The 57,671-nt window shown below is 32.0% G+C and carries 55 protein-coding genes, 2 pseudogenes, 1 riboswitch and 1 other annotated feature (1 of these 59 cut by a window edge); of the genes and pseudogenes, 13 read left to right on the top strand and 44 right to left on the bottom strand.

Going from position 1 to position 57,671, the window contains the following annotated elements:
- Nucleotides 1–254 precede the first annotated feature (254 nt).
- From ACHZK0_RS12445 to ACHZK0_RS12420, 6 genes are all read right to left on the bottom strand, one after another.
- Nucleotides 255–734 carry a homoserine dehydrogenase gene (locus ACHZK0_RS12445; protein ID WP_262743355.1) on the bottom strand — a complete coding sequence of 160 codons (480 nt, stop codon included), beginning with the start codon at nt 732–734 and terminating at the stop codon, nt 255–257.
- 369 nt (nt 735–1,103) lie between these two features.
- On the bottom strand, nt 1,104–1,439 hold the full coding sequence (locus tag ACHZK0_RS12440; protein WP_270344049.1) for a heterocycloanthracin/sonorensin family bacteriocin: 336 nt from the start codon (nt 1,437–1,439) through the stop codon (nt 1,104–1,106).
- 294 nt (nt 1,440–1,733) lie between these two features.
- Complete coding sequence (gene tenA / locus ACHZK0_RS12435) at nt 1,734–2,423, bottom strand: thiaminase II (protein WP_262743353.1); 690 nt, start codon at nt 2,421–2,423, stop codon at nt 1,734–1,736.
- Between the two features lie 122 nt (nt 2,424–2,545).
- A riboswitch (TPP riboswitch) is annotated at nt 2,546–2,651 on the bottom strand.
- 72 nt (nt 2,652–2,723) lie between these two features.
- A complete protein-coding gene (gene ddlB, locus ACHZK0_RS12430) occupies nt 2,724–3,638 on the bottom strand; it encodes a D-alanine--D-alanine ligase (protein WP_395761623.1) in 915 nt (304 codons plus the stop codon).
- A gap of 4 nt (nt 3,639–3,642) precedes the next feature.
- On the bottom strand, nt 3,643–5,091 hold the full coding sequence (locus tag ACHZK0_RS12425) for a PLP-dependent aminotransferase family protein (protein ID WP_262743351.1): 1,449 nt from the start codon (nt 5,089–5,091) through the stop codon (nt 3,643–3,645).
- A gap of 161 nt (nt 5,092–5,252) precedes the next feature.
- Nucleotides 5,253–6,296, bottom strand: coding sequence for a homoserine dehydrogenase (locus tag ACHZK0_RS12420; protein WP_262743350.1), 1,044 nt, complete (start codon nt 6,294–6,296; stop codon nt 5,253–5,255).
- A 239-nt stretch (nt 6,297–6,535) separates the two neighbouring features.
- On the opposite strand from ACHZK0_RS12420, the gene ACHZK0_RS12415 reads away from it, so the two are divergent.
- Nucleotides 6,536–6,877, top strand: coding sequence for a DUF3914 domain-containing protein (locus ACHZK0_RS12415; RefSeq protein ID WP_395761622.1), 342 nt, complete (start codon nt 6,536–6,538; stop codon nt 6,875–6,877).
- Nucleotides 6,878–6,942: 65 nt separating this feature from the next.
- Here ACHZK0_RS12415 and ACHZK0_RS12410 read toward each other — a convergent pair whose 3' ends face one another.
- From ACHZK0_RS12410 to abc-f, 6 genes are all read right to left on the bottom strand, one after another.
- Nucleotides 6,943–7,614: a lipoprotein BA_5634 family protein gene (locus ACHZK0_RS12410; protein ID WP_262743348.1), complete on the bottom strand. Its 672-nt coding sequence runs from the start codon at nt 7,612–7,614 to the stop codon at nt 6,943–6,945.
- A gap of 66 nt (nt 7,615–7,680) precedes the next feature.
- Nucleotides 7,681–9,612: an ABC transporter permease gene (locus tag ACHZK0_RS12405; protein WP_395761621.1), complete on the bottom strand. Its 1,932-nt coding sequence runs from the start codon at nt 9,610–9,612 to the stop codon at nt 7,681–7,683.
- Nucleotides 9,587–10,357, bottom strand: a complete 771-nt coding sequence (locus ACHZK0_RS12400) for an ABC transporter ATP-binding protein (RefSeq protein WP_262743346.1) — start codon at nt 10,355–10,357, stop codon at nt 9,587–9,589. The genes ACHZK0_RS12405 and ACHZK0_RS12400 overlap by 26 nt, the downstream gene beginning before the upstream one ends.
- A 315-nt stretch (nt 10,358–10,672) precedes the next feature.
- Complete coding sequence (locus ACHZK0_RS12395; RefSeq protein ID WP_270344053.1) at nt 10,673–11,167, bottom strand: DUF3267 domain-containing protein; 495 nt, start codon at nt 11,165–11,167, stop codon at nt 10,673–10,675.
- A 393-nt stretch (nt 11,168–11,560) separates the two neighbouring features.
- The gene (locus ACHZK0_RS12390; protein WP_395761620.1) at nt 11,561–12,154 is read right to left on the bottom strand and encodes a GNAT family N-acetyltransferase; all 594 of its coding nucleotides are present in this window, start codon (nt 12,152–12,154) and stop codon (nt 11,561–11,563) included.
- 20 nt (nt 12,155–12,174) lie between these two features.
- Nucleotides 12,175–13,803: a ribosomal protection-like ABC-F family protein gene (gene abc-f, locus ACHZK0_RS12385; protein WP_262743215.1), complete on the bottom strand. Its 1,629-nt coding sequence runs from the start codon at nt 13,801–13,803 to the stop codon at nt 12,175–12,177.
- Between the two features lie 499 nt (nt 13,804–14,302).
- On the opposite strand from abc-f, the gene ACHZK0_RS12380 reads away from it, so the two are divergent.
- Nucleotides 14,303–15,292 (top strand): aldo/keto reductase family protein, encoded by a 990-nt coding sequence (locus tag ACHZK0_RS12380; protein WP_262743216.1) that lies wholly within the window; start codon nt 14,303–14,305, stop codon nt 15,290–15,292.
- Between the two features lie 72 nt (nt 15,293–15,364).
- On the opposite strand, the gene ACHZK0_RS12375 is transcribed toward ACHZK0_RS12380, so the two are convergent.
- Nucleotides 15,365–16,264 carry a LysR family transcriptional regulator gene (locus tag ACHZK0_RS12375; RefSeq protein ID WP_098586684.1) on the bottom strand — a complete coding sequence of 300 codons (900 nt, stop codon included), beginning with the start codon at nt 16,262–16,264 and terminating at the stop codon, nt 15,365–15,367.
- A 369-nt stretch (nt 16,265–16,633) separates the two neighbouring features.
- Between ACHZK0_RS12375 and ACHZK0_RS12370 the strand changes: the two genes are divergently transcribed.
- Complete coding sequence (locus ACHZK0_RS12370; RefSeq protein ID WP_262743217.1) at nt 16,634–17,260, top strand: DUF6518 family protein; 627 nt, start codon at nt 16,634–16,636, stop codon at nt 17,258–17,260.
- A 316-nt stretch (nt 17,261–17,576) separates the two neighbouring features.
- On the opposite strand, the gene ACHZK0_RS12365 is transcribed toward ACHZK0_RS12370, so the two are convergent.
- The 3 genes from ACHZK0_RS12365 to ACHZK0_RS12355 all read right to left on the bottom strand — a co-directional run bounded on the left by ACHZK0_RS12365 (nt 17,577) and on the right by ACHZK0_RS12355 (nt 20,306).
- On the bottom strand, nt 17,577–18,560 hold the full coding sequence (locus tag ACHZK0_RS12365) for a sensor histidine kinase (RefSeq protein ID WP_262743218.1): 984 nt from the start codon (nt 18,558–18,560) through the stop codon (nt 17,577–17,579).
- Nucleotides 18,557–19,264, bottom strand: a complete 708-nt coding sequence (locus ACHZK0_RS12360) for a response regulator transcription factor (RefSeq protein WP_061680220.1) — start codon at nt 19,262–19,264, stop codon at nt 18,557–18,559. The genes ACHZK0_RS12365 and ACHZK0_RS12360 overlap by 4 nt, the downstream gene beginning before the upstream one ends.
- Before the next feature lie 127 nt (nt 19,265–19,391).
- A complete protein-coding gene (locus ACHZK0_RS12355; RefSeq protein ID WP_395761619.1) occupies nt 19,392–20,306 on the bottom strand; it encodes an acetamidase/formamidase family protein in 915 nt (304 codons plus the stop codon).
- A gap of 157 nt (nt 20,307–20,463) precedes the next feature.
- Here ACHZK0_RS12355 and ACHZK0_RS12350 point away from each other — a divergent pair, with 157 nt between their 5' ends.
- Entirely contained in the window at nt 20,464–20,892 is a 429-nt protein-coding gene (locus tag ACHZK0_RS12350) for a cell wall hydrolase (protein ID WP_048529870.1), read from the top strand.
- A 57-nt stretch (nt 20,893–20,949) separates the two neighbouring features.
- On the opposite strand, the gene lysS is transcribed toward ACHZK0_RS12350, so the two are convergent.
- Both lysS and ACHZK0_RS12340 read right to left on the bottom strand, forming a co-directional pair.
- Nucleotides 20,950–22,503: a lysine--tRNA ligase gene (gene lysS / locus ACHZK0_RS12345; protein WP_395761618.1), complete on the bottom strand. Its 1,554-nt coding sequence runs from the start codon at nt 22,501–22,503 to the stop codon at nt 20,950–20,952.
- A gap of 82 nt (nt 22,504–22,585) precedes the next feature.
- Nucleotides 22,586–22,842 (bottom strand) — a binding site (T-box leader).
- Nucleotides 22,843–22,908: 66 nt separating this feature from the next.
- Nucleotides 22,909–23,079, bottom strand: coding sequence for a DUF2197 domain-containing protein (locus tag ACHZK0_RS12340; RefSeq protein WP_064774857.1), 171 nt, complete (start codon nt 23,077–23,079; stop codon nt 22,909–22,911).
- Nucleotides 23,080–23,219: 140 nt separating this feature from the next.
- Here ACHZK0_RS12340 and ACHZK0_RS12335 point away from each other — a divergent pair, with 140 nt between their 5' ends.
- Together ACHZK0_RS12335 and ACHZK0_RS12330 are read left to right on the top strand one after the other, a co-directional pair.
- Nucleotides 23,220–24,122 carry an SMP-30/gluconolactonase/LRE family protein gene (locus tag ACHZK0_RS12335; protein ID WP_395761617.1) on the top strand — a complete coding sequence of 301 codons (903 nt, stop codon included), beginning with the start codon at nt 23,220–23,222 and terminating at the stop codon, nt 24,120–24,122.
- Nucleotides 24,119–24,820 carry a class I SAM-dependent methyltransferase gene (locus ACHZK0_RS12330; RefSeq protein ID WP_395761616.1) on the top strand — a complete coding sequence of 234 codons (702 nt, stop codon included), beginning with the start codon at nt 24,119–24,121 and terminating at the stop codon, nt 24,818–24,820. Before ACHZK0_RS12335 ends, ACHZK0_RS12330 begins: the two co-directional genes overlap by 4 nt.
- Before the next feature lie 155 nt (nt 24,821–24,975).
- Here the strand turns inward: ACHZK0_RS12330 and ACHZK0_RS12325 are convergent, their stop codons facing one another.
- From ACHZK0_RS12325 to ACHZK0_RS12305, 5 genes are all read right to left on the bottom strand, one after another.
- Complete coding sequence (locus ACHZK0_RS12325) at nt 24,976–26,454, bottom strand: UDP-N-acetylmuramoyl-L-alanyl-D-glutamate--2,6-diaminopimelate ligase (protein ID WP_395761615.1); 1,479 nt, start codon at nt 26,452–26,454, stop codon at nt 24,976–24,978.
- A 280-nt stretch (nt 26,455–26,734) separates the two neighbouring features.
- The gene (locus tag ACHZK0_RS12320) at nt 26,735–27,364 is read right to left on the bottom strand and encodes a class I SAM-dependent methyltransferase (RefSeq protein ID WP_395761614.1); all 630 of its coding nucleotides are present in this window, start codon (nt 27,362–27,364) and stop codon (nt 26,735–26,737) included.
- Nucleotides 27,365–27,599: 235 nt separating this feature from the next.
- Nucleotides 27,600–28,097, bottom strand: a complete 498-nt coding sequence (locus ACHZK0_RS12315; protein WP_132135917.1) for a DUF421 domain-containing protein — start codon at nt 28,095–28,097, stop codon at nt 27,600–27,602.
- 177 nt (nt 28,098–28,274) lie between these two features.
- A complete protein-coding gene (locus ACHZK0_RS12310; protein ID WP_081110398.1) occupies nt 28,275–28,448 on the bottom strand; it encodes a hypothetical protein in 174 nt (57 codons plus the stop codon).
- Nucleotides 28,449–28,665: 217 nt separating this feature from the next.
- Complete coding sequence (locus ACHZK0_RS12305; RefSeq protein WP_262743575.1) at nt 28,666–29,592, bottom strand: zinc-binding dehydrogenase; 927 nt, start codon at nt 29,590–29,592, stop codon at nt 28,666–28,668.
- 110 nt (nt 29,593–29,702) lie between these two features.
- Between ACHZK0_RS12305 and ACHZK0_RS12300 the strand changes: the two genes are divergently transcribed.
- Nucleotides 29,703–29,945: a hypothetical protein gene (locus ACHZK0_RS12300; protein WP_262743576.1), complete on the top strand. Its 243-nt coding sequence runs from the start codon at nt 29,703–29,705 to the stop codon at nt 29,943–29,945.
- Between the two features lie 27 nt (nt 29,946–29,972).
- On the opposite strand, the gene ACHZK0_RS12295 is transcribed toward ACHZK0_RS12300, so the two are convergent.
- From ACHZK0_RS12295 to ACHZK0_RS12285, 3 genes are all read right to left on the bottom strand, one after another.
- Nucleotides 29,973–30,176, bottom strand: coding sequence for a hypothetical protein (locus ACHZK0_RS12295; RefSeq protein WP_016087753.1), 204 nt, complete (start codon nt 30,174–30,176; stop codon nt 29,973–29,975).
- A gap of 176 nt (nt 30,177–30,352) precedes the next feature.
- Nucleotides 30,353–30,700: a carboxypeptidase regulatory-like domain-containing protein gene (locus ACHZK0_RS12290; RefSeq protein ID WP_395761613.1), complete on the bottom strand. Its 348-nt coding sequence runs from the start codon at nt 30,698–30,700 to the stop codon at nt 30,353–30,355.
- Between the two features lie 11 nt (nt 30,701–30,711).
- Entirely contained in the window at nt 30,712–32,091 is a 1,380-nt protein-coding gene (locus ACHZK0_RS12285) for a PLP-dependent aminotransferase family protein (RefSeq protein WP_395761713.1), read from the bottom strand.
- Nucleotides 32,092–32,218: 127 nt separating this feature from the next.
- On the opposite strand from ACHZK0_RS12285, the gene ACHZK0_RS12280 reads away from it, so the two are divergent.
- Both ACHZK0_RS12280 and ACHZK0_RS12275 read left to right on the top strand, forming a co-directional pair.
- On the top strand, nt 32,219–33,157 hold the full coding sequence (locus tag ACHZK0_RS12280; RefSeq protein WP_262742630.1) for a DMT family transporter: 939 nt from the start codon (nt 32,219–32,221) through the stop codon (nt 33,155–33,157).
- Nucleotides 33,158–33,174: 17 nt separating this feature from the next.
- Entirely contained in the window at nt 33,175–34,866 is a 1,692-nt protein-coding gene (locus tag ACHZK0_RS12275; protein WP_395761612.1) for a M3 family oligoendopeptidase, read from the top strand.
- A gap of 14 nt (nt 34,867–34,880) precedes the next feature.
- Here the strand turns inward: ACHZK0_RS12275 and ACHZK0_RS12270 are convergent, their stop codons facing one another.
- Nucleotides 34,881–35,969 (bottom strand): helix-turn-helix domain-containing protein, encoded by a 1,089-nt coding sequence (locus ACHZK0_RS12270; protein ID WP_395761611.1) that lies wholly within the window; start codon nt 35,967–35,969, stop codon nt 34,881–34,883.
- A 192-nt stretch (nt 35,970–36,161) separates the two neighbouring features.
- On the opposite strand from ACHZK0_RS12270, the gene ACHZK0_RS12265 reads away from it, so the two are divergent.
- Entirely contained in the window at nt 36,162–37,109 is a 948-nt protein-coding gene (locus tag ACHZK0_RS12265) for a phosphotransferase enzyme family protein (RefSeq protein ID WP_395761610.1), read from the top strand.
- Nucleotides 37,110–37,193: 84 nt separating this feature from the next.
- On the opposite strand, the gene ACHZK0_RS12260 is transcribed toward ACHZK0_RS12265, so the two are convergent.
- The 4 genes from ACHZK0_RS12260 to ACHZK0_RS12245 all read right to left on the bottom strand — a co-directional run bounded on the left by ACHZK0_RS12260 (nt 37,194) and on the right by ACHZK0_RS12245 (nt 40,407).
- Nucleotides 37,194–37,943 carry a phosphotransferase family protein gene (locus ACHZK0_RS12260; protein ID WP_270344275.1) on the bottom strand — a complete coding sequence of 250 codons (750 nt, stop codon included), beginning with the start codon at nt 37,941–37,943 and terminating at the stop codon, nt 37,194–37,196.
- Between the two features lie 116 nt (nt 37,944–38,059).
- Nucleotides 38,060–38,854 carry a VOC family protein gene (locus tag ACHZK0_RS12255; RefSeq protein ID WP_270608335.1) on the bottom strand — a complete coding sequence of 265 codons (795 nt, stop codon included), beginning with the start codon at nt 38,852–38,854 and terminating at the stop codon, nt 38,060–38,062.
- 195 nt (nt 38,855–39,049) lie between these two features.
- Nucleotides 39,050–39,802, bottom strand: coding sequence for a class I SAM-dependent methyltransferase (locus ACHZK0_RS12250; protein WP_262742637.1), 753 nt, complete (start codon nt 39,800–39,802; stop codon nt 39,050–39,052).
- 266 nt (nt 39,803–40,068) lie between these two features.
- Nucleotides 40,069–40,407: a winged helix-turn-helix transcriptional regulator gene (locus ACHZK0_RS12245; protein WP_262742638.1), complete on the bottom strand. Its 339-nt coding sequence runs from the start codon at nt 40,405–40,407 to the stop codon at nt 40,069–40,071.
- A 195-nt stretch (nt 40,408–40,602) separates the two neighbouring features.
- On the opposite strand from ACHZK0_RS12245, the gene ACHZK0_RS12240 reads away from it, so the two are divergent.
- Nucleotides 40,603–41,319, top strand: coding sequence for an SDR family oxidoreductase (locus tag ACHZK0_RS12240; RefSeq protein WP_262742640.1), 717 nt, complete (start codon nt 40,603–40,605; stop codon nt 41,317–41,319).
- 52 nt (nt 41,320–41,371) lie between these two features.
- Here the strand turns inward: ACHZK0_RS12240 and ACHZK0_RS12235 are convergent, their stop codons facing one another.
- Nucleotides 41,372–41,947, bottom strand: coding sequence for an NUDIX hydrolase (locus ACHZK0_RS12235; protein ID WP_262742641.1), 576 nt, complete (start codon nt 41,945–41,947; stop codon nt 41,372–41,374).
- A gap of 51 nt (nt 41,948–41,998) precedes the next feature.
- Nucleotides 41,999–42,553, bottom strand: a complete 555-nt coding sequence (locus ACHZK0_RS12230; protein WP_262742643.1) for a D-glycero-alpha-D-manno-heptose-1,7-bisphosphate 7-phosphatase — start codon at nt 42,551–42,553, stop codon at nt 41,999–42,001.
- 134 nt (nt 42,554–42,687) lie between these two features.
- Between ACHZK0_RS12230 and ACHZK0_RS12225 the strand changes: the two are divergent.
- A pseudogene (locus ACHZK0_RS12225) lies at nt 42,688–43,913 on the top strand (MFS transporter).
- 17 nt (nt 43,914–43,930) lie between these two features.
- Nucleotides 43,931–44,545: a hypothetical protein gene (locus ACHZK0_RS12220; protein ID WP_262742645.1), complete on the top strand. Its 615-nt coding sequence runs from the start codon at nt 43,931–43,933 to the stop codon at nt 44,543–44,545.
- A gap of 265 nt (nt 44,546–44,810) precedes the next feature.
- Here the strand turns inward: ACHZK0_RS12220 and ACHZK0_RS12215 are convergent, their stop codons facing one another.
- From ACHZK0_RS12215 to ACHZK0_RS12165, 11 genes and pseudogenes are all read right to left on the bottom strand, one after another.
- Nucleotides 44,811–46,166: an RNA-guided endonuclease TnpB family protein gene (locus ACHZK0_RS12215; RefSeq protein WP_262742662.1), complete on the bottom strand. Its 1,356-nt coding sequence runs from the start codon at nt 46,164–46,166 to the stop codon at nt 44,811–44,813.
- A gap of 449 nt (nt 46,167–46,615) precedes the next feature.
- The gene (locus ACHZK0_RS12210; RefSeq protein WP_395761609.1) at nt 46,616–47,248 is read right to left on the bottom strand and encodes a type 1 glutamine amidotransferase family protein; all 633 of its coding nucleotides are present in this window, start codon (nt 47,246–47,248) and stop codon (nt 46,616–46,618) included.
- Between the two features lie 74 nt (nt 47,249–47,322).
- A complete protein-coding gene (locus ACHZK0_RS12205) occupies nt 47,323–48,285 on the bottom strand; it encodes a helix-turn-helix transcriptional regulator (RefSeq protein WP_395761608.1) in 963 nt (320 codons plus the stop codon).
- Nucleotides 48,286–48,348: 63 nt separating this feature from the next.
- Nucleotides 48,349–48,601 (bottom strand): annotated as a pseudogene (locus ACHZK0_RS12200) (helix-turn-helix domain-containing protein); the annotation flags it as partial.
- A gap of 481 nt (nt 48,602–49,082) precedes the next feature.
- Complete coding sequence (locus ACHZK0_RS12195) at nt 49,083–50,027, bottom strand: acetyl-CoA carboxylase carboxyltransferase subunit alpha (protein ID WP_000052085.1); 945 nt, start codon at nt 50,025–50,027, stop codon at nt 49,083–49,085.
- A 32-nt stretch (nt 50,028–50,059) separates the two neighbouring features.
- Entirely contained in the window at nt 50,060–50,506 is a 447-nt protein-coding gene (locus ACHZK0_RS12190) for a MarR family winged helix-turn-helix transcriptional regulator (RefSeq protein WP_000817656.1), read from the bottom strand.
- 368 nt (nt 50,507–50,874) lie between these two features.
- Nucleotides 50,875–51,684: a MerR family transcriptional regulator gene (locus ACHZK0_RS12185; RefSeq protein ID WP_262742651.1), complete on the bottom strand. Its 810-nt coding sequence runs from the start codon at nt 51,682–51,684 to the stop codon at nt 50,875–50,877.
- A 93-nt stretch (nt 51,685–51,777) separates the two neighbouring features.
- Entirely contained in the window at nt 51,778–53,253 is a 1,476-nt protein-coding gene (locus tag ACHZK0_RS12180; protein ID WP_395761607.1) for a serine hydrolase domain-containing protein, read from the bottom strand.
- Nucleotides 53,253–53,765: a hypothetical protein gene (locus ACHZK0_RS12175; protein WP_262742653.1), complete on the bottom strand. Its 513-nt coding sequence runs from the start codon at nt 53,763–53,765 to the stop codon at nt 53,253–53,255. The genes ACHZK0_RS12180 and ACHZK0_RS12175 overlap by 1 nt, the downstream gene beginning before the upstream one ends.
- The gene (locus tag ACHZK0_RS12170; protein ID WP_316251378.1) at nt 53,762–54,067 is read right to left on the bottom strand and encodes a PadR family transcriptional regulator; all 306 of its coding nucleotides are present in this window, start codon (nt 54,065–54,067) and stop codon (nt 53,762–53,764) included. The genes ACHZK0_RS12175 and ACHZK0_RS12170 overlap by 4 nt, the downstream gene beginning before the upstream one ends.
- Nucleotides 54,068–54,519: 452 nt before the next feature.
- On the bottom strand, nt 54,520–57,671 hold the 3' portion of the coding sequence (locus ACHZK0_RS12165) for an ATP-binding cassette domain-containing protein (RefSeq protein ID WP_395761606.1). 19 nt of this gene lie beyond the right edge of the window; the window shows 3,152 of its 3,171 coding nt (coding positions 20–3,171); its start codon lies beyond the right edge, outside the window — the gene reads right to left on this strand; its stop codon occupies nt 54,520–54,522.

Raw genomic sequence — 57,671 nt, 5'->3', positions numbered from 1 at the left:
TCACTTAATCTAATCGATTTATACCAAGTATTTAAAAGAAAAGTATAAAGATTCCTCCGAATAATAAATTATTAAAGAGCCTAATTTAAAAATTAAAAGTAACTATCATATACGACACCTCTAATATCTAAATTTTAATACATTCAAATTATACAATATTATTAATATAATGTGTTTATTATTTACAGTAATTTTACAATAATACTAAAAAAGAACACCTTAAAACGATGCCCTTTTTTTACAGATATCAACCTTTATGTAATTGAACATACAGATAACACTAATCCTCCAACTGTAACTACACCTAGTAATCCTAATACAAATCCAGTTATACAAACACAATCAGCAAGACAAATGGAAGACTGCGAAAATGGAACAAATGACCTACTTGTACTTGATCCATATTGTTTTATTTTCTCATAATTTATATCTAACATTAATTGTAGACATGCTATACCTTCCTCAATAGAATGAAGAGATTCTTTTTCTAATCGCTCCAATAATTTACTATTAAAAGTAATTGGAAGAGGATATCGTTTATCTAATTTCATATTCTGATAAATTAATTGTAAACGAGATAATGTATTATTTTTCTTTTTTTCACATGTTACTGTATGTTTCATTTTATTACATTCATTTAATAACAGTGTTAATTCATCTCTGTTTCCGTATAAATCCCTTGCTATTTTTCTCTTTAGTTTGTACGCATGGATCATAGATTTAAGTTCAATCATTTTAATACACTTCCTAATAAAATTTTGCTTACCCTAATATTTTAAAAATAAACAGTACTTTTAAATCTCATTTAAAATACACTCAAGTATCTTTTTTTACTATCGATTAACATTACATTAACCTTACATAGTTGTAATAATTTCTTTTGCTACCCACTAACTAGAAGCAACAGATTTCTTATTTCATGGTAAAAAATACAAAAAAGCAATGATTAGGTTTTAAATCTAGTCATTGCTTTTTCGATCTTATCTTGATTTACAACTAAAAATCTAAATATCTTTCTTTAACTTGAATGCTACATGTGCTTTAATTAAATTCTTTAATAAAAATTATATAATGCTTCACTAATGGATTCCTTTTTTCTTTTATCAATATTCATATGTTACAATAGTACCAGTTGTATCAGTAGTACCACTAAAACCATTAAAACAATTTGAACAACTACCACAGCCACCACAACCTCCGCAGCCGCCACAACCAAAGCAACCGAAGCAACCAATACAACGGAATCCACCACAACGAAATCCACCACAGCGACCTGCACAACCTCCGCAGCGCCCTCCACAGCCTCCGCAGCGACGAACAGCATCTTCAAAATAGTAATATGGATATTGGTTTTGTTGGTCCCAATACACAATATTTCCAGGCTGGTAATCATTAAGGCTTAACGCTTGTAGTTCTTGTTGAAACTTATTCATTTTCATGACCTCCGTTTATAAACTTCAACCTTTTCAATGCTTTCCTATATTTCTGCTCGTTAAATCTAAGTAGAAATGGCGCTATAAACTAAGTTCAATACGTACACCTACAAAATATGACCTATCACTAGATGATGCACCTTGTTCATATACCTATTTTTAGTTTATTTTTTCCATGGGCTCATTTTTATAAATTGAAAAAAGACGCACTTAGATCGATGCGTCTTTTTTAGATACTTCTATTGTGAAATCATATACATAAATATTATTCATACCTATGAATAGCAATACCTCTACTCATTATCCAATTACATCTTTTATTTCTGTATTCACTGGCCACTTTTCTAAAGTATAGGCCATTTCCCAAAATGAATATTCATATTGACTGCTAATAATAAAGTGCTGTTTCATACGATTTCGGTCTGCCTCTGTTACCTTTTCAGCTATAGTATCTAACCGTGTAATTTGCTCTTCAACTAATGTACGGAACCAATCAGATCCATAAGCAGAAATCCATTCGTTATAAATTGGCTCTTCTGGCTGACACTCTTTTAAACGTTCACCAATTTCATAATACAACCAATAGCAAGGTAATATTGCTGCAATGATATCACCTAAATGTCCTTCATACGCAGCACGATACATATGTGAAGTATATGCATATGCAGTTGGAGCTGGGATAAAATTCTCTTTTTCTTCTTGTGTTATCCCTAGTTTTTTCGCAAAATTCTCATGTAAAGATAATTCTGCTTCATATGTATTTTGAGCATGGTGTGCCATACGAGCTGTCGTTTCTAATTCTAGAGCCTTTGCAGCTCCTAACGTTTGTACTCTAGCGAAATGACTCAAATAATATGAATCTTGAAGCACGTAATAGCGAAAACTAGCTAAATCTAACGTTCCCTCGCCAAGTTTTTTTACAAAAGGATGATGAAAACTAGCTTCCCAAATTGAATCTACTTCTTTACGTAATGATTGTGAAAAAGTCATTTAAATCCCTCCAATTATGTATAAAATTTAAGTATTTACCCAATATCATTAAATCTGTAAAATAAAAAAACTTTCTTTACAAACGTAAAGAAAGTGAAATTGACAGTATTTATTCATAAAATAATAATGTCTTCCCACTTCCCTACGCTAGTATTAACCAGATCAGGTACTAAGAGTCTCAAATTTTCATTTGATCTCAGCCTATAACAGGCCCCCCTAGTGGATAAATATTTAATTTTCGTATTGTATTCATCATAACATACTTCATGTTACTGTCAAAAGTATTCATGCTACTGCTACTTAAAATCCTTCTTCTTGTCTTACTCTTACTGAAGTTTCAATAATCATATCTAATAGTTTACTATAATGAATTCCAGCCGCGTCTGCACTTTTTGGTAGTAAACTTGCTTGTGTCATCCCTGGTAATGTATTAACCTCCATTACATATGGAATACCGTCCTTCACCATCATATCAACTCTCGCATAAACGCTGCATTTCAAAGCTTTATAACAAGCCAGTGACGCTTTGTTTACACGTTCCTTCAATTCAGCTGGAAGTTCGATAACTTCTTCAATTGTACTAACATCATCATATTTCGCATTGTAATCAAAGAACTCCGCCGCATGTCGAATTGAAATGATAGGTAACTGTTTTCCATCAAAAATTGAACATGTAATCTCGTCACCTTTTATATACTTCTCTATTACAACTTCAGAATCCCATTCGAACACAGTTTCCAGCATCGAGATTAATTCGTCTTTATCATAGACAATTTTCACCCCAACACTTGAGCCACCAGAGTTGGGTTTTACCACTAACGGAAACCCTAAATTATCTAATTCATCAAGATTTAGATCCTCCATTTTTGTAAGTTCAATCCAATCTGGTGTTTCTATACCTTCATAACGTAAAATCTTTTTCGAAATATTTTTGTCCATACATATACCGCTCGATAACATATTGCTTCCGCTATAAGGAATACCTAAACTTTCAAGTGTTCCTTGAACTGTCCCATCTTCTCCGTATTTTCCATGTAATGCGAGCAGCGCGAAATCAATGTCCTTCGCTTTTTCGGTTAAATCCATTTTTTCATCTAACGTAATTGGAACTATTTCATACTTACTTTTATCTAAATGTGCGATCATTTCATTTCCAGTCATAATTGATACTTGTTTTTCAGAAGATACTCCACCCATAATAACGCCAATTCTCATTTCCTCAACTCCAAATTTCATTTTTTATTGTATCACCAATTATTTTGATTCCCTGAATTATGTCTTCTTCTTTCAGACGTGAAAATCCTAATCGGAAAGTGTTCGCTCCTCCTCCATCAGAATAAAAAACATCTCCAGGAGAAAAAGTAACCCCTTGCTCATAACACTTTTGCAAAAGCGTACGGGCATGAATTTTTTCTTCTAACTCTATAAATAAATGGAGGCCACCATCACCGGTCATTCTTTGAAACGGAATGTACTCGTTACACGCCCCAACAGCTAACTCATATTTTTTCTTATAAACTGATCTTGCCTTTTTTAAATATTTTTCAAAATATCCTTCATGTAAATATTGAAATAGAACAGCTTGATCTAACGTAGATGTGTGAATCGTTCTTGCTCTTTTTACACTTTCTAAATGATGAATTAGTTCTTTATCTGCAATAATCCATCCTACACGTAAACCAGGGAAAAGTACCTTCGAAAAGCTACTAATATAAATCACATTATTACCAGCGCCAGCAAAAGTTAATAATGGTGCTAAATGTGAACCTGAATAACGTAGTTCTTCATTAAATCCATCTTCTATAATAGGAATTTTATATTTTGAAAATAATCTCATCAGTTCCGTTCTTTTCTCCGAACTCGTAACAATACCAGTTGGATTATGATAAGAAGGAATTAAATACGCGAAATCAAAATCCTTTTCACGCAAACTTTTTTCTACTTCGTTCGTATCGATGCCATCTTCATTCATATTAATTCCATGCACTTCAAGTCCATGTAAACGGAAAAGCTTCAGTGCAGCATGATGAGTCGGGTTCTCACAAATAACCCGCCCCGATTTTTTGGATAACGAGGAAAGTACAATATCCAATCCTTCAGTAAACCCATTTGTAATTAAAATATCTTTGTTTGAAATATCTACACCTTTCATTTCCATATAATGAAGTAGATAATTCATTAACGGTCTATAACCTTTTGCGTATCCGTAATTTAATACGACATCTCCTTCAATGGACATGCGAGTAAGAAAAGCTCTTTTGAAATTTTCCACATCAAATAGCTTTTCGTCCGGAGCAATGCTGTTAAAAACAATCATTCCTTTTTCCCAGCGAACACCATGTTTCATTAAATCTAATTCATCCGCTAATAAGGTAACTGTATTAAGTTTATTTTTCCAATCTATTTCAACTGACGAAGTGTTCGATATATCAACCTTCGCAACAAAATTTCCTTTTCCTTTAACTGCATAAATGAGTCCTTCTTGCTCTAAATCGGCATAAGCAGCGAGTACAGTATTTCTGCTCACACTTAGTAATTCGCTTAGCTCCCTTGTTGAAGGAATTTTTTGATCCCCAAGCAAATGCCCTTTCATAATCATCTTTTTCAAATAATCTTTCAATTGAATATAAACAGGACGATCTTTCACAACTTTAAAATCTTTAAACAATTCCTTACCCCCTGCAATTATTTTTGCATATTTATTTCATTCTCAAAAGGTCCACTACATATGTATTTTTTATAAAGGGCGGTACGGTCTTATAAAGTGGAACTTTAATCAATCGGGCTGTTTATCGCCCACTGATTATTATCCCTCACGAACTAGGCGTTTTACTGCCTATTAATAAGGGATAAATCTTTACGGTATAAGTTTATAATATCTTTTAAAGCTGCTGCTGCGGCTCCGCGTGGATTTGATGCACCACCAATTGTAGTAACTTGCCCCATCGTATCTGTAAAGAACGTAATTCCTTTTTCTGTCCCATTTACATTTGCTAGCGGATGATCCTTATCTATTTCGTACGGTTCTACTTTAAAAGCTACTTTACCATCCTGATCCTTATATGCAGAAGCTATTAATTTAATATATTTATTATGTTCCTTAGCATTTCGAATTTGTTGTTGTGTAACATGTTGGATTCCTTTTATATGTATATCTGCAAGCGTATTTTCTGTTCCCATTAAACTGTTTGTCAAAAGTAACAATTTACATGCACTATCAGAACCACTTACATCTAATATTGGATTCGTTTCAGCAATTCCTTTACGTTGCGCATTTTTCAGTGCTTCTTCAAACGTAATATCTTCCTCATTCATTTTCGAAAGAATATAATTTGTAGTCCCGTTTAATATTCCTTCTATTTTTTCAATATGGCAACCAGCTAAACTAAATTGACCAATGTCAAGTGTCGGTAATGCGGCCGCGGTTGCACCACTATATCGAATTCGTACATTTGCATTTTTTGCTGATTCATTTATTTCTCTCCAGTTTGTAACGAGTGCACCTTTTGAAATTGCTACTATATCCATATGTTTCTCAATCGCTTGTTTTATATATTGTTTTCCTGGATTTCCATCTTTAAGATTTGTAACAGTCGATTCCACCAGTACAGTACCACTTATGTTATCTGTTGCTCGTTCCTTCGGATAATGTTCAATATACTTTTCAATTGCAGAGCTACCGCCACCATACCTTAATAAGTGATGAATAGATAATCCATCCTCATTATGTATTGCAACATTTCTACCTAATACGCCACTTACCACTAAATCTATTCCATATGTTTCATTTATATATAAATATTTTTCATTTATTAATTTTATAAACTCTCTTCCTACTGTTCCATATCCTGATAATACAACTTGAATTTTCATAATATCCCCCCATATTTTTCTACCATATCCCTCTTTCAATATAATATAAAGCACCCTCGAATTCCATCGAGAAGTGTCCAGTTTGCTTTCCTTTCGATATAATTCCATTTACTTTTTACAATGTAACTTGTAAATCTGATTATTTGAATTTATAATTGATTATAGTTTCCTCATATGTTAAACCAATCTATACATAATAAGAAAACTGCCTTCATTACATAAACAGGAGGAAAAGCGCTATGCAAATCGGGTTAAATATGAATACATTATCTCAACCTACTAAAATAACTACCTCTAGTCTTGAGCATAATAACACCACTTCTACTAAACTTGAAGATAAAAAATTAAATGATCCAATCAAGTTTGATATTCGTTCATCTGAAAAAGAAATGAAACAACCTGAGCATAAATTTAACGAATTAGATTTATGGAAGATGTTAAAAGACAAAGGTGTTCCTTTATGGATCATACTTGAAATGCTACAAAAGGCTCGTAAAGAAAAAGAAGCTCAAAATAATTCAGTTCAATATGCAAATGGTATTGAAGAAACGAACGAGACACGGTTAAATGAAGTAATGTAAGTTATTTACATGGTATTAAAAAGAGTTCGAGATTGATAAAGTTTCTATCAATCTCGAACTCTTTTTTAAGACTTTTCTCCAATCGTTATAAATTGAAATGATACTTCCCCTTTATAACCTTCAATTAACTTGTCTACTTTTACCTTTTCATTTATTAATGTATTATCTGTCGACATTTTTGGTTTTTCATCACCTAAAGACTTTTTCAAGTGGAGAAGGTGCATTTTCGTTTCATTTGCTTTTATTTCTTTATACACACTATCTTTTGCTACAATTACATAATATTGAGTTGGATATTTACGATTGTTACCTATCCAAGCATCACTATCGTATTTAACAGCAGTCTCAGTTCCTTCTAATTCAATACTTTTCAATTTTTTTTCATCTTCACTTGCAAATAAAAGCGATCCTTCTTTTGGTAATCTAGGTAACGTATCTATAGGTCTAGATTTGGATCCATTCTCTCTTTTACGAAAAACCTTTGCTTTAATCAATGCTTGCGCTGTAGATTCATTTAAAATTAATACTTGTCCTATTCCAAATGTATCTATTTTCACAGAAAACACTTCATTTTCTTTCGTAATCTCCTTATAACGATTAATAATTGGTGAAGTATAATTTTCATCTCCAATAATTAATACACCGTTGGCTGGAAGTCTGTTTTCATTTTTAGAGCAAGCACTAAAGCTTATTAAAAGGATTATAATTAACATAAAAATGGTTAATGTTCTTTTCATCACGATTCCTTTCTTAATTCAATTCTTTTTTATATACTTTTGAGTAATCTGACAAGCTGTTATACTCTATTGCTCCATAGTTTTATAAAGCTTTTGTAAATAACGCCAACGTGTTATAAAGAAATATAAAACCTGTATACATATAAATGAAATTAAAATAACGATAGAGCTATTTATAATTGAAAAATCGACTAATTGTTGTAATGCGGTATAAGCAACTACAGTATGAATCACTGCAACAACAATCGGTAAGAAAAACATTAATACTAATTGCCTCGTTACAACTTTTTTTAACTCTCGTTTACTTAATCCCATTTTCGAAATCATTTTATATTGCTGTTGATCACGATCCAAATCCGTATATAATCGGAAATAGATAAAACTAGCAGCGAATGTGAAGAAGACAATTCCAACTAAAACACTTGCCATTAGTAATAATCCATTCGTTTGTTTTGCACGTAACAAATCTAATGTTAGAGCTTGAAAATGGAAATCTCTTTCTTTAACCTCTTCACTAAATATACTATTTAATTGGTTTGAGATCTCTTTCGTTTGCAACCAATCATCTACAACAAATCCGTAAGTACGATCTCGAACAACTATATCATTTTGATTAACATTAAAAGGAATTCCATCATATATATGATCTTGAACAGCTATATAAATACTATTAGAATCATGTGGTAAAACTAAATTTTCTAGAGCTTTTTTAACACGAAATGTCTTTGTCCACTCTCCTTGAATGACCTCAATATCCTTTTGATAGTCACCATTTTTAAATTCTTGTTTCTGCGATACCATTCCAGGGATTAGTAAAATTTCATCTTCTTTTTCAATCGTTTCTTGTTGATAACCGAGCGCTCTCGCAAGATCGTTATATTCACTTAACTTCATTACATATACGTTACTTTCTGTATATATATATGAAGATGAAGCCATTCGATATGAAATATTAGCATCAGAAAGGTGTTTTTTTATAATAGAAAGATGTTCGTCCACCATTTTGTCTTTCTCAGACCCTATATATAGAAATGTATATGGGTTTGTCATCCTTACTAAATCTTTATTTCCAAGAGCAGCTGTCGTTCCAATTGCTGTAAAAGCAACTGCTGAAATAATAGATACAATAAAAAACATCGTTGCATTATCTTTCATACGGTATATTAACTCTGAAAATGTTAATATATTTGTTCTCTTTAAAAAGAAAGATTCACTCCTTTTTGCAAGGTGCAATATATATACGCTACACTGTGTATATAAAAAGTACGTTCCTATAATTACTAGGAGCACACCTATTCCGAGCGTAATAAAACTATAATTTGAGATAAAGCGAAATACTAAAATGTAGCCATATCCTATACTAAATAATGAAAAAAGTGATAATAAAATTGATGATTTCGGTTCAGGCTTTGGCTTTTCACCAGCTTGCATAAGTTCCACAAGTTCTGTTACTTTAATCGTTTTAAATGTAACTAACGAAACGATTAAAAATAAGAAAAGAAACGTGACAACTGTTAATAATACAGCCTGTACTGGAATATAAAAAGGCAAGCCGTTACTAATCATTAATACACTTGCACTTATTAATAAAACTAGTTTAGAAAATATAAGTCCTATAAGTACCCCTATACAAATTGAACCGAGTCCAATTAACATATTTTCAATTAACAATAACTTCTTAAGCTGTCTCATTGACATACCTTGCATCATTAAAATGCCAAATTCTTTCTTACGCGTTTTTAAAAACGAACTCACTGAATATAGAATGAAGAAAAATGAAAAAACAAAAATCAAACCTTGCGAAACTTTAAACCCTAATGTACCAAATGCACTTATTGTTGCACTTGTCGACTGTAACTCACCTTGTAAATCAGGATGAAATAATAAAAGAGCATACGTAAAGAAAATCATAATCGAAAATGCACTGCTTAAAAAATGAGCAGCATATGTACGCTTATTACGAAAAATATTATTAAATGCGAATTGACGAAAAGTCATGCCTTTTCCCTCCTAACAAAGAAAGGACATCCATAATCTTTTGATAAAATGCTTGCCTACTTTCACCTCGGTAAATTTCATTATATAATTGACCATCTTTTATAAATATAACTCTGCTACAATAACTCGCTGCATACGGATCATGTGTAACTAACATCATTGTTGCCTTTTCTTCCTTGTTAAGCGTATCGAGCACCTCCATTACATCATTTGAAGATTTAGAATCTAAATTCCCGGTTGGTTCATCTGCAAGTAATAATTGCGGCTTATGAACAATTGCACGAGCGATTGCTGTTCTTTGAGCTTGTCCCCCTGATATTTCAAACGTTCTTTTATTCAATATATCTGTAATATTTAATTTCACTGCAATTTCTTCCACTCGTTTGTTCATTTCTTGCACAGAAACACCATCTAATGTCATCGGCAATACGATATTTTCCTTCACTGTAAGCGTGCTAAGTAAATTAAATGATTGGAATACAAATCCTAATTGCTTTCTACGGAATAAAGCTAAATCTTCGGATGATAATTGAAAAGGATTTGTACCGTTTATTACTATTTCTCCTGAGGATGGAGAGTCGATAGTAGATACCATATTTAATAACGTTGTTTTTCCACTACCTGATGGCCCCATGATCCCTATAAATTCACCTTCTTGAATTGATAAATCAATATCTACTAATGCTTTAAAAGGGATTTTCCCTTTATATACTTTACTAATATTTTTCGCATGTAAAATTTCCATTTCTATTCTCCCTTCATTTGCACTTCTCATAATAGAGTGTAAATGAATTGTCTTATAGCTCATATTGATTCATCTTTCATTTATCTTACACGCTTGTAAGATTTCTAAAAAAACTGATAACAAACCTATTCTCAATCTATAAACAAAGCATATCTATCTTATAATATTTGCATATTGGTTTAAATTACAATGCTATTTTCTAATCTTTATTTTATTAATAACAAAAGACCGATTTTTTATCGGTCTTTTTACTTTCAAATATTATATTTTTAACTATTGCATTATTTGAAGCATATTTGAATTACCCATTAAATACTATTTCACTTGAAAATACCCTCTGCAAAAAAATGAGTTCTTCGGTTTCATTGCAATCAAAAATGAATTGTAAATATCTGAGGCGGAAATGAATGTGTTTATCCAACATATAAATAATAAAATTGATTTAATATTTCCTGATACAAAAGATGATATAATGGCCGGAACAACCGATAATACAATAATAGGTAAACTCATAAAAATCCAAAATCTCGCTTTGGATAAGATTGCATTTGTATTTAACCAAAAAAATATTCCACTACAAGTTAGGCTAATATCCCCCATTTTATTTATAACAATAATGTGTAGACATTCATGAATGATGAAGACTAAAACCCCTAAAATAATGAGGTTAAATATATTAATATGAGTGAAACTTGCTCCAAAATAATGTGGTATTAGAAAAATAATGATTTGAAATACATATACAAACTTCATATAATGTTTTCGGTGCCAATCATTTTGTATAAAAGGAGTCCATTCTGACAAATCCATACTTAATTGTGGTAAGTGACGAAACCAAATGATAATAAGCTTCCCCCCATTTATATTATTTCATATTTTAAAACATGCACTCCACTAACACTCAATCATTAATTTTAAATGCAAACCTTTGCTGCCTTCACTTTTGCCGTGCATTCTTCTACTAAACCATGTGTAGGATAATTTGAGTAAGAAATTAGTGTTTTCATAGATACATATATTCGACAAAATTTCCTAAACACCTTTTGATATACTGTTTACGAAATAGTTCTCGTATGTACAACTTGCTGCTTTTGTTTTGGGTGAAAAGCACATCCAGAATCTACACTTTATTATGGTTAAATAGTACTTTAGAATGCAAAAAAGCTTAGAATTTTAACTCTAAGCTTTTTGCATTGCATGATCTTAAAGAGCACTATTTTTTACCCATTCGGATTTACTCAATACATAATGATTAAAAATTTGATTTTCTATCGTCTGTTGACTCAAAAAAGAAAACCCGCATTTTTCAATAACTTTATTTGACGGTACATTATTAATTAATGCAATTGCGTTAAGGACATCTACATTTGTATTTTCAAACAAATAGTCGATCAAGCCTTTTGTCGCTTTCGTTGCATATCCATTATTATGATATTCACTTGAAACAGCATACATGATTTCTCTATTTGGTGCAGGAAGCTCATCTTTCAGACTTGTGCAGCACCATCCAATAAATTCATTTGTGGTTTTCTTAAATATTCCTAGCCTCAATATGTGATCATCTGTGTTAGTCGTAGTTCTCACTGCATCAAGAAATGCTTTGTTTTCTGGTATTTCATCATTTGTAACCCAATTAACTCGTTGTTCTTTCGTTGATTTCCAGTCGGGTAAAAACTTTTCTATTTCTGGTTGATTTGCTATTTTATAAATACTCTCTGCATCTTTGACCGTAAACTCTTGTAGGTATATATCACCACAATCTATTTTAAATAACTTAGTCAAACGCTCTTTTCCCATATTAATCCCCCTTATTTACGTTAAAGCGCCTTGATCTGCTTCGTAAGCTCCATAAACCGTTCGTCCAGTTCTTTATATTCTTTGTCTTTAGAAGTTAAAAAGCTTAATTTACCTAATACTTCTTGTCTCTCTGTTTCTAGCGTTAAACGTAGCTCTTCAATTTCATCTCTTGTTTTCGTAGGTTCTTCGAGCTGCTTTTGTATCGTATTGTTTACAAACACAAGTTTTACGTTAGTTGTTTTCTCCAGAAAATATCGATCGTGAGAAACGATAATGAGTGTTCCGTTATACTCAGCTAATGTATTTTCAAGCTGTTCACGTGAAGGTAGATCAAGGTGATTCGTTGGTTCGTCTAAAATAAGTACATCTTTTTCATCTAAAATATAAGCCATGAGCTTACATTTCACTCTTTCCCCCATACTCATATACTCAATTGGCTCTTTCCATTGAGAAGCTTGGAACCCTAAATGTTTCATTAAATTTTGGACTTTTCCTCTTTCTTCAAATGTCTCTTTATAAAATAAATCTTCTGGTGTTTTATCAAGCGGTAAATCAAATACTTCTTGTGTTAAATATCCAATGTTTGCTGATGGTGAAATCCATACTTCTCCTTCGGTAGTTTCTGTTCCCATAATCATCTTCAGTAAAGTTGTTTTCCCGCTACCGTTTGGTCCAATAGTCGCAACCTTTTCACCGTGCTGAATTGTAAAATTAACGTTTTCAAATAATGTGCGATTATTAAATTCTTTCCGCAGTTGTTTTACTTCTAAGAAACGTTTTCCTACTTTTTTACTCGCTTGAATAGAAAATTCAACTGAATAATCCTCTTTCACACGTTCTACTTTCGTTTTCTCCAGCTCTTTTTCAAGACGCTTTCGTTTCGATTTAACTTGCGCGTCCATTCGCTTCGCCTTTACACGATAAAATTCTTTAACTCCTTCTTGTTTTGTAGACTGCGCATGTGCCTTTTGTGACCATGAACTTAATTCTTTTATATGTGTTTCTACTTGTTCTATCTTTTTTTGTTGTTTTTCATATTCACGCTGCTGCGTCATTCTTTTATGCTCACGTGCTTTCATATAACTCGTATAATTCCCGCTATGGTCAATTAATTTCTTATCCTCAATTGACCATATTCTTGTTGCGACAACATCTAAAAAGTATCGATCATGCGATACGACGATAACTGTACCTTTCATATTTTTGATTTGTTTTATGAGAAATTCCGTACTCATCTCATCTAAATGATTTGTCGGTTCGTCTAAAATTAAGACATTAGGATTTTCAGCAAATCCTTTTGCTAATCGAACTTTTAGCTTTTCACCACCACTTAAAGTTAGAAAATCGTTCGTTGGCACGCCCCATTTTGCAAGAAGTTCAGCTTCTTTTGCAATCATATCCTTACTAACAAAAGATTCTTTTTCTTGTTCAACATATGCTGTTGTCATATTCATTTGCATCCATTCAACAGTACCTTTTGAAGGTTCAATCTTGCCATTAATTAATTGAAGTAAAGTTGATTTACCAGCACCGTTTTTACCAATTAATCCGATAACATCCCCTTGTCTTACTGTCACATTCATTTTCTCTAACAAAGTGTTTTCCATTATTTCAACATAAGCATCATTTAATTTTAATAGTTCTTTCATAGTACCGATCCCTTTCATTAAGGGAGAATAAAAAAATCCTCCCAAATAAATTTGGCAGGATTAGTCGTAAAAATATTTATACCCAAATAAGCTATTGCGCAACATAAATAGCAATACCTTTGTATGGAAATTGGGCAGACTAATCCTATTTTTTAGAAATTGAAATGTATTGAATTTCAACATTTAAAAATAAGATTAGTTAATCATCGTCCACCCATCATTCCTTTCCGTCGTTAGTAACCATATTGTACCATGATAGTACTGTATGAGTAAATGCAATTATATGTGCTATTATTATGATTGCTTTCTTCTATGTCTATTTATCATTTCTTAGCTTCAAATTGAACAAGCATACTTTATTTTTAGATTCCCCTAATAATAACCTTCTAAACACTCCCTCTTATATAATTTTTATATAACTGTATGATTAATTTTATATTATACATACTACATTTCAGTTTTTATAATAAAGTTATCATTTTTAAGGAGGGATTCTCCAATGGAATTTAGCAAACTAGGAAACAGTGGATTAACAGTAAGTAAGATTGCATACGGTAACTGGATAAACCATGGTGGAAAAGTAAATGAAGATACTGCAAATGAATGTGTGAAAGCCGCATTAGATGTTGGAATTACAACGTTCGATACTGCAGATGTTTATTCGGACACTATTGCCGAGGAGATACTTGGTCGTTCTTTGAAAGGAATACGCCGAGAAAGTATAGAACTTTGTACAAAAGTATGCCATCCGACCGGACCTGGGAAAAATGATCGAGGTTTATCACGAAAACATATTATAGAAAATTGTAATGCATCGTTACAACGGCTACATACAGACTACATTGATGTATATTATGCACATCGATTCGATACAACAACACCTCTTGAAGAAACGATGGTAGCTTTCTCAGATCTTGTAAGACAAGGTAAAATTCTTTATTTAGGCGTTAGTGAATGGACATCGGAGCAAATTACACGCGGTGCAGCACTTGCCCGAGAATTGAACATCCCTCTTATTGCTAGCCAGCCTCAATATTCGATGTTGTGGCGAGTTATCGAAACGGATGTAATACCTACATGCCAACGTGAAGGACTCGGTCAAATTGTTTGGTCTCCCCTCGCACAAGGCATTCTCACTGGAAAGTATCAACCGGGCAAACCAATCCCTACCCAATCACGAGCTAATTCAGATGCGGGAAAACTGTTTTTTAACAAACTCGTACAACGTTGGATGAGTGATAATGTACTTAATGCTATACAAAAACTTAATCCTATTGCACAAGAAAATCATCTCACCCTACCTCAACTTGCAGTTGCTTGGGTACTACAAAATCCAGCTGTTTCCTCTGCTATTATTGGCGCTTCCAATCCGGAGCAAATAAGAGAAAATGTAATTGCTTCTAGTGTTACATTTTCACCTGAAATTATGGGGCAAATTGATAGTGTCCTAAAAGGTTTCATTGAGTATGATCCAAGTAAAACAGGTTAAATCATCAGTGACTGAACAATAAATATAGTACCTTTCCAAATTCACTACTGCCCATCCATTCAAGATGGGCCTTTACTTTTCAAATTCAAATTGCGAACTCTTATAAATCTCTCTAACAACTGCTAAGAAATTCTCGAGCACGACAGACTTTTCATCTTGTCTCCACCCAGCGTATAAATTTATCTCCGGTGTATGTTCCTGAATGTCTTTATACATGACTCCCGATTTTTTATAACTTTCCACCGAAGATGGAACGACAGAAATCCCCATTCCTGCTGCAACTAAATTAACAATCGTCTGCATTTGAATTGCTTCTTGAACAATATTTAAACTCACTCCATGTTCCCAAAAGTAACTAATAATTAAATCATAAAAGTTACTACCGAAATGACGAGGAAATAAAACAAATGGTTCATCTACTAGTTCTTTAATAGAAATATTAGGTAACGAAACTAATGGGTGGTCTTCATATAAAACCAATTTTAAACGTTCTTTGGAACAAACTTCGGAATACAATATTTCATTATTCTGCTTAGAACGAATAAATCCAATATGAATTTGTTTTTCATAGAGTGCCTTTATTTGTTGGTCTGTTGTCATCTCGCGTAATATAAGCTGAATTTTAGGAAACCGCTCTCGAAAGGTTTTTAATATGTTTATAACCGTTTCTGTAGAATCGACAAAACCGATGATTAAATGCCCGATCTTCCCTTCATCCGCGAGCTGTGTTTCTTTAATAGTTCTATCGACTTGAAGTAACGTTTGTCGCGCACCTTCTAAAAAGATTTTACCAGCATCGGTAAGCTCAACCATTCTTTTTGTCCTGTGAAGAAGTTGAACACCTAATTCTTCTTCCAACTTTCGAATTTCTTGACTTAAAGGCGGTTGTGCCATCATAAGACGTTCTGCTGCACGACTAAAGTTTAATTCTTCTGCCACCGTTATGAAATATTTCATTTTTCGAATATCCATTACAATCCCCCCAACATTCACAACTAGCAAAAAGCCCTCCTTCTAATAAATTGTAAATAAAAACAGGAGGAAACTTTATCAATCCCTTTTCGTTTCTTTTTTATCATAAATCATTTCATAAAAATACGAGAAATTTATACTAAATTGAATTACATGTTTTGGGAAATTTCATTACTTTCATATATTATTTGATTTACCATTTGGTTGAGTAACGAGTACTTGATATTTTATTCACCTAATAATAAAAACAATAAGTGGTTATTCGTTACCCAATAACAACTTATTGTTTTTCGATAAATTTTTATTGATTCCCCCCTTACAATAAGCTATTATATGTTTGTAGAAAATTTTAATGTAAGGATTGAATTTATGGACAGGACATTAAAAATCACAAAGTTAAATATGTTTTTAAGGATTTTTCTCATCCCGATTATAGTAGGGATTATTGTTGGTATACTAACTAAATTGGGGCAAGGTATACTTCCAGGACATTGGAATTCATTAGCTAATCTAGGAAGCGTTTGGTTAATTCCATCCTTTTTTGTGGCTAGCTTTAGTTATTCTAAGCGTACAGCTATAGTTTCTGGTATCCTTGCACTACTCGGTATGATATTAGGCTATTATGGTTATGCAATAGTTATTACAAATGTAGCTCACTCTATTTATTTTATATCTGTATGGATTGTATGTGCATTTATAGGAGGAACTATCTTTGGAATTGCAGGTTTTCTATGGAAAGATACTACAAATCCACTTCATAAATTCGGAAGCGCACTTATTAGTGGCGTTTTTGTAACGGATGGACTTCACATTCTTTTAAATTTTGAAGACTATAATCACATGTTACCTGTTGGATATACCGAAGTGATAGTCGGGATTATCTTGATTCTTGTATTAGAACGCTCTAATGCTAATCGAATTTCTTCTTTCTTAATGATGGTCCCTATCACTATTTTAGGATTAATTGGATATAAACTATTAAGTTTGTTTACTTAATTACAATACTGTATCATGAAAAAACAAAAGACAAATTCTATTATAATCTACAAACATATCACGAATTCGAACATTATACTTATTAATGTTGATACACTTATTCATAGGATGGATTCATAAAGCTATCTCTTTCAAAGGGATGGCTTTTTTCTTACAAAAATATTTATCAGCTTTTTATTAAATACTTCTAATTTAACAATCGTATTTATTAGTGTGTCATCATACATGCTAAGATGACCTTTTACCATTTCATATAATCACTATAAAATAAGGCTAAAAAACTTATCTCCAAAGTTCTTTAGCCTAGATCACTTATTTACACATTAAAAAATATAATACGTACAACGGTACCTTTACCAACTTCTGAATGGATTTCTACACTATGTCCTAATTGTTTCGTAATTTCATATACAAGATATAGTCCCATTCCAGTTGATTCTTTAAAATCTCTACCATTTTCTCCTGTAAAGAAAGGCTTAAACACCCTTGGTACATCTTGCTTCGGAATTCCTACACCACTATCGATAATTTCAAGTATGACGTTATTACCTTCCTTACGAGCATTTACTTTAATTTTCTCTCTACTACCTGACGAATATTTAATCGCATTTGATAGTATTTGTCCAATTAAAAATTGTAACCATTTCGCATCACTTTCTACAGTTATATCCTTATCAATTTTAAGCTCAGGATATACAAAATTCCGGATAAAGAAGCGTTTATGTTCATGCACGGAATCATTCACTATTTTATGTAGTTGTACTTTTTCCACATAAAAATCTTGCGTAAATGCCTCTAAACGTGCAACATACAGAGCCATCTCTAATCCCTTTTTCAGCCTATCTGTTTCCTCATTAATACTTTCAAACCGTGGATCGACTTCATCTTGTGTAATTAATTCTATTACAGATAAAGGTGTTTTCATTTGATGTATCCACTGGTTCATAAAGGTTAAATGATCATTATTTTTTCTCTCTTGTATTTGCAGCTGATTTTGATAATGTCGATATTGCACCTCAAGTAAGTCCTGAAGCGCAGTAGATAAAACTGCAAAATCTGATTTTTGAACAGAATCATCCAAAGAATGCAACGGATTTGCTAATCTTTCATAGAACGTACGATGAGTAAAGTAACGAAATACTAAATAACTCACCATAAAAAAGACACCTAAAAACATTGCATATAATGCCGTTGCAATATGGTTATGCCCATCAAACCAATATACAAGAAATATGGCTAGTAGTTGGATTGCTGTAAAACAAATAAGTGGTATATGATCTCGAATAAACAATCTTATCATTTTTCCATACCGGTATCCCAAGTAATATGTAATCTATAACCGACACTACGAATCGTTTCAATCGCATCTTCAATCTGTAACGTTTTTAACTTTTTACGAACACGAGTTGTATTTACGCTTAAAGTATTATCGTCAACATAAGATTCGCTATCCCATAATTTATTTAATAACACTTCTCTACCCACAACACGCGGATAATTTTTCATTAACATCTCTAATAAAATAGCTTCATTTCTTGTTATATCAATCTCTTGATTCTTAAGCTTTAATACAAGCCTTTCGGGATATAAACAAAGACCGTGTTGCTCAACCATCCGCTCTTCTACTTTCGGTGCATAATCTCCGTAAGCACGTCTTAAATGACTACGAATTTTAGCCATTACAACTTCGTAATGGAATGGCTTTGAAATAAAATCATCGCCACCGTTTTCAAGCGCCATAACTTGATCCATCGTGCCTTCACGAGCCGAAATAAATAGTATCGGACATGTAGAAACTCCGCGAATTTGACGACACCAATAGTAACCATCAAAACTTGGTAAATTAATATCTAATAAAACTAACTCTGGTTGTTCTTCTAAAAAAATGTTTAATACATTTTGAAAATCCGATACAATAATTCCTTCGTATCCATATTTCGCGACATGTGTTGATAATAGTTCTGCAATTTTCATATCGTCTTCTACAATCATAATTTTAACCATGTGATTACTCCTTTTTCGATCCACAATCTTATATTCAATTATATAAAATAAATACTACCTTTTTTTATATAATCCGTAAATCAAAAAAGGATACTTTTATACAACAGCATCCTTCTTCTATTATTTCTTATTTAATATAAAATTCACTCAAAGTAAATCCCAATTGCTCCACATAATTCATACCTAATTCCATCCGAGCAGTCTTCAGCGGATCCACAACTTGGCAAATTTTCAAATTACCTGCAGCAGATAATAAAAGCGTTGCATCAGCTTTAGACATTTCTAATTCTTCATGTAAAAATGTCACCATATTACGTACAGCGCGATTCGCTGCATCATCTAACAATTTCTCTGAAGCAATCGTCATTACTTTTTCTTTTTGGATAGCCATTGGTAGTGGCCATTTCTTTCCTTTTATAACTTGAACTGTTACAGTTACCTCACCAGCAACCTCTACTCCACTAACACCAATTTCACCATCACCCATAGCCGCGTGTAAATCACCTAATGCTAATAGAGCGCCAGGAACATTTACAGGTAATAGTAATGTTGTCCCTTCTTTTATTTCTTTACAGTCCATATTACCGCCGTGATCATGCGGAGTGCCACATGAAATACTCACTTCTTTTGGCGCAGTACCAATAACACCAATCATTGGATTAATCGGAATTTGTAGTTCATTTGAAAACAAAACATGTTCATTATGTATTGGGACAATTTTCACTGTATTTTCGTTTAAATCTTCACCCATTACGCCAAGATTCGTTCCTGTAGTTAAAACACCTTGCTCTGCGATTTTAATCTGTTCAATCGATACGACTAAAATATCACCGGGTTCTGCACCATTAATAAATACTGGACCAGTCGCTGGATTAATTCGGTTCCAATCTAATTCTTGAAACGCAACATCTTCAGAGTCAATTTGATTTTCAAAGCAATCATATGTTTCAAATACAAGACGACTCCCTACTTCTACTTCCATACAAGGCTGATTATCTGGTGACATTGCGTAAACGATATGTTCTTTATGAATGCGATTCATGTTATCTCTCCCTTTTTATATTACTCCACAATTATTAATTAGCTTTTTTCGTAAAAGCTCCTTTTAATATTTATTGATATTTACATATAGAAAAGCACATAGCTTATTTTCATACATACACTCTTTACTATAACAGGTAAAGAAAGGTGGTAGCACTATGCCCCTTATTCCATATAACGAAAGCGATGTTGATTTGCTAGCTCGATTAATTCGTGCTGAAGCTGAAGGAGAAGGTCGACAAGGTGAACAACTTGTTGGCTGCGTAGTAGTAAATCGTGTATTTTGTGATTGCTTAGACTTTAAACAACTTCGATCTGTACGTGATGCAGTATATCAAAGTCCCGGTGGATTTGAAGCAGTGCAATACGGATATTTTTATCAGCGTGCTCGCGAATCAGAAAAAGATATCGCAAGAAAAGTTTTACAAGGTGAATGGCGCTGGCCAGCACGATGGGCTCTTTGGTATTTTCGTCCAACTGGAGCTTGTCCACCTGAATGGTATAACCAACCGTTTGCAGGGCAATTTAAAAGTCATTGTTTTTATGAACCTCGTGGTGATGAATGTCCAAAAATGTATTCACGATAGCAAAATTTGAAACGCAAGTACTTAAATCTCTGAGTACTTGCGTTTCTTTTAGATTGTTTAGAAATCTAATAATGCGATGAACTTTTCAACTCCCACAACATGTATTAATAACGGTATACGTGGGCCGCTAGACTGATTCATAATGAGCCTATATATAATCAAAAACAATTGTTTTTGATTTTCTTTCATTATTTTTTTATTTTCATGATGACAAATTGAATACAAATTTTCCATTAAGTTAGAGTAATCTTTATTAGAACGAAGTATTTTGCAAACTTCTACTAACCATTCTTTCTGTCTTTCATCTAATGTGTTGTAAAACTCTGTATTTCTCTCTAGATTTACTGCAATTAATTTTTCAGATTGAAAGTTTCTTATCCAATACTCTGCGCGGTTACATATCGCTATCATAGCATCTAATGTATAACTTCTATCTATTTTTTCTAATGTATCTTGTAAAATAGATGAATCAAAATTTAATAGTGGTAACGTTCCTGCTACTTGGTTAAATTTCGGATATTCTTTAAACCCACTATCAACTCTAGAGAGTTTAATTGCATCAAATAAATCTTCATTTTTGAGCATTTTATTCTCATAACTATCTTTCAATCGTTCATATTCTGTATAATTGCGAATCACATCTTCATCAAGACCGATATGAAAAGCTGCGTTTGGTCTATATTTAGCAAACATGAAAAGAATCACTTCTGGTAAATACACTTTTAACAACTCACTAGGTGTAATACTATTCCCTGAAGAACTAGACATTTTTTCGTGATGCCCTTTTATTCCTATGAAATCATACGCAACGTAATGAGGAGCTTCACGATTAAATATTTCTTTTGCGATTTCCTTGGATACATTATAACTACCCGTTTCCGATGAATGATCTCTTCCACCCGGTTCAAAAATAACATCCTCTATCATCCACCTCATCGGCCAATCGATTTTCCAATTCAGTTTCATTTTATTTGTATTTAATACTGATAATTCATTTTGATTTCCACATACACATTCATACTGAACTGATTTTAATACTTCATCAAAATATGTAATCGTTGTTGCATCTTTCCCGCATTTTTCACAATATAATGTAACTGGATAAAAGCTCTCTCGCTCTTCTTCACTACACTCTCCAGTTTTAAAACCCATTAAAATATCATATATTTCTTTTCTTTTATATAAAGACTCGAATATATTTTCGTTATACCTTCTGCTTCTATATTCAGCATGTTGATTTATGAATTCCACTTCAATTCCAAATGCTTGAAGAGATTTCTCAAACTCTTTTTCAAAATGCTCTGCATACGAATTATGACAGCCATATGGATCTGGAATATCACAGTACGGCATACCAATATATTTTGCAAAAGATGGATCAATATTTTTAGGAACTTTTCTAAATCTATCATAATCATCCCATGAGAATATAAAACGAGTCTTTTTCCCTAAATCTTGTAGTGCTCTTACCACGAAATACGTCGTTATTATTTCACGGAAGTTCCCGATATGAACAGAACCAGATGGACTTATTCCAGATGCGCAAACAAACGTTTCTTTGTTTGGATGTTTTCTAATTAATTCATGTGCTACTTCATACGCCCAATGCATATGTTACTCACCTCAATTATTATTTGTTTTCACATTTTCAAATTTATGCAATAAAAAAACTCCCACCCCCAAGATTATTCATCTTGAGGACGAGAGTTGTTAGCTTCGCGGTACCACCTCAGTTTGTTAATACGTCGCCATATTAACCTCTTCAGGTACGGCAAAATATGCTTATACCCTATCTCTATAACGGGAGAACCCGTCGCACCATCCCTAAACAAATTAGTTCCTTGCGCAGCTCCAAGTCTTTTTTCATTAAGATGTATACCGCTCTTTCTCAGCTACCAGAGCTCTCTGTACGTATTCTTTCTTAACTACTCTTCTCTTCTATGCCATTTTAAATATTAGTTTTTTCATATGATAATTTATAATACTTTTATTGTCAAACTTTTCCGAACTAAAATTCTATCTAAATAAATGCTTTATCGCTTCTAATTGAATTTTATGACTACATTCATCACAACAATATGTCCCTTTCGGTTTCTCTTTAAATCGCTTATATTTTTCGCTTCCTTCGTATACACGGAATATATTTTTACAAGAAAAGCAAACAATTTCATAAAACATCATATGCATTTTCCTCTCCATGTTTATACATTTTTTAATCACTTGAGAAAATCAGTTTTCCAAAGTACAAATCTTAATATCTTCTGACTAAAGGTTTACCTCTATTCTTATCGAATTATATAAATATCTTATAAAGCGAGGTGAACATCTTGATCAGTAATATAGAATTAGTTTTAGATGCTAAAGCAAGTTTAGCTGAAGGGCCATGTTGGAATGAAAATAAACAACTTTTATACTGGGTTGATATTATGGAGAAACAATTATGCATATTTAATCCTACTACTAATACAAACCGAGTAATCGCTCTTAATCAACAAATCGGCTGTGTTGTTCCATATTTAGAAGACGTACTACTCCTAGCTATGGAAAATGGCTTTTATTCTATTCATGTAAAAACAGAAAAACTGACACATATTTTTGACTCTGAACCACATTTATTTGAAAATCGTTTTAACGATGGAAAATGCGATCCAGCAGGACGTTTTTGGGCAGGCACTACAGATACATACGGTATTAATGCTGCAGGTTCCTTGTATTGTTTAAATAATAATTTAAGTGTCGAGAAAAAAATTGCATATGTAAATACATCAAATGGCATTGCTTGGTCACCTGATTATACAGACCTTTATTTTATTGATACACCTACTAAAAAAGTAGTTCGTTTTCATTATGATATAAGTACTGGAGAAATTCGTAATCCAAATGATGTAATCATTTTCCCTGAAAATGACGGTCTACCTGATGGTATGACAATAGACGAAGAAGGTTGTTTATGGATTGCACATTGGGGCGGTTCAAAGATTACTAGGTGGAACCCTTTAACTGGAGAGCAAATATTAAGTATCCCAATCCCAGCGTTATATGTAACCTCGTGTACATTTGGAGGGCCTAATTTAACAGATTTATATGTTACAACAGCCAGAACAAGAATGACAAATAACGAATTAAAACAATATCCACATGCTGGTGGTATTTTTCGAATTCAAACGAATATAAAAGGTTGTCCTACCCATTCATTTCGCAATAATAATATTGGAGCTGAAACTATATGAACCGTATCGATTACATAAGACACGAAGAAAAAAAATATCATGACCTTTGCTATGAACAATATGAACTATTCGAAACTGGCTCTTGGCTTTACAAACCGGTTAAAACAGTTATGGACTTAATGGAGTACTTTGAAGGACAAAATAACTTACAAGTGCTTGATCTCGGCTCTGGCGTTGGAAGAAATAGTATTCCAATTGCACAAAAGATACAAAATGGTAGTGGTACTGTTACTTGTGTGGACTTACTGGATTCCGCTTTAACAAAATTACAAACGTATAGTAAAGAACATGATGTATTTCAAGTCATACAAACAGAACAAGCAGCAATTGAAAACTACTACATCCAACCTGATACTTATGATTATATCGTTGCAGTTTCAAGTTTAGAGCATGTCAAATCAGAAGAAGATTTAAAAAACGTGCTCCACTCTATGAAAAAAGGTACAAAAGCTGGTGGTATCAATTGTTTCATTATTAACTCGAACATACAAGAAATAGACTTACATACGAATGAAAAATTAGATGCTTTAATTGAAATTAACCTTCCTACTGAAGATATGATATATCTATTAAAAAGCATTTATAAGGAATGGAAAGAAATTAAAGTTGAAGTAAAAGAATTAGTCTATAATATTGTTCGCGATGAAAGGCATATTCAATTAAATACAAATGCTATAACATTTGTTTTTCAGAAATAAAACTATAAAAGGTAAGGTTTTCCCCTCATATATTCATAGAAACACCCTTACCTTTCAATCATAAATTCTTTATAAAATTGCTTCGTTATTAGTTTTAGCTTTTTCTAAAACATTATTTTTATTAGAAATACTATTCAGCTATTAATTGAATTCATTCATTTATCAATAATTGCTTGTCGAGCTTTTTCTTTATCATCAAAATGAATAGTCGAATCCTTTAAAATTTGATACGTTTCATGCCCCTTCCCAGCAATTAAAACGATATCATTAGAAGATGCCATGTTTATTGCATGTTTTATAGCCAGTTCACGATCTACTTCTACTTTATAATTCAAATTATTATTTTGTGAAAATCCTTTTTCAATATCTTTCATTATTGCATAAGGGTCTTCTGAACGTGGATTATCAGAAGTAATATAAACAAAATCACTATAATTTCCAGCAATTTCACCCATTATAGATCGTTTTTTTGCATCTCTATCTCCACCGCAACCGAAAACAGTAATAATTTTACCTTTTGAAAACTCGCTAATTGTAGAGAGGGCATTTTCTAACGCATCTGGTGTATGAGCATAGTCCACGATTACAAGGAAATCTTGATTTTCGTCTATGATTTCCATTCTACCTTCAATGCTCTTTACATGAGATAAACTGTAACTAATGTTTGTAAGCGGAATATCTTCAACCAATGCAGCTGTTATTGCTGCTAATGCATTATAAACATTAAAATGGCCTACTAGATTTAGATTGATTTCTTTTTCCCCATTAAATGTAGAAACTAAAAACTGAATTCCTTTTGGGCTTAAAGTTATGTTCTTCGCTTGAACATCCGCTCCATTATGTATCCCATACGTAATCACTTCAGCAGAAGTAACTTTTTTAAAGTATTCTACTGATGGATCATCTGCATTCAAAATAGCAATTTTTTTATCTGTAGTAGAAAAATCATTTCCTAATCTAGAAAAAAGAAGACCTTTTACATGCTTATATTCCTCAAATGTACCATGATAATCCAAATGATCTTGCGTTAAATTTGTAAAAACAGCGGTTTTAAAGTTACACCCTTTAACTCTTTCCATATGTAAACCCTGTGAAGTAACTTCCATAACACAATAATCTGTATTATGATTTTTCATCTTTTGCAAATTCCGCTGAAGTATCGGTGGCTCTTGCGTATTAATATCAGTAGGATACCATTTCGAACCAACTTTCACTCCGTTATTCCCCATAAGCCCTGTTTGAAATCCATGATCAGTCAAAATTTTTTCAAGTAAATAGGATGTAGTGGTTTTACCATTTGTTCCTGTAATTCCAATGATCTTTATTTTATTAGATGGGTAGCCATAGAAATGTGATGCGATAATTGCCATAGCATACCTTGCATCTTTTACAATTATTTTAGGTATTTCAATGTTTACATCTCTTTCTGCAATTAACGCCACAGCTCCATTTTTCACTGCATCTTCAACAAATTGATGTCGATCTTCAAGAAAACCATCAATACCTGATACACATATAAAAAGATTTCCGCTAGTGATCTTTCTAGAATCCATTTCTAATCCCGTAATTTCTACATTCATATTCCCAATGGTATCTTTAATCAATAACAAATCCGCCAACTCTTTTAGTTTCAAATCCCTCGCCCCCTTACACATTTACCCTACTTATTTTACCACTTCATATAAAATAATGGTTTAAAATTCCATATCAGTCGAACGAATTTTAATTATCTTCAATATACATAAATAAAAGAGCACTTGTTTCCGCAAGTGCTCTTTTTGGGGATTTTGAGATATCCTATTAAAGAAAGTTAAGGTTACTTAAAGTTAATAGGTATTTCTATTATATGCTTGTCCTTTTTATTTGTGCATAATCAATATATAAACATCTTTAATCATATTTAATAACTTTTAATTATAGTTCTTTCTTACATTTTATCATTAAGAAATTAATTGAAGGCTTATTTTCCATGATCTTATTTGGTTCATCAATTTCTGAAACTTGTACTAATCCGTACTTATTAAAATCTTGTTTTATAGATTCAGAATCATAGAAGAACATTTTTACACCTTCCATTATCTCAAAATAATCTTTGTCCAACTGTTTTCCTTTTCCATACATTGGAGCTTTTTTAAAAACAGTTGTGAAAACCATATATCCACCTGGTTTCAACTGATTATAACAATCTTTAATAAATTTCTCTCGCTCATGCTCATTTAACAAATGAAGAAGTGCATGACTAAATATCCCGTCATACAGTTTATTATCAAAAGGCATTTCGTTAACCGAACCGTGATACATACGAACATCTTCTAGTCCGTTTTCTCTCGCTAAATCGATGGCTGTTTTTGAGATTTCAATACCTGTTACATTTATACCATTTTCGATAAACACCTTTGCGTTTCTTCCATATCCAATACCCGGTATTAATATGTCTTTAACGTTCTTTTTCAGAAAAAAATCTTTTGTCAAAATTGCAGATTCAGTAGGTTCAAATCCCCACATCGTTTGCTTCTCAATAAAACTTGATTCCCAAAATTCCATTTTATTTCTATCTCCTTATTCTTATCTCATGTTTAGCATCACATGAAAGACCTATTAATTTAAAAGCTGCTTTTTTCACCACAGTTACTATAGGTCCATTGAATATAGCATATTAATAAACCTATATCTAATTTAAAGATTGGCTGAATATGTATTCTAAATATTAACTTTTACATTTAGAAAAAATAAAAAATGCCAATACTTCTATTGTATATTGGCATTTTCACATAAGAAATTATTTTTTTATTTTGTGCTGATCTAATATTTTTTCTAACATTTCTAAAGTTATCGGTTGAGCTTTCTCTATTAATCGATAACCAATACGTCCATTCGGTTCGGCTGTAACTTGTTGTAAACTCTTCAAATCATGAATTCCTTTTTCTCTTAATTGCATATATAGTTGTTGTTCTGACATTTTTGCCTTTATCAAGTTCGCTTTAATAATCTCACCGTTTTCAACGATTATAATGCTACTGCCATTAAGGAATTGTTCCACCTTCCTTGATTTCAATTCAAAGAAATGAATGATAAGAAGTATGCTTGCAAATATTACAGCCGCAAATATAGATGGGACTACTTTCCTACTTAATACAGGCTCTACAATAATACGTCCAATTGATACTACTATAATGATTTCAGCTCTTGTCATTTGGCTAACAGATGTACTACCAGTCATTTTTAATGCAATCATTCCGGTGAAAATTAAAATAATACTCTCCAAAATAATATTCATTATGGCCCAATCCTTTAATAGTGAATGTTATTAGCATTCCCATTTCATATAGCATTCTAAAAGAATTTTAATTAAACTTTTTTGTGAAAATCATACTTACATATTCTGAAAAGAATCTATTTTGATCAATCTTCCATTGCCCCCAAAATAAAAAGCACCCGAATGGATGCGTATAGATTAAACTAATTCATTATTACTTTCTCCACTTTTATCATCAACTGATTTCAAGTCTAACATGCTGCCTATATCAGGTGGTAAAGCTAACTCTATACCAGCTACTGGTTGATTATCTTCATTAAACCATTGTTTCTTAAATTTACTCAATGCTTCACTTTTCTTTTTCTCATCCATATTAGCCCGCCTTTTATGTACATGATATTAAACACTTTACTTAATATGTACATTGAGAAAGATAATATACTATTTGTTCATAATGAAAGAGCAAAAAAACTTCTTTGTTTACACAAAACGTTGCACCTGTAAAAAATCCCTATAGTTGTTATCCCTCATTTTATTATCATATTCATGACGAAACATACGTGAGCTATGTGACATGTACCTGATCATTTTATTCATATGAGACAAATACTTTTAAGGGGGTAATTATCCCTTCACTCAATTCTTCAAAACATTTTTCAAGAGCAGTATAATGAATCTCATGTTGAAAAATCTCTTCTATCCATGGTGTTCTTTCTATCTGATTAAAAAACCAATCTGCATGTTTTTGATAATCATATCCGTCACTTGAACCAATGATCTGCAATTCTTTTCGATAAAAGTCGGCGGTTAATGTTAAGTCTTCTATATTACCATCAGAAAGAATGCATATAGCCCCATTACTTTTAATAGCCTTTTGCAATGTGTGAAACCCTCTATTTGTAGCAGAACATTCCAAACCGTAATTATATGTTTCTATTATTTGCTTTTCTGAATCAAAGAGGTTGTTCGCACCAAACTTCTTTGCAAATTCTTTTCTATTTTTATTAGGCTCCACAACATCCACATGTTCCACACCTACATAGTATTTTAAGAAATAACAAGCGAGTAAACCGATAACTCCCATTCCAGTAATAAGTACTTTTTCATCCTGTCGCGGGTCTAGCTTCAATACCCCTTTAGCAGCATCACACGAAAGAATAGATAATAAAGCAACTTTAGATTTTATATAACTAGGAACTTGAATGACTTTATCTCCCTTAACTATTCCTACCGTTTCATGTCCATAAAAAGAGACTACTTTATCCCCTACGTTTAAATTTGTTACTTTATTACCAACTTGAATAACTTCACCATAACTTTCATATCCAGTTTTTCTTGGATACATAGGATTGGTATCTGAACCATCCGATTCTTTATACTGTGGTAACTCTGCTCCAATACTTATTGCACCTGCGATTGTTTTAACAATAATTTCATCATCCTGTATGGACTTAATTTTATCAGTTTGCCAATTCAATTGTTTAGGTCCTTCTAAAACTAACTTATATTGTTCCATAGCTTCCCTCTCACTTTATAAAAATATATTCTCACTAAATTGCAAACCATGTATAATAGATTCATCTAAAATTTAAGCTATAAAGTTGGTTAGCAACCAACAGTGATAATATGATAATTGAATTTGATGGATATGGAATTAATGAGTATGTTATTGGCCTTAACTGTTCTCTAAACGAATTAAGAACAATGTATTTAAATGTGAAAAATGAAGAGATATCTAACGAAGATCTTCTAAGCTTATTTTGTATACATTACCATTATGAAAAAATCCCAAAATTACTACGAGAAGACATCACGAGCGATGTTGTCATTGATTTAGATACGGACTATATTTATATCCCTAATAGATAACAATACATTAGATTAAAAGAATAGGAATTACGATTCAGCTAAGTGTTTAATGAAATAAGTAAATGCCCAAATTAATGTCGCAAATTGAGTGACAAAATACATGGTCCATTCAAAACCAGTCAATTTTCTCTCTCGTTTCACTTTCTTTAAGTATCTGTAAAATATTAATGTACTTAAAAACATTAGTAATAGCGATAATTGCTGTAAATCATCGACTATACGTACCCCCATAGATTCCATCACCCTCCTATTCATAATAAATGCTATACATAAAGAGTACCATATATTGGTAGTGTATTTCCATTTCAAATACTTATGTCATAAATAAAAAGAGCACTCAGCTATTGAGTGCTCTACAAAATATAAATTAAACAGCTTTTCCTTAAAAGAATTTCATGTAATTCCCCTTACTTTTTATAACTCAGTTCTATCACTTCCGGTATATGCTTACTATCATAATTCCTCGTATAGATTTCTCCATCTGGAGTAACGAATTGTAATACAATCTCACCACAAACTCCATTTAGTATTTCAAATTCGCCTTGTGTATTTGAAATACTACGTTCCTTACTTTCAATTGAATCTTCATAAATTTTAACACTAGATATAGGTTCGTTATTTTGATCTACGATAATACCTCTTGAATACTTACCAACTGCAATACATTGATCATCTTCTTTATAATATTTAGTCACAATGATAGCTCCAATTATTATAACGATACACACAAACAAGAGAATTATTTTGCGTCTCACAACAAACCTCCTTATTTATTTTTTTCTTTTTTAAATTGAAAGGTTATCCGTCCCACTTGTTTGATTTCCTCAATCAATTTATGAATACCTTCTTCAATTTTATCTTCTTTTACATTCGATACGTTTAACTTTAGCAACTTTTCTTTATGAAAATCATTTAAATAATTTCTATCAACTGAATCGATACTAATTTGATTTTCTCTTAAATTTTTTATGATTGTTTCTATAGCTATGTTTTTTTCTATTTCTAAACAAGTGTGTATTCCCAATGTGTTTTTTCTATTATATGCAAATAATGATGGATTTTCATTTTGCACTTTTTTTAATGATTCCGCTAATTTTATTGATCTATTGTAGTAGGAAGATTTAATTTTATTTTTATGACGTTCAAACATGCCACTCTTTATATAAATTTCTAAAGCAGCTTGGGATATCATCGGGCTATCGATATCTAAAATCTTTTTATATGTATGGAAAGCATTCGCAATAACCGGTGGAATTACGGCTACACCAACTCGTAAACCTGGAAAAATAATCTTTGAATAACTTTTCAAATATATAACATGATTACCATCATCCAAGCTATATAACGGATCTGCTTTTGAATCTGTTTCTAAATCTGCTAAATAATCATCTTCCACTATAAATACATTATATTTCTTAGCCAATAAAACGATTTTTTCTTTCTCATCTTTAGAATAAGAAGTTCCAAGCGGATGATGATATCTCGGTATCGTATAAAAGAATTTTATTTTACTTGTTCGAAATATACGCTCCAATTCATGCAAGTCAATACCTTCATTCGTACGTTTAATACCGATTACAGGAATTTTATTTATTTCTAGATACTCAATATATAAATGATATGTTGGCTGTTCAATTAATATCGTTTCATTCTCATTTGGAAATGCTATAGAAGTTAGTATCGCTAGCGCTTGTTGTACACCTGACGTTATAAAAATATTTTCTTCTTTCGTGAACACTTGATAATTTGCTAATTGTTTTTGAATGACCGGAATTAAAGACGGTAAACCTTTCGGCGTTCCGTATACGAACAAGTCATTTTTATACGTATCAATGGCCTTATTAATACAATGCTGAAAATCTAAATATGGGAAAACATCTGGATCTGGTGCTGAGGAAGCAAAATCAATTATCTCGTTATTTTCTATGGTATTCCCAGATTTTTTAACAACGTAGTACCCACTTTGAGGCACAGAATAAATAATATGACGCTTTTCTAATTCATGTAGCGCCCGTATAACCGTTGCCTTATTACACTCATATTGCGTAACTAGTGTCCGAATAGACGGTAGTTTCTTACCTTCTTTTATCTCCCCATTTTGAATCATACTTTTTAAGTCGTTGAAAACATGTAAATATTTATACATCATTACCACCTCATCATTTAATTTGTACCGGTACAGTTTGTATTTGTTCACATTGTAGCACTAGATCAGAAAGTTTACTATGTACGTATACTGGCCAGTAAGAAATCAACTACTATGAGGTGAAATTATGAAAAATACAACAAAAGCATATATATCAGCATTACTCTATTCATTTATTATTGGATTTTCCTTTTTATTCGTGAAACTAACACTAACCATTACAAGCCCTCTTGATACTCTGGCTCATCGTTTTACAGTTGCTTTCATAGCAGCAAATATTCCGGTTATTTTTGGATTCATAAAGTTAAATATATCATTTAAAAATATACTTTCTCTTTTACCAATTGCGATTTTTTATCCAGCACTTTTTTTTGCTTTTCAAGCTTTTGGATTAGTGTATACAAGTTCATCTGAAGCAGGAATTATACAAGCGGTGATCCCAATATTTACGATGATCTTAGCTTCCTATTTTTTAAAAGAGTATACGAATACATCACAAAAAATCTCTGTACTCATCTCCGTCATCGGTGTCATTTATATATTTATAATGAATGGTCTAGGGGCTTATGAAACTAGTATCATCGGCGTTATTCTTATTTTGTTATCGGCATTATCATCTGCTTTCTATAATGTATTAGCACGGAAAATGGCAAATAATTTCAAGCTTATGGATTTAACTTATACAATGACAGCGATTGGTTTTATTAGTTTTAATTTAATTGCTATCGTCAGCCATATAAACAAAGGGACATTAACTATATACTTTACACCATTTATGAACGGTACCTTTCTTATTTCCATTTTATATTTAGGTTTGCTATCTTCTTTACTAACTGCATTGTTATTAAACTATTCGTTATCTTATATTGAAGCAGCTAAAATAAGTGTTTTCAGCAACTTATCTACACTTATTACAATTATCGCGGGTGTTGTATTCTTACATGAACAAATCGCATACTATCACATCATCGGAACAATTTTGATTGTTCTTGGAGTTGTGGGCACAAACTTCCTAGGAAAAAAAGGGATTGTAGTAAAGAAGAAGAATACTTCCTTAAGTAAATAAAAAGTGAGGGATAAATATTGCAACGTGTAAATACGATTGATATTAATAATGTATTAGAATTAGAAAATTCTCTTTCTACTTTATTAAATGAAGTGATTTCTTCAAAACTAGAACTTGAAAACTGGTTAAAAAAACAATCTACAGTCATTTTGGGAATTGAAGAACAATTAAGATTGCACTATATCGCCTTTCAATGTAATACAGATAATAAAAAAATAAAAGATGCTTTTGAATATGATCAACAATTTGTAAGGCCTCTTTTGAAACGTTATCAGAATTCATTTGATAATAAATATTTAGAGTCCCCTTTTCGAATGGAACTTGATCCAAAAACGTATAGCTTACTAGATAAAAAAATTAAGAACGCGCAAACATTATTTTGTGAAAAGAACATTGATTTAGAGATAACTGAAGACAAACTAGTAACACAGTACTTCGAAATTACAGGTAGTTTAACTGCACTATGGGACGGTGAAGAGAAAACAATTACTGAACTACAGTCTTACTTACAAGATCCGGATCGTCATATTCGAAAAAAAGCAAAAACGCTCATTTCTGAAACATTCTTATCTGTTGAAGATACATTACAACATATATTAAATGAATTAATCGTAATCCGTCACCAAAAGGCCAAAAACATTCAATTAGATAATTATCGTGATTATATGTTTAAAAAACATGAACGATTTGATTATACACCTGATGATTGCTATGAGCTTGCTGAATCTATTCGTAAGCATGTAGTGCCACTTATCGATAAGATATTTAATGAGAAAAAATCTGTACTTCAAGTAGATAGCCTTCGTCCATGGGATGTAAAAGCAACCGCACCAAATCAAAAAGCATTAAAACCTATCGAAGACGCGAGCGATTTAATCGAAAAAAGTTCTCATGTTTTACACAAACTAGACCCTGAATTTTCAACATTACTGGACCGTATGCATAAAAATAATTGCTTGGATTTAGAAAGTCGTAAAGGAAAAGGACCAGGAGGATTTTGCGAATATTTACCTGCTTCTCAATTATCTTTCATTTTCATGAATCTCAATCATACACATTATGATGTTACTACTTTCCTCCATGAAATGGGCCATAGTATTCATAATGAATGTATGAAGCAGTTAGAACTTCAAAAATATTTGGAAATCCCTTCTGAATCAGCAGAACTCGCTAGCATGACAATGGAATTATTTTCGATGGAATATTGGGATACATTTTATGAGAATAGAGAAGAATTTATAAAAGCAAAATTAGATTTCTTTAAAGATATTGTTAAATATTTACCACCAATGCTTATCGTTGATCAATTCCAGCATTGGATGTATGAAAATCCTAATCATAGTGCTAAGGAAAGAAATGAAAAATATTTAGAATTACATAACACTTACCAATCATGCGTCGTAAATATCGAAGGGTATGAAAATTGGATCGCAACTGGTTGGTTACCTGTACTACACATATTCGAAATACCATTCTATTACATCGAATATGCTATCGCACAACTTGGTGCATTGCAAATGTATAAACAATATAAAGAAAACCCTAAACAAGCAATAGAAAATTATAAAAAAGCTCTATCATTAGGTAGCTCTAGATCTTTAACTGAAGTATATGAGGTAGCCGGTATTCGTTTTGATTTTTCTGGAGAAACGCTTAAAGAACTAATGTTATTTGTAGAGGGCGAATTAGAGTCACTTGAACAATTGTAAGAAGAAAGCTGTTCCTATATTTTAGGTTCAGCTTTCTTCTTTATTTTATTTATCAATTCTATGTACTGAGAATCACCGTATCCGATTGTTGGAAAAAGTTGAAACAACTTTATTAATAATTCGTGATTTGATAAGCCTTGATTTTTAGAGATGAATTTCATTACGATATTATCTTCTTTTAGCATTTCTAAATATAAGTCTATAGCCTGATACATTACAGGTGGTACCTTACGGGAAGTCTTTTTATGGTCTACTAATACTTCATTGTATATAGAAGAATAATCCCCCAATTCAAGTTCAATTTGACTTACTTTAAATTCATCCTCTCTGAAGCTATTTAAGAATACCTTCCCTTCATAAGATGACTGTTCAAGGAAAGAAAGCATGGTAAGTAGGTTCATTTGGCAAAACATATCTTCACCAAACCATAAAACAATACATTTATACTTTTTCGTAAAAAGTTTTTCTAACGGGTCTATAACCTTTTCTGTATAACCTTCTATTGCACTGTTATGACCTTCTGCTCTTGTTTTAATAAACTCTTCATTAAAAACTTGTGTAGTAGCCAGGTTCACACACATTGCCTCATTAAATGGTGCATATTCAGAATCACCCATTAGCTTTTCATTTTTAAATTCTTCATACATCATTTGACCATTTAATATGTTTAGTACATCTTTATCAAACAGCTCTCTTTTCCTATTTCGTAACTGCTCAACCTCTAATTTTCTAGAAACATTCATTTTAAACTCCCCTTCTATTTTTAGTTTAATAAATGACTGAATAGGCATTTTGTTAAGCTGGAATTCTCTTGGATTCATTCCAAAAACATTCTTAAAAGCTCTACTATAAGCCTCTTGCGAAGAATAATTGTAATCCAATGCAATATCTATTATCTTTCTATCATTCGTCAAATCCCCCGTAGATAAATACAATCTTCTCAAAAGAATATAGCGTCTAATACTAATGCCTGTTACTTGGCGAAATCTAAAAGAACAGTAATACGGAGAATAACCCATATAACGAGATAATTCATTTACTGAAAATTCTTCTTTTAAATTGCTCTCAATCCAATCAATCATCTTCTGTATATGTTCCTTCATTTCCTTCACTCCTTATTTATAAGTATAAAGGAAGTTCGTTTCTTTCTTTTGATATTTCTTGTGTTTTATAAAATGAGCCATTCATTACTTCATGCTTCATTTTAAAGGAAATCAAAAATAAAACACGAATGTTGTAAATTAAGAACCTTTTCGTTCTCAAGTAAAAAAATAAAGTTTAGAAAGGACGTTACAATGAACGATCTCGAAAAAGAAATACTTCAATTCATAAATGAACAATATTCGTTAAATTTTATTAACATGAAACCAATAACGAATGAAATGTATCAATGTTTTACAGAACTAGGTACATACTTCATTAGAATTACAAACTACAAAACATATGAAGAACAGTTAGAAGAAGTTACATATACGAACTTTTTATATGAAAATGGTTTAGCAGTTCCTCCAATCATACATTCTCTTAATGGGAATTTAGTAGAAAGGTTAACATTAAACAAGGAGATTTTTTCCGTATTATATAAAGCTGCGCCTGGTATACACTTACCAAGGTGTGAATGGAATTCTAATATATTTAAAAAGCTTGGTAAACAAATTGGAAAATTACATAGTATTTCTAAAAGCTTTGAAAAGACTAAACCGGTTAAACATATAAACGATTGGTATGAAAACGAAGAATATAATTTTCTTAAGTATATCCCTAAACATGAAACTACTATAAGAGAAATTGCCTCTGACGTTTTAACTTCTATAAAGGGGCTAGAGAAATCTACTTCGAATTACGGCTTAATTCACGGTGATTTATGGTTAGAAAACATTTTAGTTGAAAACAATTCAAACTTAACAATGATTGATTTTCAAGACTGTGAAAAACATTTTTATATATTTGATTTAGCAGTTCCTATTTATAGTGCGATAGAATATTCATTTGCTGGAAATGGGAATATCGCAGACTATGAACATTCTATTACAAAAGCAATATTTGACGGATATCAAGAGGAAAATGAGCTACCTAAAGAGATGATAGACAAGTTGCCTATGTTTATTAAATTAAAGGAGATTTTTGAATATAGCTTAATGCATATGTATTGGGATAAAGAAGAATTAACTGAGGAACAAGTACGGATAATGAACCTTTATAGGATGAAAATCGAAACTAAATATACCTATATTAATGTTTAAAAATGCTGTTGTTTAACTACAAGGAAAATTTAGTTAAACAACACCATTTACTAATTAGCTACTAGACAACCTTTGTTTCATTACTTATAAATACTGATTCAATAATCTGTTTAAATACAATTCATTTTGCGGAGATACCCTCTCAGCAAATCTAGCTGCAATAATAATAGGAGCCCATTGAAAAATTTCATCTCTTGTTAGATCGGTATTCCTGCAATATATTTGCAAATACATTTCCGCTAATTCTATATAAGACTGTGCATACAATAAATATGTCCGAAACACATCTGCGCGAATGTCACCTGAACTAGCATCAACCCAATCTATACTATTCACACTCTTATTACTCAAAATTAGATTAAACGGATGAAAATCCCCATGACATAATCTAGGCTCAAACATGATTGAATGTAACTTATTCAATATATTTTCCTTTTGTTTTTCATCCAATTTATAAATAGATTTAATTTGTCGCTCTAACCTTTCTCTCATTGATTCTATTTCATCTGTGTTCACACGAATAGAATGAATCTTCTTTTGTTCATTCACACAAATATTTATGTAATGATCTGCCTCATTTGGATTATTTAGCAGGAGATCACCAATACTATCTCCTTTTACGTATTCCATAATAATTGCCTGTCTATTTTGTATCTTTGTCACTTCAAATACGTTTGGAACTGGTAGCCCGCATGAATAAGCATATTTTTGTTTTTTTGCTTCATTTATAGACTCTGTATCTGGAAGATATTCTTTAAATAATTTTACAACCTTACTATCATAGAGATAAATTTCCGCTGTATTCCCTTTTGCTATCGGATTTCCTAAATTCAATTCATTTCTCTCCTTATTGTAAATTAAGCTGACACTTTATACTCCTATATAAATTCAGTGTAATTATGCGGAAACCCTTCTCTAAGAAAATATAAAAAACTTACCACTTTCTATCCTTAAATAGAAAGTGGTAAGTTTAATTTACTAGGAATATTGGAAGGAAAATGTGGTGTATGCACAATTGAAAATGCATATCCTTGCTCAATAAATGATACCTCATTTTGTTTACATTGAAATGGTACACAATTTTTCTTAAAGTTAATTTGGATTTGCTGTAAAAATGCAAGATCTGGTGTTCCGAAAGAAACATGCACTTTCGGTGGTAAAGCTTTCATCGCAATCGGAATCCAAGGTCGTTGCCACCAAGTCGCAACAATATAGGCAGTGCCACCAACTACAAAGTTGAAAATATCCCCATCTTCCATCGTTTTCATATTTAGATTTGATTTCAACCATTCGCGAAATACGGGTACACTTTTAACAGGAAGACCAATTTCCCTTACGTATAAAATATTTAAAGGTGACTGCGGAACTAATACATCTTCTTTCACATACGTATGTGCGATAATCTCGAGAAGGTTTCCATCTCCGTCTTTAAAGTATAAATTGAAGAGACCATTCTCTGCACCAATTGTATTTCCATCTTTCCATTTGGCTATAAGTAATCCAGATTCTTCTAGCCATCTTGCTGTTCCGTGGAATTTTGAATATGGAATCTCAAAAGCGAAGTGTGCAGGTGCGATTGGTTCGTATACTTCTTGAAAACTAATTGTTGTATATGGTGTTACTTCAAATTGAATAAAAGATGCCGTTTCTTTTTTTATTGGAAAAGATAATATGTCCTTATAAACTTGCTTTACCCCTTCTATCGAAACCGTTTGTAATTTTATATCTGATATATGTGTAATCATGTTACATTCCCCCTTGTTTCATATTATCTATTCGTATTGTATTACACTTATAAATAGATAAAATCAAACAGAAGGGTGGATTTTTTCAAATAAAAGCTACAACTTTAGTATGAATATTCAAATTTATCCCGCATTGTTTCCATACAAAAAAGCTGCCTTTCCTCAAACGAAAAGCAGCTTCTACAATAAAATACATTATGATTTTACAGCAATAATCATAAATCTTTTTGAATTCGTACGAATCCCCTTTTCAGAACTATTTGCATTAATGAACTTTTGTAAAATAGTAAAATCCTCTTCCTCTTCTCCAAATCTAGGAATAATAGGTGTATGTTTTAACAAGAAAATAAGATCTTCCGACGTACTGTAATAATCAGTAACATCATATTCACGTACTTGCACGAGTTCAAATCCTGCATTTATAAGTTCAGCCATATACTTTTCTTTTAAAGATCCATCTCTTTCGCCTAAGCATTGTCCTCTTCCAAATGCCTCTTTCAGGTTCAATTTATCATGTTCGCTAACTTGTTGTGTTAAGAAAAAAGCGCCCTTTTTCATTACTTTTGATAATTCAGTCGCTGCAAATGGTGCATGACAACATGAAGAAATATCAAAATGCGCATGTGGAAACGTTAAAGCTTCAGAATCCATTTGAAGAAACTCAACATTTTGTACATCTGATTTTTTCAAGTTAGAATGTGCTGTTTCAATCATGCCATTAGAATTATCTATTCCAATTAACAATTTAGCTGAAGATGATATGTTAAGTACATTTTCTCCTCCACCTGTACCAACATCTAGTAAAATATGTGATGGCTTGCATCTTTCTTTTACCTCACTATAAAAGTCCCATGAATCTCCTACAGTTTCACATTTTATTTTACTAAAATCCCATCCATTTAATATTCCTACTTTATCATAAAAGTTTTTGTACTCTAATTCGTTCATTTTATTATTTCCCCTTTGTTAATATGCATACAATGTTTAATCCTGATCATCCCCAAAATAGACTCATAGTTTATATATTCGTAAATCTCTTTTTATATCTAGTACGCATCTCTCAATCCCAAACAACTACTTACTTCGAGCTATAGATAAATTCATCCCACCGCAATTAAAAGAATATATATACAATAACATCATTTAATTAAGTATATCATAAAATATAAATTATCAAAATAGCAGCTTTACACATTTTAGTTTACATAATATTTTTACAGTTTATCTTCATTAATATATTCTAAATGTCTTCTCCCCCAACCACACATACTATCTAACACTATACTTACTGTTTTTCCATGCTCAGATAAACTATATTCCACTTTAGGTGGAATTTCTTGATAAATCTCGCGTTCTATTAATTGATCTTGCTCTAATTCCCTAAGTTGCTTCGCTAACGTCCCTTGAGATATGTCCGGTATTAATCGCTTTAATTCACCAAACCGTTTTGTTCCATCTGTTAATAATATAAACAAAATGAGTGGTTTCCATTTCCCTCCGATTATTTGAAGTGTTGCTATTACTCCTTTTAACTTCGGTTCTTGTAAATCCATTTTTCACACCTTTCTTCAGACAACATAAATCATTTTTAATAATTTTTCACATTTCATATCCTCATAAATAGTGATTAGTACGAAATGTGCGACTATGTACATAAAAAGTGCATACTTTTCACTTGCTATCTTTTAGCGAATAATAAAGGCATAACAGCTTTATTTTAAAGTCTTTATTAAAGGAGTGGCTTAAATATGTCTATTACTACATTAAAAGGTAGCCGAATCGTTATCATTGGTGGGAGTTCTGGTATTGGTTTTGCAACAGCACAACAAGCAATTGAACAAGGCGCACATGTTATTATTGCAGGAAGATCCAAAGAAAAATTAATGATTGCTCAAGAAGTAATTAATAACAATCATCTTCAGACTTATGTATTGGATAACAAAGATAAAAACCAATTACAAGCGTTTTTCAAGAACATTGGGGATTTTAATCATTTGTTCACACCAGGAGCTTCTTACACACTCGGACCAATAACCACTACAGATGATATTGCCGAAAGTAGCTTTATTGGAAAGTTTTGGCCACAATATTATGCCGTAAAATATGCAATTCCTTTTCTTGTAAACTCTGGATCTATCGTATTAATGTCCGGTGCATTTAGTCAAAGACCACTTAAAGGAGCGCCTGCTTACGGAGCATGTAATGGCGCTATTGAAAGTTTAGGCAAAGCTTTAGCTGTTGAGCTAGCTCCAATTAGAGTTAATGTTGTTTCTCCCGGAACAATACAAAGAGAGAATGAACAAAATGAAAATAGACTAGCTGCTTATGAAACTTATAAATCTCTATCTCTTGTAAAACGACCTGGCCATAATGATGAAATTGCGCATACTGTACTGTATTTAATGCAAAATAGTTTTTCTACAGGTAATGTATTGTTTCCTGATGGAGGATACACATATCATTAATTATTACAAATTTAATGCCTCCTTATATTAACTAGTAATAAGGAGGCTACAATTAATTTAGAAAGTGATATAGTAATGTTGGATCTTCTTTTAATATTTCTGCTAAAAATAATAATTGCGGAAAAGGTTGTAAAACTAAATCTTTATTCATTTTTTCTTTTAAAATAGCAACTCCGTCTTGATTGATATAATCATTTAATGTTATTTTCCCAGTACAAATTAATTCAATATCATTCAATGAAAGTAACAGTAGTCCATTTGTTTCAGAAGATGGTTTAGGTGGAATCTTTGAATAAGCAACATACATAATAGATAGAGTTTCATCTTGGCTATCAATAATTAATAGTGGATTGACTTCACTTTCTATTTTTATTTTCTTGGATTGTGCATTCCAATTCCCTTTATAAAATGTAGTTGGTGAATTCAATATAGAAACATCAATAGAAGCTTCTTCTTTCACTTCTCTTTTAGCGGTTTGTACTGCTGTTTCATCCGCTTCTTTATGTCCTCCAAGCCTTACTACACCTAATGTATCACCTTTACTCGTTGGTCCAACTTGAAAAACAAATAAATTCCTATACATTACATATGCACCTGATGTTCGTACATTCTTATCTATATGTATCAATATTTTCCCTCCTAAATTAACTCTCTCACAAACTAGTTTACTATAATTTTATTATGTTTTCGAATTCTCTGCAATCCAATACGCTGCATCCAGTAAATTTTCCGCTATATAATCCGGATTCGTTTCTTTCCACGAATTTCTATACTTTGTTAATGAGCTTTCTCCCCATCCTGTTCGTACTAAAATTTTTTTCATATTAGCTCTTTCAGCTGCACTCATATCTGTACTCCCTGTATCTCCAATAAGAAAACATTCGCTTAAGCATAGACCATGTTCTTCCGCTGCTTTCAAAAGTAAACCTATATTCGGTTTTTGGCAGTCGCAACTATTATTCATTTTATGTGGACAATAGTACATTCCATCTATATAAGCATCTTCATCTTTTAAAATTTGTTGCATCTTTTGAAATCCTTTAAGCAGTTCTTTTCCGGTGAAATATCCCCTTCCAATTCTAGTTTGATTTGTATATAAAAACACTTTTAATCCTAAGTTATTTAACTTTTGAATTGCTTTAGGTGCAAAATCAAATAATGTAAATTCATTCGGGTGAATACCTCTACCTGTCCCTCCAATTGTCCCATCTCTATCTAGAAATACTGCCTTCATTTTTATTTCTTCCTTTAGATTTTAAAATGCCTCTAAAAAGTAGGGTTCATCTAAAAATTACAGAATTCTATACATAACAAATATTGGACGGATGATTTTAAAATTCCTCTATAATAAAGGTGGTTCAAACAGTTGTGAAATTTATACTAGAACGCAAGCTTACCGTAAAGACAACTTTTTCGAAAGAATACAAGATATTTATTTTTGGTTACTCATTTCACGAATCGGGGATTCACTGTATACTTTTGCGCTTCCATGGATTGCCTATCAATTAACCGGTTCAGCTGTAATGATGAGTTCTTTATTTGCTATTAATGTATTGCCAATTGTTTTATTTGGTCCTTTAGTTGGTGTAATAATTGATCGATACGATCGAAAAAAGTTACTTTGGATAGCGGATATTACCAATATTATTTTAGTAAGTCTTGTCCCCATTCTACATACATTACATCTATTAGAAATCTGGCATTTATACGTAATTACTTTTATCTTAGCAATTATGTCTATGCTTTTTGATGTAACAACTGTTACAGTCATTCCACACATCGCTGGAGCATCATTAACGAAGGCTAATTCTTTCTATCAAATGATCAATCAATTGGCTAGTTTGTTTGGTCCAATGATAGCTGGGATTTTCATATCTTTTATTGGAGGCTTTCAAGTGCTTTGGATTAATGTTCTTTCATTTATTGCAACATTAGTTGCTGTGATGTTATTACCATCAATTAAAACTGTAAACAGTCAAAATAATGATAAAAATACACTTCAAAATATTCTATCGGATTTGTTTAATGGGTTTAAATGGCTCAAAAATGATCGCTTAAATATAGCTTTATCTTTTCAAGCTATGATTGGAAACTTTGGAGCAAGTGCGGTTTTAGGTGTATTCATGTATTATTTACTATCCACATTGCAACTTACCCCGGAACAAAGTGGCTTTAATTATTCATTAATTGGCATAGGTGGGATTTTAGGAAGCTTGATTGCAGCTCCTTTAGAAAAGAGATTGCAGCGCGGCCTTCTAATTCCTTTACTCCTATGCGCTGGAGCAATTGGCTTAACTTTCGCACTTTGGAGTACATATTAGTTTGCTCCTGGCATTGCTTTCGGTATTGCAATGACTTGCAATATTGCATGGAATATAATTGTAGCCACAGTTCGCCAGGAAACTGTTCCATCAAATATGCAAGGAAGGGTTTTAGGATTTTCACGTGTACTTACACGATTAGCCATGCCACTCGGGGCATTAGTAGGAGGTATTATTTCAGCCTATAATCCAGTACTTGTATTTGCTTTAGCTGCTTTCACGAAGCTACTTGAAGTTATTATTGCGTTATATAGTCCGATACGAAAACTATGATGGAAGGAAAGATAATTATGTATGATTGGTTAATTGAAATCGAAGAGCAAAAATATCCAGCACCTACTATAAATGAAGATTTTTATATAGAAAAGGCACCTCCTGTATCTTCAAAGGCTTCTCTCAGTCCAATTTGTCAACTTTTCAGTGGCATGGATGTCATACTTGAAGAGGACGTTTATACGTCCTTTCCCATTACAAATGACATTACTTTAAATATAGTTAAAAATGCATTAATCCCTCATTATAAAGATGTGAAACAAGTTTATATTAATAATGAATTACATGAAATTTTAATGATAGGTTTAAAGGAAGAATCAAAACAAAATTTAAAAGCACTTCTAACTAACGGTATATATCCCGTAGTACCTGATTTATACCGAAGTTGTTCTTTTAATAGAATTGTCGGTAGAAGAACATTAAAATATTATTCTGTACTATTCGATTGCATTGCTCCGATGTTCTTAAAAGAAACGCAAAAAATAGCATATTTCCTCAAACATTCATTCTTTCAAAAAGAGAGTTGTATTTCTTTAGTACCAACAGGTTGGTTCTTAAAAGAGTCATTAAAGGATTCCATTACACTCCGCTCATTTTGTACATTTGCAAGTCAACTACCCCCACTGAGATAAATCGTTTCAGTGGGGGCTTGAGTTAGAACGCTAGGTCTTTTCGTCTATCGCTAGACAGTTTGACGCTCTAGCATTCATGCTACCTTATGGTAACACCCCAAGTATGTTTTTGGTTGGTACTGGCAACGAACGATTGTTTTTCCACTTGCACCACCCTTTCGAAAAAGAGCAGTTCTTCCTTGTGGAAGAAGCCACCACTCAGATGAATCTGGCGTGTGCTACAAGCCCCGACAAGTCGAGTACACATGGATGGTTGACGCACCCACTAAGCTATGCACAAGGCAACAGCCTTACGTTTTTGCACTTCTAATAGAATCGGCGCTTTCACTTTGAGGTTGTCATCCAATTGTACAACTTTTGATTTTTGCAATATATTCAATGCACCATTAATATCAGCGTGAATACATGTTCCTGCTTTACTTTGGTACAGACCACGAGTCATTCGTTTGCCGCTAAAATAATATTGGGCTCTATTATCTTTAGACCAAACTGGAACCGGATCTTTATCCAGAAAACTAGCTTTTGAAGTATAGCTTTCTTCTTGTTTGAAAAATCGGATGCCTTCTTTTACACATTTATTCTCAATTGCCGCCATCAGTTTATGAAATGGGATTTGAACAAATTTTTGATTATTCTTTTTCCCCATATCAGATTTTTGTTTCCAACCAGCGTTATACCCTACGACAACCGTATCTACGCTACATTCTTTCATTTTTTGGAACAACAGACCTACAGTTTGTGAAATGTAACCATTTATTTGTCGTTCTCGTTTATGCCAAAGTGCAGCCATTTTATTCGTTACAACTCGCTTAGAAAGTCCGTTTTCCATATTTGTCAGTTGGAGATGACGTATCATTTTGTTGAAGTACTGGTTAATGGATTTTAATTTCTTCCCATCAATTAAAAATGCATCACCTGTATTGGTTACGCAACTTACTAATCTATCTACACCTAAATCGCAACTCAAAGCGTTACTCGTAGTCTTGGATTGTTTCTTCATTTGAGAAACGTGCATTTCATATGTATAATGCACCTCAAAGAACCGACCTTTTTGCTTCGGTACAATCTCAATGTAGGAGATATTTTTATTTCTTACATTTTTAGGCATACGTATTTTAATAGAACCAAATTTTTTTCTGAATGCAACACTCATTGGAATCATCCAATACCCGTTATCATCCACTTTTGGAACTTGATAGATTTCAATAATTCGTTTGTCGGTTGAACGAGAATAATTCGGAAACTTAGGACGACCTGTGAACTTCTCAGGTTTTTTCTTCCACTGTTCCAACGCTTTAAAAAAGCTCTTCACTTCTGTAAATAAGGCTCTACGAATGGCTTGAACAGAGTTTGATTGAATGCCCGAGTAATTCAAATCGGCTTGCATGGCAGTGTCCACTTCTTTTACAGTAGCCATTTTATTATGGTTCAGATAACTTTGTTTAATCGTATACAACCCAACATTTCGCAATGCTTTTGAACTATGTGACATGCGCTGAAGTAAACGAAATTCTTTAGCTGTGAGACAAGCTCGTCCGATATTCTGTTTCTGGGTGAATCGTTGCATGGTCTCTCTTTTCTTTTGTTTACGTAGTACTTTCACTGCTTTCTTTCTAGCCATTGTTTTCACCACCTTTCTTAGAAAGTTCATTTCTTTTGACAAATCAATATTTGGAACGAAATGTGAACATGATCTTCACCGTAATTCCTTTTGGTCAAGTAATCAAATGATTATTATTATCCAATTTCGTTGTCTTACGATATATTCCCTCCTTATCTAAGAGCAGATTGTATTGTAAGACAGAAAGAAACAAATATTCGCCCTGGGAAAATTGTTATAGACGAAACAAAAGAGTTCAGCCTACCTTCTGACGACAATTCATCTCCACCTGAATTGTTGGGTTTCACTCGTAACACAAATCAAATGGAGTCTTCTTGCCGAAAGAGATAAATTACTAAATGGCTAGCGTCAGGAAAATACCGATTTACAACGATAAGGAAAGTCCAAATTAAAAAGCTCATTATCTCTACAAATCAAAATAGAGAAATTGAGCTTTTCAGTTACTTCATTTATTTATTTATTGAATTCATTAACTGGAAGAAGTATTCAGGTTTATGAGTCTTATTTAGGTTATACCATGAATGTAATGTATCTGCTGTAAATACATCTATTTTTTTCAGTACCTCCATTGCAAATTCCAGAGGAGCTATTCCTGTTGCAGTAACTAAATTCGCATCAGCTACCGCAGATCCCAGCTCATAGAACTTTTCTCCTTTATAGTTAGGACATACCATTTTAGTATATTCTAAGTTATTACTTGTATGTTTTCTAGTATCTAAGTATCCCATATTCGCGAGGCCCTCAGTTGCGCCACAAATTGCAGCAACAATAGTACCAAGATTTAAAGCTTGGCCAATTCTTTCCAAGATGGGTTGATGAATTTCTTCACTCCAAGTAGTCCCTCCTGGTAAAATTAAAAGATCTTTACTCTCAAGAGTACATTCATCAAGGGAAATATCTGGTTTTATGCCCAGTCCTCCCATAGTAGTAATCATTTCTTTATTAGCTCCTACTGTAATTACTTTTAAAGGTGCTAAATCTTTTTTGAAATATCTTCCTGAGTTTAATTCAGCAATTAAATATCCATATTCCCAGTCTGACATTGTATTAAATACATATAGAAATGCTTTTTTTGTTTGCATCCAATAACACTCCAATCACAATTTATATAGCTATTATAATATAACTTCCCTGACAGTTAACGTCAGGGAAGTTATCATACTTGATGAAATTTTATTAATTCCGAAAGAACTTCAATAAGTCTTTTCTTAAGACTTATTGGCTCAATAACTTTAATAGATTTATTGTACGGTAAAAGTAAATAAGGTACATATGTATGTATTATATCTTTTTCAAGAAGAAACACTGCTTGATTTGAAGTTCGTTCTTGTAAATAATGTCCTAAAAACCAATGTTGGCATATATCAGCCAATACACTTTTATCCCCATTAATAACCAAAGAAATAGTCCCTTCCTTATCTTCTATAGTTGGAAGAAGACCTTTTATAAAAAAGTCACGTGCTGAAAAATTTTCTAGTCGGTTAAACTTATTTTCTGTTAGCATTAGACTTTCAATTCGATCTACTCTAAAACTACGGATATCATTCCTAAGGTGACAAAATCCAATCACATACCACTTATTATTCCAATAGATAATTTTGTACGGATCGACCAATCTATCATTTAATTGCTTTTCGCCACTTTTATGGTAAAGAATTTTTACTGAGTACCCGTGAGCTACAGCCTGCTCCAACTCCTTCAAAAAAGGTTCCATAGAGAGTGAACTTAATCGACTTATTACTTCCAGACTAGCTAAATGTTGGTTTATCTTTGTTTCCTGCTCTTGATTTGAGTATTTACTTAGTTTTGAAATGGCACTATTTAGTGCTTCACCTCCATAATATCCGGCTTCTTCTGCAAAAACAGCAGCGTGAAATAGTGCAGTTTGCTCCTCAAAATCAAAAAATAGAGGAGCATCAATAAAATTGTTCAATAAAGTGTATCCACCGTTATGTCCTGGTTCTGAAATTATAGGTACGCCACTTGTTGAAATTGTATCAATGTAACGATACACAGTCCTTATATTCATCTCTAACTTTTCTGAAATTTGTTTTGCAGTAATTTTTTTACCTGAACGAAGCATCCATAGAATCGCTAACATATTGTCAATTTTAGGCATATAATTCCACCTCAATATAAAACTTATTTTCTATTATATATTTCCGATTTTTGATATAATTCATCAACTGTTCCTTTCCAATAGCTTTCTATATAATGAAGCCCTAGTCACATTTTTAATTTCACAAATTTGATTTACAATCATATCTCCCTCTTTATAAAGCTTTACTGCATAATTCATTCCTGCATGATTTTTTATAGTACTTCTTTAACCGACCTTTTCACTTTCCTTTTTTCTTAGCCAGTTCAATTCCTTCATGCTACCGCATACGGATAAGATCACGTTCTGATTGGTTTACACCCGCCATAACCATAATATTGCACCATATGTCACCTTTTTGCTGAGAACATATTAATTTGCTAGGAGAATACCATTTTAATTCGGAGAAAGTGATCTCATTAGATTCTTTAAGAACACTGAAACTTTCTTAACGTTGTTAAAAACGGGAGAATCGTCAGAAAAAAAGGCTTAGCATCATTGTAAATCCGTATTTCTCTGACGATACCCCATTGCCATCAACCTAAGCTTTTGAGATACCCCCCATAACAAAATTTTCACCTTTTTACAGTTATTTATGAGAATTCAGCTCATTTTTTCGTTTTGGGGAACAATTAATTTCTTAAGTTGATGGGTATGTGATAATGTTTCCATTTGAACAAATTTTCCTTTTCCATACCGATCACACACCTTTTGTAGAGTAATAGTATCAGCATATCCCAGTTTAAGAGCTTCCTTACAAAATATTTAGAATTTTTTTGCAAGAATCCTCCGAAATGTAATACGGACTTTAAATATTTTCATTTATAATTCTCTATTTGTCTATACTTTTCATACCGCTGTTGTATAAGCTCTTCCGAGGATAATAGTATCAATTTTTTTAGAGATGATTCGATTACAGATTCAATCATTTTTGCCTGTGATTTTATATCATTTTGTGCTCCACCTTTAATTTCAGGAATGATTTCATCAATAATTCCTAAATGTTTTAAATCTTTTGCTGAAATTTTCATATGTTCAGCAGCTTCTGGAGCATACTTAGCATCCTTCCATAGGATAGATGCTGCTCCTTCTGGCGAAATTACCGAGTACCATGAATACTCTAACATATGGATATGGTTACCGACACTAATGCCAAGAGCTCCACCACTTGATGCCTCTCCAATTACAATACAAACAATTGGCACTTTAAGTGTAGTCATTTCAAATAGATTTCGAGCTATCGCTTCAGAAATTCCACGTTCTTCAGACCCTATCCCTGGATAGGCGCCTATTGTATCAATAAATGTAATAATAGGGCGATTAAATTTATCAGCTTGTTTCATAAGTCTTAGCGCTTTTCTATAACCTTCTGGATGTGCCATTCCAAAATTTCTTTCTATACTTTCCTTTGTATTTCTACCTCTTTGATGACCAATAACCGTAACGGGCATTCCTTTAAATTTTGCAATACCACCTATCATTGCTTTATCATCACCATATAATCGATCACCATGAAGTTCGAGAAAGTTTGTAAACAATAAAGGTATATAGTCCAATGTCGTGGGTCGGTTACGTAGCCTTGCAATTTGAACTCGTTGAAAAGGTGTAATATTAGAATAAATTTTATCTTGCATTTTATTTAAACGTTTTTCTAATTCATGAATTTCTGACGATAAATCTACATTATTTTCTTTCATTATTTTCTTTAATTCATCAAATTTCTCTTTTAATTCAATAATAGGACGTTCAAAATGCAAACTCATTTTATCCTCCAAATGTTATGACTTACCTCACTCTAATCAAAAGGCTTAGAAATAGAATCAATAAATAATTCAAAACCATCCACAACTATTTTTTGTTCTGATTCTGATAAATTATTGAGAATACTTTGATAAAATGTAATGGATTGCTCTCTTAAGCAATTAACAGTTATGTGACCTTTTTCTGTGAGGTGCAGAAAAAGTTCTCTTCTATTTTTTTCATTTACTTCACGATAAATAAGACCCTTTTTTACTAACTTATCTACTAATCTACTTACAGTTGAAGTCTCTAACCTAAGTTTATTTGATAGTTGCCAAACAGTTAATTTTTCCACCTCTAGTTCCTCTAACGCCATCATTTGAGAAGTTGGTAAAGGTTTTTCAAATGGTCCTTTGGGCAAATTTTGAGATTCAAAAACCCCAGTAATTATAATCATTTTCTTAATATCTGTTCTTAGTTTTAAGGCATCTTCTCTTTTCAAATAGGTCACCCTCCTACAACTAATGTATCATACATCAATTGTATTATACATGAATATGTTTTTTTCACAAGCTTAACGTAAGACAATATTACAACATAGACGAGATATTTCTCCTTGTTAAAATGGGATAAGTGGATTGTTTTCTACAAATGGCAGAACATCGATTATGTATCAGGGGCCTTTATGGGGTACCGCTCATCGCAATCAAGCTAAGAAAATTAAACTACCTAAAAAACGAAAATTTTGTAATAACTTGTAACAAAAAACTTATAATTTTTTTTGTGAGTTCTAAATTCTTAAGTTGATGGGCATGTGACGGTACCCCATAAAGAAAAAAGGCATTAATTATATGCCTTTTTTCTTTATCATCATTTAACTGGATAACAAACCTCCGTAACCCACTTATTAGGATCCGATTCCATCGCTGGGCTCACATGATATATATTAAACATCGGACCTGCTAATTCGTAACCTTCTGTCTCAATCCATTTTGCCGCAGCCTCATTTACAGCTGTCATTTGTTCATAACTTCCATTAACCGTTATGGAAGCTACATTAGTAGATTCAATTTTTTTAAATGTAACGTCTTTTGTATTTTCATGCTTACCTAAAATACTTAGCTGTATTTCTACATCTACATCATTTCCTTTATATTCACGATCATGGAAAACCGCAATACTATAACTCGGATGGGCAATACTAATACTTTTCATTTGAATTTCTTGCATTAATGTACCCCATAAATCCCCTTCGCGATTATATGATGGAATAATCTTTCTAACACTAGCTACTTCTCTTTCTGGAATTTCTTTTATCGAAACATGATAGTTCATCTCAACAACATCCTCTCTCATCGTTTTCATTGAGGCTTCGAGAAGGCGTAATTGTTTTTGGAGGTCATCCATATCATCCTTTATTTGAGCACTACGATTTTCAAATTGTGATTTTATTACTTCCATATTATCGCTTGCTACTATTTCTTTAATAGTAGCAATATTAAACCCCATATCTTTTAACATTTGAATTTGATTTACTTTCTTTAATTGGGCCGCTGAATAGTATCGATATCCACTTTGTTCATCGATTTTTACTGGCTGTAGCAATTCCACTTTATCGTAGTGTCTCAACATACGAATACTAATGGAAGATAGTTTTGAAAAGTCACCTATTTTAAACATATTTTCCTCCCATAAATTACATCTACTTCGAAGCTCAACTTCATCTTAAACAATGACATCGTGTGAGAGTCAACTGTTTAAGATGAAGTTGAATTATATTTCTTTAATTATTTCCCCTTTTACTCTCTTCCGTCTTAAGGCTATAAAGATTGATATTAATCCGTTCACAACTAATAAAGTTACTATAATATTTGTAAGAAAGGCTACATCTGCCGCAAATATTTTAATTGTTTTCCATGGTGAGCTTGTACTATAAGTAAGAAGCGGGATGAAAATAATCGATAATAGTAGAAATAAATTTCCTACAAATAACCAAGTTAGTTTTTCAACATTTTTCTTATGCCTATACTTCTTAACAAACATAATTGGTGAAATGAAAAGCACGAGTATAACTATCGACATAACAATTTGTGTAAATGGTATGTTTCTAGGTGGATCAATTGGTTCTTTTCCATTCAAAATACTAATAATCCCATTTTTCAACACTGATAACGCTGGCTCTTCTAATACATGATTTTTATTTGTTAAAATAACACCACCCCAGCCACTTTTATTTAAAATAAATATTTCTGCACGAGCATCGGGCGTGGATCCTGAATGCCAAATCATCGTTTCGCTTTCATTTATATTTGTTGTTCTTAATCCAAAACCATAACTTTTTTCTGAATTTATTTTATAAAGTGGTGAAAGATAAAGATCCATGTTTTCTTGCTTTAAAAATTGAGCATGCTCAGGCCGATTCAAAAACAGAATATATTGAATCATATCTTCTAAATTTGCAGTAATATAGCCATACGGTGCCCCGGCATTATCATAGGACACTACACTTTTTCTTGGTAAGCCAAACCAAGACTGATAACCTGTTAAATAATCCTTTTCATATGCAGTTTCTTTACTTGCTGCTGCACCATTCATATTTAACGGCTGAAAAACATGCTTTTCCATATATGATGAATACGTTTCATTTGTGACCTCTTCAATAAGGGCACCTAAAACAATATAATTCGCATTACTATATTGATATTTTTCTCCTGGTGAGGCATTTAATTTTACATTTAAAAGTTTCTTTACATTTTCTTTTAAAGCTGAAGAACTTTTGGATTGTATATCTGATAATGCCAAACCTTCGTATGTGTTTATTCCGCTTGTATGAGTTAATAGGTTTCGGATTGTTATAGTGGAGGTTAATTGATTGTCTTTTAATTTAAACCAAGGAAGGTGTAGTTGAACTGAATCCTCTAATTTTATTTTTTTATCTTCAATTAATTTCAATATAGCTAAAGCTGTTAAAGATTTACTTATTGAGCCAATTGCGAATGGTGTTTTACTAGTTACCTTTTTTTCAGATTCTCCAGTAATTCCTATCGTTTTTGTGAAAAATACATCTTTTTTATGTACAATTGCAACAGAAGCTCCTGGAATGTTCTGCTCCTTTATAAATTTTTCAATATACTTATCCAATGCAATTTTAATATTTTGCTGAGCATAAACTTTTGAATCTGTAATACATAATATTAATACATTACAAAGAATATAAATTAGAGACATTTTATAGATCGTATTTTTCATTATGCTTTAGACAGCTTTCGTTTTTTATAACTTACTAAACTAATAAATACTGCTACAGAGAACATAAAACTAATCATTATTAATAATGAATTCCACCATTGATTTTCTGAAATACGATATAAAAGATTATACTGAAATGTATTTTTACTATTAGTTGGATTAAATGATCTAGTTAAAAATATTGTGAATGTAGTTTGCGAGATGAGGTAAGTAATAATTGCGATGAATATGCCGCGTAAGATAGGTGTGTTTAATTTCCCTTTTTCATTTTTAAGTTGTTTCATTTTAACTTGTAAATCAATCTCATTTATTTCTAAATAATCTTGAACAAATAATTGAGGTGTACCTAAATCATCTATACTATCTTCACCATGTTCACGACATTCTTGAATATGTTCTAATATTTGTCGCTTAATATTTTTCCTTTCTTCTAAACTAATATCGTATTGCTTTAATTCCTTAAGTACGTCTGTTAAAAATTGCTTTTCTTTACCTATCAATCTATTCCTCATTTCAGAAGCTCTCCTTTCAAACCGCTTTTTAATAATGTTTGAATATCTGATTGCAATTCTAACCACTCATTAATTTTCTTCTCAAGACGTATTTTTCCACTTTCATTAATTTCATAATAAATCCTAACTTTACCACTTTCTGTTACTACTTGATAAGTATTAACCCACTCTTGATTTTTCAACTTAGTTAATATGGGGTAAATACTTCCTACTCCTTTCAATTTTAAATTGTTTACTTCGAGTTCTTTCATAATCTCATAACCATAACTTTTCTTTTTCGACAAAATAGATAATACACACATTTCTAAATGACCTTTAATTAAACTTGTTCTGTCCATAGGATAAATTTAACAGAAATATATACTTCATTCAAGTATATATTTCTGTTAAATTAGAAAAATCAGACAACAAAATATAAAGATTAATAAGTACAATATCACTTATGAACTGTTTTTAACACTTAATTATCACTTTTATAATATAATTATTACATAATATATCAACTTTTTATCCCTTTTAGCTTTTCATCTCTCCTTACTTACCTTCCTTACTTCTTTCCTTAGTGAGAAATATTGTATACAGGACATAAAAATAAAAAGATCCAACTTCTTAACTTTGACATTAAGAAGTTGGATCTTTTTTATTACTTTAGATTAATTATACTGAGTTAATACAATTTTCATTAAAAAATTATGTTTTATATAAGTTGTGTTAATTAAGTTAGTTATTTAATAACACATAAGCTAATAAAACTTTAATGATTACACTCAAGACATTCATAAACCGCCATCATGTCTCGTTTATCCAATTCGCGAATGCGATTAAAAATTGGTATTTGCGAAACAGCTTCTGTTAATAAGCTCTCATCCACAACATCACTAACTTTTCCAGTTAACCATGTTTGTATATCCACAGCCTCAACAACTTCTTTTAGTCCTTCATCACTAATACCAGTTGCATTACAAGTTACACATGGGATTGTTAATTTAAACACGCCGTCATGTAGATTATCTTCTGTTATAACTTTCTTTCCTTTACAAAATGGACATGGATTATTTTTTCTAATTTTATTAATTTGGGTAACTAATTTTTTGTATCCAAACGCCTCGTATACATACGTAAGTTTTTTATATTTACCATTTGTGAAGTACTTATCTATAATGTTTTCTCTCGTTTCATATACATTAGGGAAATCACAAATAGTTACTTGATTATTAACACTAATGGATTCAATATTTCCTTTTATTTCGTCCCAAAATGGTAAAACATTTTGTAACACTATTTCATAGTTTGAAAAGCTTGCCTGTTCTAATTCCAACATTTTCAGTGCAACTTGTGCTTTCCTTGGCAATAAAGAAACATCTTCTGTCAATTTCATATCGCCACCAACTATAGACTTCAATTTATGAAGCGCAGGTAAATCACCGATTATTTTCAACACTTCATCAACTGGTTGATTGATAATTTCACGAATATCAAAGTTACTAAATTTAAGCGGTTTATGATGATTTAAAACCGTCCCTTCACAAATTGGACATGTCATCATTTCTTTAGAAGTCTTAATTTCTTCTTTAATAGCTGCTTTTGAAATAACAATATATCCACCAATAATCGTATTAAATCCTACCCATGTTCTGCGTGTCTTTCCTTTTTTATCATAAAATGATTTTTCAAAATATCCGTACCAAAACGTATGCTTTTCTTCTTCTGACATATCATTATAGCTCTTTGATAAATCGTGACCAAGCTCATTTTTAATTTCTTCAAATAGAAATTCTATTTTTTCATATTGATAAAATTTTAATACTTTCATGATTTCCGGATCGAATAAACCATCCCAAAATGGAACATTTTTATCTTGAATTGTAATATCTTTATCGAAAACTTCAATTTGAAGACGTCCAGAACAAGATGGACAATGATTGTCCTGTGAATAGAAATCAAAACTTCCCGTATCTTTATTAGTTGGATGAGCAGCTACAATATGATTAATTAGTCCACCAATCTCATATAATAAACTATATTGACTATATAAATGTCTTTCAAGATCAATAGCAACAACAGGTGCAATTGTATCAGATTCATATTCACCATAAATTAAACGGGCCATTGATGATAAACTTTTTAAAATACCACCCTTATAAATGTTTTCGGCATTTTTAAAATATTTAATATGATTTTCTTCTAAATAGTGAACGCCTTCTCTATGCTTAAGCGCTGAAGAAATATGTATTTGCTCTGCATTATTCACACTGCTTTTTTGACGATAATAATCTTCATGACTTACTACATGAAGATGCTTTATAGATTCAGGCTGTCTTTTCCCGAAATCTACAATATAATCAGAACTTTCTAACATGTAACTATTATGTTCAATCATAATGATAGAGACTGATTCATCTTGCAATATCCCTCTAACACTATCTATAAATTGACTTAAAATATTTTGGGATAAACCTTTTGAAGGCTCATCAAAGATAAATAATGTATGTGGATTTCTTGTGTTCGCAAATAACTCCGAAACTAAATGAACACATTGAAATTCACCCGTTGATAATGTTTGTGTTTTTCGTTCTAACGTTAAATAACCAAGTCCTAATTTAATGAGTAGACGCAAGCGTTTATACGCAATTTCTTCATTTGGAAGTTCATCTATAATATCCTCAATCGAACGCTCAAAAATATCATCAATTTCTTCGCTATACTTTGTTAGTTTCTTTTTAATATCTAGGAAAGTGGCTACAGTTGATCGACTTGTAATGGATTGATTTCGATCTTGTCCGACCATAACTAGTTTATCTTTTGGATATCGTTTCAAGAAATCTGTAGCTAAACATTCGTTAACAAGTGTAGATTTCCCGCATCCAGATTCTCCTGTAACTGTCACAAGCCTATTTTTAGGAATTTGAAACTCCGTCATTTGGATATTACGGCAATATAATTCTCGGAATGTATAATATTCTGTTGGTACTTCTTTATTTAGATCCGACAGTATTGGTTTTGGTCTTGGTGATTCTTTCACAATTTGTCCACCATATTTTCCGCTACCAGGCCCAAAGAACAATTGCTCATCTGTTGTATCCAGTACTGTATCTGAATGATCAATGAGCCAAATTTGATTATTACACCCTAACTGCTTAATCTCTTCTAATATTTGTAATAATGTTTCATGATCAAGTCCAACTGAAATCTCATCAATAATAATTACAGCATTTTCACTTACTGCCATAAATTCAGCCAAATAAAGTCGTGTTAACTCTCCACCTGACAACGTACCCATAATTCGATTTAATGTTAAATAACCAATGTTCATATTAATTATATTTTGCAGTATATGTTGTTTTGCTTCACTAATATTTAACACTTCCGCTAACGAAAGAATAGATTCAACACTTAAATCATTAATATTTGAAATTGTATGTGGTTTAGCAAATAAATCTATAGTATGTTGTTCGATTTCTTCACTATAACGTTTTCCCTTACATTTTTTACACTCAATATTTTTAGTAGTGCCTCGGCCTTTACAACCAGTACACCAACCTAACTGATTATTAAACGAAAAAACCTCAGGGGAAAGATGAAATACTTCAGCAAGTTTTTCGCGAACTTCAGTAAACACACCAGTATGAGTACCTATCGTTGAACGTGGATTGGAAGAAATCGATGATTTTCCTAGAAAAAGTACTAAAGGCATATTCTCTATCTTAATAGCACTAAAATTTGTTTCCATGATATTAGGAAATAAATATTGATATTCAGCCTTTGGCAATAAAGAAACTAATCGTTTTTTTGATTCTTCGCCAATTGTTTGACAAAAAGTTGTTTTACCTGATCCTGATAAACCAGCGATTCCAAACGACTTATTAAATGGAATAGCTGTATCTAATTTATTTATGTTATTAGCAA

The sequence above is a fragment of the Bacillus sp. 3G2 genome (assembly GCF_044324725.1).
Lineage (GTDB): Bacteria > Bacillota > Bacilli > Bacillales > Bacillaceae_G > Bacillus_A > Bacillus_A mobilis.
Note: the sequence above shows the minus strand (reverse complement) of the source record. Positions and strands in the feature narration are given on the sequence as shown.

Coding starts and splice junctions, on each gene's coding strand:
- ACHZK0_RS12305 (WP_262743575.1), bottom strand. CDS start 29,592: ATGGAACAATATAAGTTAGTTTTAGAAGGACCTAAACAATTGAATTGG.
- ACHZK0_RS12390 (WP_395761620.1), bottom strand. CDS start 12,154: ATGGGAAAAGAGCGTTTGACTAAGTTATTTAAAATAGATTGTGGTGAT.
- ACHZK0_RS12170 (WP_316251378.1), bottom strand. CDS start 54,067: ATGTGTGTATTATCTATTTTGTCGAAAAAGAAAAGTTATGGTTATGAG.
- ACHZK0_RS12355 (WP_395761619.1), bottom strand. CDS start 20,306: ATGAATCGCATTCATAAAGAACATATCGTTTACGCAATGTCACCAGAT.
- ACHZK0_RS12210 (WP_395761609.1), bottom strand. CDS start 47,248: ATGCAAACAAAAAAAGCATTTCTATATGTATTTAATACAATGTCAGAC.
- ACHZK0_RS12215 (WP_262742662.1), bottom strand. CDS start 46,166: ATGGCTAGAAAGAAAGCAGTGAAAGTACTACGTAAACAAAAGAAAAGA.
- ACHZK0_RS12245 (WP_262742638.1), bottom strand. CDS start 40,407: ATGGATTTACAAGAACCGAAGTTAAAAGGAGTAATAGCAACACTTCAA.
- lysS (WP_395761618.1), bottom strand. CDS start 22,503: ATGCATTGGGCGTATGAAGTAGCACATGAATTAATTAGAAAACATCCA.
- ACHZK0_RS12330 (WP_395761616.1), top strand. CDS start 24,119: ATGAACCGTATCGATTACATAAGACACGAAGAAAAAAAATATCATGAC.
- ACHZK0_RS12265 (WP_395761610.1), top strand. CDS start 36,162: ATGAACGATCTCGAAAAAGAAATACTTCAATTCATAAATGAACAATAT.
- ACHZK0_RS12270 (WP_395761611.1), bottom strand. CDS start 35,969: ATGAAGGAACATATACAGAAGATGATTGATTGGATTGAGAGCAATTTA.
- ACHZK0_RS12185 (WP_262742651.1), bottom strand. CDS start 51,684: ATGTTTAAAATAGGTGACTTTTCAAAACTATCTTCCATTAGTATTCGT.
- ACHZK0_RS12420 (WP_262743350.1), bottom strand. CDS start 6,296: ATGAAAATTCAAGTTGTATTATCAGGATATGGAACAGTAGGAAGAGAG.
- ACHZK0_RS12230 (WP_262742643.1), bottom strand. CDS start 42,553: ATGAAGGCAGTATTTCTAGATAGAGATGGGACAATTGGAGGGACAGGT.
- ACHZK0_RS12195 (WP_000052085.1), bottom strand. CDS start 50,027: ATGAGTTTGCATTTTGAACGTCCTATTATTGAATTAAAAGAGAAATTT.
- ACHZK0_RS12205 (WP_395761608.1), bottom strand. CDS start 48,285: ATGCCTAAAATTGACAATATGTTAGCGATTCTATGGATGCTTCGTTCA.
- ACHZK0_RS12175 (WP_262742653.1), bottom strand. CDS start 53,765: ATGAGGAATAGATTGATAGGTAAAGAAAAGCAATTTTTAACAGACGTA.
- ACHZK0_RS12315 (WP_132135917.1), bottom strand. CDS start 28,097: ATGAATATTATTTTGGAGAGTATTATTTTAATTTTCACCGGAATGATT.
- abc-f (WP_262743215.1), bottom strand. CDS start 13,803: ATGAAAGAACTATTAAAATTAAATGATGCTTATGTTGAAATAATGGAA.
- ACHZK0_RS12445 (WP_262743355.1), bottom strand. CDS start 734: ATGATTGAACTTAAATCTATGATCCATGCGTACAAACTAAAGAGAAAA.
- ACHZK0_RS12280 (WP_262742630.1), top strand. CDS start 32,219: ATGAAAAATACAACAAAAGCATATATATCAGCATTACTCTATTCATTT.
- ACHZK0_RS12220 (WP_262742645.1), top strand. CDS start 43,931: ATGTATGATTGGTTAATTGAAATCGAAGAGCAAAAATATCCAGCACCT.
- ACHZK0_RS12395 (WP_270344053.1), bottom strand. CDS start 11,167: ATGGATTTGTCAGAATGGACTCCTTTTATACAAAATGATTGGCACCGA.
- ACHZK0_RS12300 (WP_262743576.1), top strand. CDS start 29,703: ATGATAATTGAATTTGATGGATATGGAATTAATGAGTATGTTATTGGC.
- ACHZK0_RS12360 (WP_061680220.1), bottom strand. CDS start 19,264: ATGGTTAAAATTATGATTGTAGAAGACGATATGAAAATTGCAGAACTA.
- ACHZK0_RS12370 (WP_262743217.1), top strand. CDS start 16,634: ATGGACAGGACATTAAAAATCACAAAGTTAAATATGTTTTTAAGGATT.
- ACHZK0_RS12295 (WP_016087753.1), bottom strand. CDS start 30,176: ATGGGGGTACGTATAGTCGATGATTTACAGCAATTATCGCTATTACTA.
- ACHZK0_RS12365 (WP_262743218.1), bottom strand. CDS start 18,560: ATGATAAGATTGTTTATTCGAGATCATATACCACTTATTTGTTTTACA.
- ACHZK0_RS12320 (WP_395761614.1), bottom strand. CDS start 27,364: ATGGAATTTTGGGAATCAAGTTTTATTGAGAAGCAAACGATGTGGGGA.
- ACHZK0_RS12380 (WP_262743216.1), top strand. CDS start 14,303: ATGGAATTTAGCAAACTAGGAAACAGTGGATTAACAGTAAGTAAGATT.
- ACHZK0_RS12410 (WP_262743348.1), bottom strand. CDS start 7,614: ATGAAAAGAACATTAACCATTTTTATGTTAATTATAATCCTTTTAATA.
- ACHZK0_RS12400 (WP_262743346.1), bottom strand. CDS start 10,357: ATGGAAATTTTACATGCGAAAAATATTAGTAAAGTATATAAAGGGAAA.
- ACHZK0_RS12375 (WP_098586684.1), bottom strand. CDS start 16,264: ATGGATATTCGAAAAATGAAATATTTCATAACGGTGGCAGAAGAATTA.
- ACHZK0_RS12255 (WP_270608335.1), bottom strand. CDS start 38,854: ATGATTACACATATATCAGATATAAAATTACAAACGGTTTCGATAGAA.
- ACHZK0_RS12440 (WP_270344049.1), bottom strand. CDS start 1,439: ATGAAAATGAATAAGTTTCAACAAGAACTACAAGCGTTAAGCCTTAAT.
- ddlB (WP_395761623.1), bottom strand. CDS start 3,638: ATGAGAATTGGCGTTATTATGGGTGGAGTATCTTCTGAAAAACAAGTA.
- ACHZK0_RS12250 (WP_262742637.1), bottom strand. CDS start 39,802: ATGAACGAATTAGAGTACAAAAACTTTTATGATAAAGTAGGAATATTA.
- ACHZK0_RS12340 (WP_064774857.1), bottom strand. CDS start 23,079: ATGCATATGATGTTTTATGAAATTGTTTGCTTTTCTTGTAAAAATATA.
- ACHZK0_RS12350 (WP_048529870.1), top strand. CDS start 20,464: ATGCCCCTTATTCCATATAACGAAAGCGATGTTGATTTGCTAGCTCGA.
- ACHZK0_RS12415 (WP_395761622.1), top strand. CDS start 6,536: ATGCAAATCGGGTTAAATATGAATACATTATCTCAACCTACTAAAATA.
- ACHZK0_RS12180 (WP_395761607.1), bottom strand. CDS start 53,253: ATGAAAAATACGATCTATAAAATGTCTCTAATTTATATTCTTTGTAAT.
- ACHZK0_RS12405 (WP_395761621.1), bottom strand. CDS start 9,612: ATGACTTTTCGTCAATTCGCATTTAATAATATTTTTCGTAATAAGCGT.
- ACHZK0_RS12285 (WP_395761713.1), bottom strand. CDS start 32,091: ATGTATAAATATTTACATGTTTTCAACGACTTAAAAAGTATGATTCAA.
- ACHZK0_RS12310 (WP_081110398.1), bottom strand. CDS start 28,448: ATGGATGAGAAAAAGAAAAGTGAAGCATTGAGTAAATTTAAGAAACAA.
- ACHZK0_RS12240 (WP_262742640.1), top strand. CDS start 40,603: ATGTCTATTACTACATTAAAAGGTAGCCGAATCGTTATCATTGGTGGG.
- tenA (WP_262743353.1), bottom strand. CDS start 2,423: ATGACTTTTTCACAATCATTACGTAAAGAAGTAGATTCAATTTGGGAA.